This window comes from Salegentibacter sp. UBA1130 (assembly GCF_002311535.1).
Classification (GTDB): Bacteria; Bacteroidota; Bacteroidia; order Flavobacteriales; family Flavobacteriaceae; genus Salegentibacter; species Salegentibacter agarivorans.
This window is the reverse complement of record NZ_DCAP01000038.1, coordinates 230,686-288,356: the sequence shown is the minus strand read 5'-3', so window position 1 is coordinate 288,356 and position 57,671 is coordinate 230,686. Positions and strand designations below refer to the sequence as shown.

General features: G+C 37.2%; 46 protein-coding genes and 1 tRNA gene (2 of these 47 only partly in view). 12 read left to right on the top strand and 35 right to left on the bottom strand.

Features of this window, described 5'->3' with window-relative positions; genetic code table 11:
* The 5 genes from B4F31_RS16230 to B4F31_RS16210 all read right to left on the bottom strand — a co-directional run.
* On the bottom strand, positions 1-684 hold the 5' portion of the coding sequence (locus tag B4F31_RS16230) for a LytR/AlgR family response regulator transcription factor (RefSeq protein ID WP_075325431.1). It extends 60 nt beyond the left edge of the window; only the first 684 of its 744 coding nucleotides appear in the window; the start codon lies at positions 682-684; its stop codon lies beyond the left edge, outside the window.
* 320 nt (positions 685-1,004) lie between these two features.
* On the bottom strand, positions 1,005-1,136 hold the full coding sequence (locus B4F31_RS16225; protein WP_257787186.1) for a hypothetical protein: 132 nt from the start codon (positions 1,134-1,136) through the stop codon (positions 1,005-1,007).
* 376 nt (positions 1,137-1,512) lie between these two features.
* On the bottom strand, positions 1,513-2,598 hold the full coding sequence (locus B4F31_RS16220; protein ID WP_286761757.1) for an AGE family epimerase/isomerase: 1,086 nt from the start codon (positions 2,596-2,598) through the stop codon (positions 1,513-1,515).
* The gene (locus B4F31_RS16215) at positions 2,568-2,702 is read right to left on the bottom strand and encodes a hypothetical protein (RefSeq protein ID WP_257787185.1); all 135 of its coding nucleotides are present in this window, start codon (positions 2,700-2,702) and stop codon (positions 2,568-2,570) included. The genes B4F31_RS16220 and B4F31_RS16215 overlap by 31 nt, the downstream gene beginning before the upstream one ends.
* Complete coding sequence (locus B4F31_RS16210) at positions 2,703-3,077, bottom strand: hypothetical protein (protein WP_317040661.1); 375 nt, start codon at positions 3,075-3,077, stop codon at positions 2,703-2,705.
* 75 nt (positions 3,078-3,152) lie between these two features.
* Here B4F31_RS16210 and B4F31_RS16205 point away from each other — a divergent pair, with 75 nt between their 5' ends.
* On the top strand, positions 3,153-3,704 hold the full coding sequence (locus B4F31_RS16205; RefSeq protein WP_286761756.1) for a site-specific integrase: 552 nt from the start codon (positions 3,153-3,155) through the stop codon (positions 3,702-3,704).
* A 55-nt stretch (positions 3,705-3,759) separates the two neighbouring features.
* On the opposite strand, the gene B4F31_RS16200 is transcribed toward B4F31_RS16205, so the two are convergent.
* Together B4F31_RS16200 and B4F31_RS16195 are read right to left on the bottom strand one after the other, a co-directional pair.
* Positions 3,760-5,085, bottom strand: coding sequence for a serine hydrolase domain-containing protein (locus B4F31_RS16200; RefSeq protein ID WP_286761755.1), 1,326 nt, complete (start codon positions 5,083-5,085; stop codon positions 3,760-3,762).
* Positions 5,086-5,111: 26 nt separating this feature from the next.
* Positions 5,112-5,561, bottom strand: a complete 450-nt coding sequence (locus B4F31_RS16195) for a MotA/TolQ/ExbB proton channel family protein (RefSeq protein ID WP_075325427.1) — start codon at positions 5,559-5,561, stop codon at positions 5,112-5,114.
* A 415-nt stretch (positions 5,562-5,976) separates the two neighbouring features.
* Here B4F31_RS16195 and B4F31_RS16190 point away from each other — a divergent pair, with 415 nt between their 5' ends.
* Both B4F31_RS16190 and B4F31_RS16185 read left to right on the top strand, forming a co-directional pair.
* A complete protein-coding gene (locus B4F31_RS16190; RefSeq protein WP_232228890.1) occupies positions 5,977-6,849 on the top strand; it encodes a sensor histidine kinase in 873 nt (290 codons plus the stop codon).
* Positions 6,842-7,567, top strand: coding sequence for a LytR/AlgR family response regulator transcription factor (locus B4F31_RS16185; RefSeq protein WP_093304562.1), 726 nt, complete (start codon positions 6,842-6,844; stop codon positions 7,565-7,567). The genes B4F31_RS16190 and B4F31_RS16185 overlap by 8 nt, the downstream gene beginning before the upstream one ends.
* Positions 7,568-7,573: 6 nt before the next feature.
* Here B4F31_RS16185 and B4F31_RS16180 read toward each other — a convergent pair whose 3' ends face one another.
* The 10 genes from B4F31_RS16180 to B4F31_RS16135 form a co-directional block, all read right to left on the bottom strand.
* Entirely contained in the window at positions 7,574-8,689 is a 1,116-nt protein-coding gene (locus B4F31_RS16180) for an ATP-binding protein (protein ID WP_286761754.1), read from the bottom strand.
* Positions 8,690-8,751: 62 nt separating this feature from the next.
* On the bottom strand, positions 8,752-9,219 hold the full coding sequence (locus tag B4F31_RS16175; RefSeq protein ID WP_075325423.1) for a helix-turn-helix domain-containing protein: 468 nt from the start codon (positions 9,217-9,219) through the stop codon (positions 8,752-8,754).
* A gap of 100 nt (positions 9,220-9,319) precedes the next feature.
* Complete coding sequence (locus B4F31_RS16170) at positions 9,320-9,997, bottom strand: hypothetical protein (RefSeq protein ID WP_286761753.1); 678 nt, start codon at positions 9,995-9,997, stop codon at positions 9,320-9,322.
* A gap of 76 nt (positions 9,998-10,073) precedes the next feature.
* Complete coding sequence (locus B4F31_RS16165; RefSeq protein ID WP_286761752.1) at positions 10,074-10,874, bottom strand: Mbeg1-like protein; 801 nt, start codon at positions 10,872-10,874, stop codon at positions 10,074-10,076.
* Positions 10,875-11,037: 163 nt separating this feature from the next.
* Positions 11,038-11,190, bottom strand: coding sequence for a hypothetical protein (locus B4F31_RS16160; protein ID WP_286761751.1), 153 nt, complete (start codon positions 11,188-11,190; stop codon positions 11,038-11,040).
* An 829-nt stretch (positions 11,191-12,019) separates the two neighbouring features.
* Positions 12,020-13,207 (bottom strand): AGE family epimerase/isomerase, encoded by a 1,188-nt coding sequence (locus tag B4F31_RS16155; RefSeq protein WP_075325419.1) that lies wholly within the window; start codon positions 13,205-13,207, stop codon positions 12,020-12,022.
* Positions 13,208-13,215: 8 nt separating this feature from the next.
* Entirely contained in the window at positions 13,216-14,400 is a 1,185-nt protein-coding gene (locus B4F31_RS16150; RefSeq protein ID WP_075325418.1) for a glycosidase, read from the bottom strand.
* 9 nt (positions 14,401-14,409) lie between these two features.
* Complete coding sequence (locus tag B4F31_RS16145) at positions 14,410-16,248, bottom strand: sodium:solute symporter family protein (RefSeq protein WP_075325417.1); 1,839 nt, start codon at positions 16,246-16,248, stop codon at positions 14,410-14,412.
* A 13-nt stretch (positions 16,249-16,261) separates the two neighbouring features.
* Positions 16,262-16,561: a hypothetical protein gene (locus tag B4F31_RS16140; RefSeq protein WP_075325416.1), complete on the bottom strand. Its 300-nt coding sequence runs from the start codon at positions 16,559-16,561 to the stop codon at positions 16,262-16,264.
* 284 nt (positions 16,562-16,845) lie between these two features.
* Positions 16,846-16,992, bottom strand: coding sequence for a hypothetical protein (locus B4F31_RS16135; RefSeq protein ID WP_286761750.1), 147 nt, complete (start codon positions 16,990-16,992; stop codon positions 16,846-16,848).
* A gap of 209 nt (positions 16,993-17,201) precedes the next feature.
* Here B4F31_RS16135 and B4F31_RS16130 point away from each other — a divergent pair, with 209 nt between their 5' ends.
* Positions 17,202-18,074: an AraC family transcriptional regulator gene (locus tag B4F31_RS16130; RefSeq protein ID WP_075325415.1), complete on the top strand. Its 873-nt coding sequence runs from the start codon at positions 17,202-17,204 to the stop codon at positions 18,072-18,074.
* Between the two features lie 121 nt (positions 18,075-18,195).
* Here the strand turns inward: B4F31_RS16130 and B4F31_RS16125 are convergent, their stop codons facing one another.
* The 7 genes from B4F31_RS16125 to B4F31_RS16095 form a co-directional block, all read right to left on the bottom strand.
* Positions 18,196-18,792 carry a 3-keto-disaccharide hydrolase gene (locus B4F31_RS16125; RefSeq protein ID WP_075325414.1) on the bottom strand — a complete coding sequence of 199 codons (597 nt, stop codon included), beginning with the start codon at positions 18,790-18,792 and terminating at the stop codon, positions 18,196-18,198.
* A 3-nt stretch (positions 18,793-18,795) separates the two neighbouring features.
* Complete coding sequence (locus B4F31_RS16120) at positions 18,796-19,551, bottom strand: 3-keto-disaccharide hydrolase (RefSeq protein WP_075325413.1); 756 nt, start codon at positions 19,549-19,551, stop codon at positions 18,796-18,798.
* An 18-nt stretch (positions 19,552-19,569) separates the two neighbouring features.
* A complete protein-coding gene (locus B4F31_RS16115; RefSeq protein WP_286761749.1) occupies positions 19,570-21,108 on the bottom strand; it encodes a DUF5050 domain-containing protein in 1,539 nt (512 codons plus the stop codon).
* 16 nt (positions 21,109-21,124) lie between these two features.
* Positions 21,125-22,474 (bottom strand): Gfo/Idh/MocA family protein, encoded by a 1,350-nt coding sequence (locus tag B4F31_RS16110; RefSeq protein ID WP_286761748.1) that lies wholly within the window; start codon positions 22,472-22,474, stop codon positions 21,125-21,127.
* 115 nt (positions 22,475-22,589) lie between these two features.
* Complete coding sequence (locus tag B4F31_RS16105) at positions 22,590-24,374, bottom strand: RagB/SusD family nutrient uptake outer membrane protein (protein WP_286761747.1); 1,785 nt, start codon at positions 24,372-24,374, stop codon at positions 22,590-22,592.
* A 21-nt stretch (positions 24,375-24,395) separates the two neighbouring features.
* Positions 24,396-27,611 (bottom strand): SusC/RagA family TonB-linked outer membrane protein, encoded by a 3,216-nt coding sequence (locus B4F31_RS16100; RefSeq protein ID WP_093304572.1) that lies wholly within the window; start codon positions 27,609-27,611, stop codon positions 24,396-24,398.
* A 35-nt stretch (positions 27,612-27,646) separates the two neighbouring features.
* Positions 27,647-29,362, bottom strand: a complete 1,716-nt coding sequence (locus tag B4F31_RS16095) for a GMC oxidoreductase (protein ID WP_286761746.1) — start codon at positions 29,360-29,362, stop codon at positions 27,647-27,649.
* 325 nt (positions 29,363-29,687) lie between these two features.
* On the opposite strand from B4F31_RS16095, the gene B4F31_RS16090 reads away from it, so the two are divergent.
* Complete coding sequence (locus B4F31_RS16090; RefSeq protein ID WP_177195690.1) at positions 29,688-30,515, top strand: sugar phosphate isomerase/epimerase family protein; 828 nt, start codon at positions 29,688-29,690, stop codon at positions 30,513-30,515.
* A gap of 448 nt (positions 30,516-30,963) precedes the next feature.
* Here B4F31_RS16090 and B4F31_RS16085 read toward each other — a convergent pair.
* Positions 30,964-31,040, bottom strand: a tRNA-Ile gene (locus B4F31_RS16085).
* Positions 31,041-31,125: 85 nt separating this feature from the next.
* Positions 31,126-31,566, bottom strand: coding sequence for a methylmalonyl-CoA epimerase (gene mce / locus B4F31_RS16080; RefSeq protein WP_075325407.1), 441 nt, complete (start codon positions 31,564-31,566; stop codon positions 31,126-31,128).
* A 427-nt stretch (positions 31,567-31,993) separates the two neighbouring features.
* Here mce and rbfA point away from each other — a divergent pair, with 427 nt between their 5' ends.
* Together rbfA and B4F31_RS16070 are read left to right on the top strand one after the other, a co-directional pair.
* On the top strand, positions 31,994-32,389 hold the full coding sequence (gene rbfA, locus B4F31_RS16075; protein ID WP_037318333.1) for a 30S ribosome-binding factor RbfA: 396 nt from the start codon (positions 31,994-31,996) through the stop codon (positions 32,387-32,389).
* 1 nt (position 32,390) lies between these two features.
* The gene (locus B4F31_RS16070; protein ID WP_075325406.1) at positions 32,391-33,596 is read left to right on the top strand and encodes an ABC transporter permease; all 1,206 of its coding nucleotides are present in this window, start codon (positions 32,391-32,393) and stop codon (positions 33,594-33,596) included.
* 242 nt (positions 33,597-33,838) lie between these two features.
* Here the strand turns inward: B4F31_RS16070 and dusB are convergent, their stop codons facing one another.
* The 4 genes from dusB to B4F31_RS16050 all read right to left on the bottom strand — a co-directional run bounded on the left by dusB (position 33,839) and on the right by B4F31_RS16050 (position 41,681).
* Entirely contained in the window at positions 33,839-34,831 is a 993-nt protein-coding gene (dusB, locus tag B4F31_RS16065; protein WP_075325405.1) for a tRNA dihydrouridine synthase DusB, read from the bottom strand.
* A gap of 194 nt (positions 34,832-35,025) precedes the next feature.
* Complete coding sequence (locus B4F31_RS16060) at positions 35,026-37,431, bottom strand: outer membrane beta-barrel family protein (RefSeq protein ID WP_286761745.1); 2,406 nt, start codon at positions 37,429-37,431, stop codon at positions 35,026-35,028.
* Positions 37,432-37,558: 127 nt separating this feature from the next.
* Entirely contained in the window at positions 37,559-40,507 is a 2,949-nt protein-coding gene (locus B4F31_RS16055) for a glycoside hydrolase family 3 N-terminal domain-containing protein (RefSeq protein WP_286761744.1), read from the bottom strand.
* Between the two features lie 16 nt (positions 40,508-40,523).
* Entirely contained in the window at positions 40,524-41,681 is a 1,158-nt protein-coding gene (locus B4F31_RS16050) for an acyltransferase family protein (protein WP_075325402.1), read from the bottom strand.
* A gap of 230 nt (positions 41,682-41,911) precedes the next feature.
* Here B4F31_RS16050 and B4F31_RS16045 point away from each other — a divergent pair, with 230 nt between their 5' ends.
* From B4F31_RS16045 to B4F31_RS16025, 5 genes are read left to right on the top strand one after another with little or no spacing between them, the layout of a single operon-like run.
* Positions 41,912-43,183, top strand: coding sequence for an ROK family transcriptional regulator (locus B4F31_RS16045; protein WP_075325401.1), 1,272 nt, complete (start codon positions 41,912-41,914; stop codon positions 43,181-43,183).
* 6 nt (positions 43,184-43,189) lie between these two features.
* Complete coding sequence (gene nagB / locus B4F31_RS16040; protein ID WP_075325400.1) at positions 43,190-45,112, top strand: glucosamine-6-phosphate deaminase; 1,923 nt, start codon at positions 43,190-43,192, stop codon at positions 45,110-45,112.
* A gap of 4 nt (positions 45,113-45,116) precedes the next feature.
* Positions 45,117-46,052 (top strand): N-acetylmuramoyl-L-alanine amidase, encoded by a 936-nt coding sequence (locus B4F31_RS16035; protein WP_286761743.1) that lies wholly within the window; start codon positions 45,117-45,119, stop codon positions 46,050-46,052.
* Between the two features lie 51 nt (positions 46,053-46,103).
* Entirely contained in the window at positions 46,104-46,691 is a 588-nt protein-coding gene (locus B4F31_RS16030; RefSeq protein ID WP_083634130.1) for a peptidoglycan recognition protein family protein, read from the top strand.
* A 19-nt stretch (positions 46,692-46,710) separates the two neighbouring features.
* On the top strand, positions 46,711-50,505 hold the full coding sequence (locus B4F31_RS16025) for a phosphodiester glycosidase family protein (RefSeq protein ID WP_286761742.1): 3,795 nt from the start codon (positions 46,711-46,713) through the stop codon (positions 50,503-50,505).
* 110 nt (positions 50,506-50,615) lie between these two features.
* Here the strand turns inward: B4F31_RS16025 and B4F31_RS16020 are convergent, their stop codons facing one another.
* From B4F31_RS16020 to B4F31_RS16000, 5 genes are all read right to left on the bottom strand, one after another.
* Positions 50,616-51,842: an NlpC/P60 family protein gene (locus B4F31_RS16020; protein ID WP_286761741.1), complete on the bottom strand. Its 1,227-nt coding sequence runs from the start codon at positions 51,840-51,842 to the stop codon at positions 50,616-50,618.
* Positions 51,843-51,956: 114 nt separating this feature from the next.
* A complete protein-coding gene (locus B4F31_RS16015; RefSeq protein ID WP_093304715.1) occupies positions 51,957-52,973 on the bottom strand; it encodes a dipeptide epimerase in 1,017 nt (338 codons plus the stop codon).
* A gap of 12 nt (positions 52,974-52,985) precedes the next feature.
* Positions 52,986-54,443 (bottom strand): sodium:solute symporter, encoded by a 1,458-nt coding sequence (locus B4F31_RS16010; RefSeq protein ID WP_075325395.1) that lies wholly within the window; start codon positions 54,441-54,443, stop codon positions 52,986-52,988.
* A gap of 6 nt (positions 54,444-54,449) precedes the next feature.
* Positions 54,450-56,048, bottom strand: coding sequence for a glycoside hydrolase family 10 protein (locus B4F31_RS16005; RefSeq protein ID WP_075325394.1), 1,599 nt, complete (start codon positions 56,046-56,048; stop codon positions 54,450-54,452).
* Positions 56,049-56,129: 81 nt separating this feature from the next.
* Positions 56,130-57,671, bottom strand: the 3' portion of a protein-coding gene (locus B4F31_RS16000; protein ID WP_286761740.1) for a RagB/SusD family nutrient uptake outer membrane protein. 171 nt of this gene lie beyond the right edge of the window; only the last 1,542 of its 1,713 coding nucleotides appear in the window; its start codon lies beyond the right edge, outside the window; its stop codon occupies positions 56,130-56,132.

Below are 57,671 nucleotides of genomic sequence, written 5' to 3'. Positions count from 1 at the left end.
TTTTTTAGAAATAACGACGTGAGTGCCTGCTATTTCATCTATTCTGGAAAGGTTAATAATATAGGACCTATGGATTCTTAGGAAATGTTTTGGAGGAAGTTTTTTATCCATTTCTTTAAGGGTTGTGACCAGTAAATATTCTTTTTCAGCAGAAAAAATACGGCAGTAATTACGCTCTGCCACTATGTATTTAATAGCTTTAATATCTACCTTTACCATAGTATCCTGGTGCCTTACAAACAGGCAATCTTTGAGAATAAAAGTAGCATCTTCAACCTTATTTCCTGGCGAAGTGACGATATTGCATTTTAACTGACTTATGGTTAGTTCTATACTTCGCTGTAGATCTAATTTCTTAAAGGGTTTAGATATAAAAGCAAAGGGGTGGGTTTCTTTTGCCCGGTTGAAATTTGCTTCATCGGCATTTGCGGTAAGATAAATAATGGCAAGATTAGGATGCAAATCCTGCATCTTTTGTGCGGTTTCTATTCCATCTAATTCCCCTTTAAGCTGAATATCTATCAACGCAATATCCAGGGGATTGTTTTTAATAAATCGCAACGCGTCTTCTCCCTTCGGAATAATCCCAGAAACCTCATAGCCCATTTCGGTAAGCTGCAGTGAAATATTAGCTGCAATGATCATTTCATCCTCAACTATTAATATTTGTATGGGTTGAATCATTGACCACCAGTATTTACTCGATATTCGAGATTAAATGCTCCGAGGCTTATCTCGAAATCAAATTGTATTTTCCAATCCTATTGCTTCGTGAGCTTGCTCTGAAGTAGTTTACTTTCTCACAAAATTATGAGATAGGTATAATTACCAGAATTGAATTAAGATTGTACTACTTTTTAAATCTTTTCTAGCAAAAGGATATTTGTGTAGGTTTTGAGGGGGTGGGCCTTAAAAAAACTGGGAACAGGAAATTATTTCTATAAAGGCTTGATCTTAAAAGATCCTAAGTATCTAATTTAGTAAAAAACTACTAAATACCGATTTTATTTTATTAAGTTTTGACGCTGGTGAATGAGGTTGGTAGAACTCCCCTCTATTTTATCCTCAATAAAATCATTTATTCCAGATCTTAGTCTCGCTAATGCTTTTCCAGATTCAAGTATAAATTTCTTCATATTTCCCAACGCTTCAGGCTATAAAATATAGCTAAAAGAAAATTAAGTGGAAACGTTATTAATCTAATTAGTTTCTTAAGGAGATAAAACTTTTTAATAATTTATTTAATTTGGAAAAAATACATGGATGTAATTACACCTACCAGGTATATTTCTACAATATAGTGCTTAAAAACCCCCACCCAAGCCTGGATGAAAGTTGCGGTATCGAAGAAAAATTAGCTCCTTACATTCAAAACATAGTTTAGCTCTCCGGATTTATCTTTATCATTACCCTCTAATTTGGTCTTTAATAAGTTTCAACCACGGAAATGGCCTTTTTTCAAGTTAACTCCAGAAATGTATTTATTAATTCTATTTCGTTATTCAAGTTTTTTCATTGTGTTTCTTTTATAAGCCTCATTAGGGTCCTGCAATTATGGTAAGGTGTCTTCCACATGCTTAATTTATCTTGTGTATAAGGTCTATTAGACTGGTCTACTCTAAAAAACCACTCACCATTTTGTCTGTCTATTAAATTGTTCTGGGTAAAATTCCAGATATCCAGTATTGCCGTTTTGTATTTTTTATCTCCAGAAATATTAAAAGCATAGTGTAAACCCATCATAGCTTCCACCTGTGGCCACCAGTGCCTATCAAAGTCGATCTTCCCGGTAACCAGGTTCTTTTCATTACTCACACCTTTGTTCTCCACATAGGCCTCCTCCAGGAATTTATCTGCTACAAAAATTGCGGCTTCGGTAGTTTGAGCAATCAATGTTGAATCGCCGACCATTTTCGCGGCTTCTATTAGTAACCATGCTGCTTCAATATCGTGTCCGAAAGAAATGACTGGGCTTTGTAACGACCATTTTTCATCGAAGAATAATCCATAGTGCCCTGATTCATTATCAAGGAAATTTGAAAGAAATAGTTTAACCAGGTTTTCTAAAGCCTCTTTAACCTTAATATTCCCTGTTATTTGCAGTAAAGTGGTGTAAGCTTCCAGTATATGCAAATGGGTGTTCATTGTTTTAGAAGCATTTTGATCTTTTTCACTAAGACGTACATCGTCTATGGGACTCCAGTCTTTCTGAAAAGCTTCAAAATATCCATTTTCCTTTAAATCTCGGGCCTTTTTCTCAATGAAGGAAAAAGTTTCCATCGCTCTTTCTTTTGCCTGTTCATAACCTGATAATTTAAAATATTCAGCATAAGAATAAACGCTAAAAGCCTGTGCATAAATTTGCTTCCTGGTATTTACAGGACTTCCTAAATAATCTACTTGCCAGAAAAATCCTTTATTTACCTCATCATAAAAATGGGCTTCAAAATATTTATAAGCTCGTTCTGCCAGCGTTTTTAATCGGGAATCGTTATTAAAATTACAGGCTGCAGCAAAACTCCATAGCAATCGGGTATTAAGAATTATGCCTTTATTTGCTTTTTCAATCAGTTTGTTAAAGTGGTCTCTTTTGCCCAAAATCCTCCCTGAACCTCATCAATACTATACTCTTTCCAGTAGGATAAAATATTTTGAAGTTCAGCTTCTAAGTCACGTTGAATCATTACCGTTGCTATCTGCATTTATTTTCCTGTGATCATTTTATTCTTTTCAACCTGCTGAAGAATTGCTTTAACCGATTCTTCAGAAGTATATTTATCCTGCCTCGTATTTATAACGTAATCCAGTAACTTCTCTACCGAAGAAACGGCTACATGAGACCTGGTATCTGAGGAAGCGTAGTAAATAAACACTTTTCCGTCATCATCAATAATCCAACCGTTTCCAAAAAGCACATTAGGAACATCGCCTACCGTTTCTTCGTAATTTGGCGCCATAAAATAGCCTGTCGGTTGGTAAATCACTTTATAATTTGTTGAAGATCTGTCATAAAAAGATACAACGTATAGCGTAATCCTCCCGCGGTCTTTCTTACTCCGTGGGCCAAATGTAGCCAACCTTTTTCGGTTTTAATCGGTGCTGGACCCAAACCATTCTTCAATTCGTAAATCGTATGGTAAGCTTTCCGATTAATGATTTTTTCATCTTCCAGAACCGGATTTTTGAGTGATAAGCCTCATTTAGTCAACAGCAGAAATTATTTTATTTTTAGTTTCTATACCAGGGGAATGAATTTCGCTGATATGATGAGACTAAAGTGGAATAATGTTTCCGGGGATAGAATTCATTACACGCGATCCAAAACTAAAGGAAACTTCATTATAAAAATTATGCCCCCGGTAAAAGACATACTTAACTATTACCGCAAAAATAAAAGACCGTACATTTTTCCAATACTCCTTAGGGAAAACCTCACCCCCACTCAATTAAACGATAGAAAAAGAAAAACTCTCAGCAAGTTTAATAAGGATTTGAAGGAATTAGCCAGTCTTGCCGGAATTGATAAACCGGTTACGAGTTATGTCGCCAGGCATAGCTTCGCCAACTGCTTAAAACAAAAAGGTGCGGGAACAGATATAATAAGTGAATCTCTAGGTCATCAGGATATTAAAACTACCAAAGCTTATCTAAAAGAGCTCGATACTGCCATACTGGATGAAGCCAGTGAATTATTGTTGCAATAAATGCAAACATCAGAACTAAGACTCAACTTAAATTAGTAATCCATTCTAGATCAACCTACTCCCTTTTAAGCTCATATATCTTCCCACCCTGTTCCAACATCATCTTTCCTTCTGCATTAATGAAAGTAAGTTTAAGCATCAGCTGATCGGCCTTAAAACTATTTTCTCCTGCAAAATCCAATGGAACTGGTGGCTGATCAGTTCCCTGGGCGTATAATACACCTTCTTTATGAAAAATAGCAACATCAATAGGAAATTCTGCGCTACCATAGTTTCCCTTATATTGATCAAGCACATCAGGATTAAGTGCCGTGGGCGGAGCGAAATCGGGGATTTGATATGGTAAACCAAGGGTTATTTTTATCGCTTCAAGAAAAATACTATTAAGGGGATAATCTGAGGCGTTAGCGATATATGATGCCGTTATTTTTTCTTTTGGAAAGTGGACTGCAATAGATGAGAATCCATCTATCCCACCGCCGTGACCATAGACTTCAAAACCATTAAAGGTTAACTTCATTAAACCCAGTCCCGTTCCATCATTTGTAGTTTTCATAGCTTCCAGCGAAGCTTTTGACATAAGATCGCCCTCAAATAAATTGTAATAAAATATATTAAGATTTTCGGGTGTAGAAACAAGGCCTCCAGCTCCCATTGGGACACTCATATCTGTCTCGGGGGTAACCTTCCAATTACCTTCGGTTTTCACATAAGATCTGGCCTGATTGTCTTCAGCATTAATTTGTTCACCATAAAATGTATTTTTTAGCCCAAGCTTATCAATAATTCTATTCTCTACTATTGCGGCATAATCTTTCTTCTCAACAATTTCTGCTATATAAGAAAGTAATAAATAGTTTGAATTTGAATAGCGTGTTTCATCGCCGGGTTCAAATAGGGTTCCATTTTTAATTATTCGTTTTAGCATCGCTTCCCGGGTTTGTAGTTTTTTCATCCAGGTAGTGAAATCTTTATCATCTGTCACATTAAATATTCCGCTTTCGTGTCGCAATAAATGCTCTAATGTTATTTTTTCTGAGTTGGGCACATCCGGAAAAAAATCACTCAAATAACTATCCATCTTCAGCTTATCTTCTTCAACAAGCTGCATAATAACTACGGCGGTAAAGGTTTTAGTAATGGATCCAATCCGATACTTTGTAGTTGCATTTGATTGCAAATTCTTTTCTACATCGGAATACCCGATGGATCGCTGATAAAACTCTTTTCCGTTTGAGAAAATGGAAATACTTCCCATTCCTTTTTCCTCTGAATTAACGATATCAAATAAGCTGTCTAATGTTTCAGTTGGAGGGTTTTCCTGAGCTTTTAAGAGGTATCCCGATAAAACCAGAAGTAATGGTAAGATTAATTTTTTCATAATATATCTTATTTAAAATTGGAAGATTAATTAGACTCTTTGGAAAAGACAGGTTTATCCTCTTTTACCTGAAAGGGTTTTATCCAATGGAGTAAAATAGTAGACAATCGTGTAAACAGAAAAATAAAAGCTCCGAATAAAGTCGGTAGCATTGTTGTTTTTAGGCCATCGGCGAAATCCCGTGGGGTGGTTCCTTCAAAAGAGCTGAGATAATCCAGCGTATTGATTAGTTGAATTAATTGCCCAAAAACCCCCAGCACCAAAGCAAAAAGTCCCAGAGAGTTTATAATGATAATAGTTTTGTTTATTCTGGGGTTTCGATTGCGAACTAAATAAATTCCTCTCACCAGAAGAAATAAACCTATAATTCCAACTATTAGGATAAGCATCATTATAAAAAATCCCCCTTCCTGAAACCTTGCGGCAAGAACTTCTAATATACCTCTGTGCGCTCCTTCTTGTAGTGCTATTTGCATAATTCAATTTTTAATTTGTCCTTATTCAAATCTACAGTCTTTTCACGGCTATCGATTCAAAAGTCGATGGACAACTGTTTCCTTTCTGTTTTTGGCAGAATTTGTTCTCATTACGGTTAAAATAAACTGCAACAGTTAAAAGCAGCTAAAAAGATGTTATTCATCGCAATTAAGTAAATTTCACTAAAATAATTTGGATATTGTACTGGTTATGAAGCTTAACCGATTTGCATATTTCTGCTCGAGGAAAATTTTGTTGCACAGCATTTTTTGGATTCTTGTGCTCCTGTTTTTCTCCTATTTTTTGGGTGCTCCCAATGAGAATATCTTTTTTTCCGGTTCTTTTTCGGTATTTCTTCTACCTGTAACAATCATCACTACCTACACTATAATTTACTATCTCATTCCTAATTTTTTGCTTAAAAAAAGGTATCTACTTTTTACTCTTTATAGCTTTTATACGCTGGTTTTATCTGCTTTTGCCATTGTGCTTTCTATCTTCTACGGACTCGTTTTTGTCTTGAATATGAACTACAGTGAAATGCCACCTCTTAGCCGAAGTCTTTTATCTATGATGTTACTGGTGTATCTGGTTGTATTATTGGTGAGTTCATTTACCCTGCTAAAACAGAATTATGCAGCTATAGCAAAAAATAGGTTATTAGAGAATAAGATTCTTGAAGGGCAGTTGAAGCTTAAAGAACAAGAGTTGAACTATCTTAAATTGCAGGTTCATCCTCATTTCCTTTTTAATACACTTAATACCCTTTATGGCTACGCATTAAAAAAGTCTGAGGAAACACCAGATATGATCCTGAAGCTTTCAAACCTTCTTGATTATTTATTGTACCAGGCAGATAAGCCCTTGGTAAGCCTTAGCAGTGAAATAGAACACATAAAAGATTATTTGGCATTGGAAAAAATGAGATATGGCAGTAACTTATTAGTTGATCTTGATCTTCCGGAAAATATGGAAGATATTAGCATTGCGCCCATGTTATTTATTCCACTCGTGGAGAATAGTTTCAAACACGGACAGTTTGTTGATAAGAAACTGAGTATAAGTATTCAACTAAAGATAAATGAGAATAGGATAGAATTTACCATAGAAAATTCGGTTAAAAGTACAGAAAATCCAATCATAGAAAATGGGATAGGATTATCAAATCTGGAAAAACGATTGGAATTATTATACCCAGATCATCATACTCTTTCAGTAAATAGAAACAGTAGTTCTTTTGAAGCGCAACTCTCATTAATACATAGTAAAATTCACCAGCATGTCTGAAAAAATATCTTGTATAATAGTTGATGATGAGCCTGTAGCCCGCGAGGTCATAGAAGCACATTTATCTAAAATAAAGAGCGTAAAGATAATTGGCACCTGTGGAAGTGCGGGGGAAGCATTCAGTTTAATTAATGAACATAAAGTGGACCTGATATTTTTAGACATAAACATGCCTGAAATTTCGGGTTTGTCCTTCGCACGTTCAATCAATAATGATATAAAAATAATCTTTACTACTGCATATCGGGAATATGCTATAGATGGCTTCGATTTACAGGCAGTGGACTACCTCTTGAAACCCATTTCTTTTGAACGTCTTTTAAGAGCAGTCAGTTCTTTTCATAAAATTCATTTTAGTAAAGAAGAGCAAAAGATAGATGGAGATAAAAAGGAACATAACGATTTTATATTTGTACGCTCAGACCGCAAAATGATTAGGATTAACCTTAATGAAATCTCTTATATCGAAAGTTTGAGTGATTACTTAAAAATCTATACTTCCGAAAGTCCCATTGTTATAAGAGAAACAATCAGCAACATTGAAAAAGAGCTTCCGGAATCAAAGTTTATTAGAACACATCGTTCTTTTATCGTGTCACTGGCAGCATTAAAGTCTTACACCAATGAGTATTTAGAAGTTAACGGGAAAGCAATTCCTATAAGCAGGAGCTACAAATCTTCCGTTTTAGAAAAATTAGAAAAATGGTCGCTGCAATAAATCCTATTAGATTAGAATGTCCCTAAAGTTATCTTTATTGATGATTTTTACCTCTGCATCATAAGCTTTCAGAAAAGTCTTTGGAATTTTTATCTTATTTTTTGGATTCCATTTAATTTCAAAACCTTTCAATTTCCCCTCCCCTTCTTCAACATAATCAATTTCTTGCTGTTGAACGGTCCTCCAGAAATATCCTTTACTCAAAGAATTATTATAAGCCAGAAATTTTAGACGTTCGGCAATTAAAAAATTTTCCCAGAGATTACCTTTATCCTGTCTATCATCCATTGGACTTAAATCGCCAATTATCATATTTCTAACTCCGGTATCGTAAAAGAATATTTTTTGATTGGTTTTTATTTCATTTCGTAGATTCTTACTGAAGCTTGGGAGTTTAAATATTACAAATGCCTGGCAAAGAAGATCAATGTAAGTTGCAACGGTTTTTTTGTCGATACCCAGCAACTGAGATAATTCGTTATAACTTACCTCACTACCAATTTGAAAGGCAAGAGCCCTCAATAATTTTTCCAAAACCTCTGGTTTACGGATTCCTCCATAACTCCGAATATCTTTATATAAATAACTATCGGTAAGTTGTTTTAGAATATCCTTTTCTTCGCCAAAATTATTCATCACATCGGGATACATTCCGTAGATTATTCTTAACTCTAATTGTTGCTCAGCTTTAAGAAAGCCCACGTTTGATTCAAATTCTCCCCAGGAAATAGGATACAACTGATATTCCCATTTTCGGCCGGTAAGAGGCTCCTGAGTTTGATTGTTTAATTCGAAGGCAGATGAACCACTTACTAAAAGCTGAACTGATTTCAATTGATCTGTAATCAACTTGAGAGTAAGCCAGATATTATCTATACGCTGAGCTTCATCTATAAACACAGTTTTATAATTCCCAATTATGTTTTTAAGTTGTTCTAAATTGGGATTAGAAAGAAGTTTTCTGACTGTTGGATCATCTCCATTTAAGAAAAGATATTCTTTCCCTTCCAATAATCTATTGAAAAGTGTAGTTTTACCAACCTGTCTCGGGCCAATTAAAAGAATTGCCTTACCGGTTCCAAAACGGTTTTTTATTTTCTCTTTTAAAGCTCGTTCAATCATATTTAGGGATTATATTCCCCAAATATAATGTTTTTTGAGGATTGTATTCCCCAAAAATTATATTATTCACCTTTACTCTTAGTATCTAACATTTTTATTGGTGAAATCAATGGAATTATCACATCCTGAAAGTTTGTATTAGCCAAGCGATCATAAAACATTCCTCTAGCCGTGGAAAAACTAATACCTAATAAGGTAAAAAACGCGGCGTATAATCCCTTTACAGATCCTAAATACACATATTTGTATTCTGTTAAAGGTTCAATGCTTATTAGATCTACACCTAAAGCAACTTCCATTTTTGTGATACTTTTTAAGGTCAAGTTATGTAGGCCAGTTAACCACTTAGAAACCTCGTACGGTTTTTTATCCAACATTTCTGCAAATTCCTTTTGCTTTATTTTACGGTTATCTAAGATATTCTGAACCTTATTAGAAATTGCCAGATTACGTTCTACTAATTTATCTATTTCCGGATCACCGTTCTTTTCTAACCAGTTATCAATAATATTATTCTTAGGGAAACTCATAATTAAAGCTCTATTTTAAAATTTTGTTCAAATTCAATTTCTGTGAAGCCTTCAATTCTACGGATTTCCTGTTCTTCCAAGGCTCTGTAATGCGGCGTGATCAATTTGTAGGTTTTTTTGTGCTTATCGTAAGTATGTCATAGCCTATTCCTATCCCAAACCACAGATTTCCATTACCATTCCATTGATATTCCTCCTGATTATTAATATAGTCCACGCCTAAATAAATACCTACCTGGATACATTTATGCTGGAGCATTAAACCGTTCAATATTGATAAAATAGACACGTTTTGTTCCTGGCCAGGCGACACGCCATTGGAATTGGAGGTATTTAAAGAAACACTGCCCAGGCCTAAGCCTGCTTGATAATTAATAGAAGTATTCCAGAAAGTGTAAATGTTATAGTTTAAAGCACCATTGAGATTGAACTCAGTTGAATAAGAAAACTTCGTCTGAGGCCTTACCTTAAATGGCAGTGAAATAAGGCCCAAAGAAAATTTTTCTACCGGTTCTACGATTTTGTAGCTCTTATCAAATTCAGATCGATTGACGGAATATATTTTTTTATTATAGAAGTGACTTTTTTGTGTACCTTCTTTAAAATCCAATGCTCTTAATTTTACAATATTGTCTGTGACGCCAATTACTTCAAACTGGATAAAAGTCTCTAAATAATTAACCGATTTGGTTGTATCCAGATTTTGCGAATAAATAAGTTCAGGATTCCCGGTAGTTTTTATAGATTGTTTTAAAGAGACAATATCACCAGGAACCACCTCCTGAGCAAAACTTTGTGTAACAGGTAATAACGTTAAGATAAAAAGTAAAATTTTTTTCTCATACTTAAAAAAGCTATGAATTAATTGTTGGTTTACAAGCTGTCATAAATGAGCTGTTATTTTTCGGGTATTCAAATTCCAGTTTATTAAGATCTAATGATTTTCTGGCCTCTTCACTCTCGATGGCGGCAATTTGAGTTAAACAGGTGGCTAATTTTTGTATTCCGTGCTTACTTACAGGATTTCCGTGGGAGCAGCCATTTGAAGTATATAACTGGGTTGGCTCACGTCCCGGTGCGCGGAATAATTTAAGGATTTCCCCATTTTCTACGATACTATACCTTTCATTTTCAAAATCTCCATTTTTCTTAAAGACAGGGCTTCCATTAAAGGAATATGAAGTCACATTCCCGCGGTTAAGAGAAACATGGGTCGCTATTCCTCCTCCCAAGGAATGGCCGGCAACAGTGAGTTTTTCAGCCCCATACTTTTTCCTTACATCATCAAAAATTTCCAGGGCATAGCTATTTTGTTCCTGATTAAATGGATTATTGCCTCTTCTATAATCTAGAGTAGAATCGGTTCCCCGGAATACCAGAACATAACCTTCACTTTCCAGATCCTGATATAATGCTGCATTAAAATCAATAGCTTTATTTTCAAAACTCTCAATTCTTTTAAACAGGTCTGAAACTTTAAACTGGTACTCCTGTTCATACACATTTTTAGAGAGTTGCGCATATTTCCAGGATTGTACTGCCAGATCCCTTATTTCATTACACCATCCTGAATAATGGTCGCATCCTGTTAATATTTCTTTTGGAGTAACGCAGCCAAGCAGGAGCACTACTAAAATCATTAATGTGGGTTTCATAGAAAATTTTGTTATTTTGAAAATTTGCTAAATTGCTGCTGATAGTATCTGAAACTCGTGGGAGATTTCGTTAAACCGTATATCATATTTTTCAGATACATACTCCTCCACAGCATCGTAGATCGTTTTCTTCTTTTGTTCGGATACCTGATAAAGTTTGGATTCAAATTTCTCCATAACCCAAAGCTTTAAAACTTTCAATTCCTGAAAGTATATTATAGAGCATCGAAACTTCATTGAAGTTCCCGGCAATTGTGGGCATCGCTACTATCTTATAGTAACTGGTTCCCACCCGGATATAGGGTAACTGTTTCATCATAACATTTTTAAAGGATGAATAAAAGGCAAGCGCCTATTTCTGGTTTTTCAGTAAGTGCTTATTGAACTGATCCTCAAGGAAAACATCTGACAGGTCCGGCTCTCCCAGGAGCCAGGCATCGATCTTTTCCTTGTCGAAAAATTTCTGACGAATATTAGGATTGTTCCCCATCGGGATAAGCTTGAAATGCGTAAGCTTGTAGATCTTACTTTTGGAAAGCCCGGTGATTGTGCCAGATCTTCCACGTTCATTACTTTTTTGTTAGTTCCCAGGAGGCCTTTAATATCAATTAAGAGATCCTCAATTCTTTTGTTTTCTTCCATTTTAAATAAATATTGATTTTGAAAACAAACTAATTGAGAAAAAGGAATCAAATCTTATTAGAAGAAAGATTTAACTAAAAATCAATTAAAACCTTAAAATATATTCTGTAAAAAATAGAATTAATTAAAAATTCCCTAAAATTGCTTTTTAATAAAACGTCCTGATGGTGGTGGGATTTAACTGAATAGTATTTAAGATAAATCAAAAAACTTTTTTCAGAAAACGGAAGTCATGAATTATGCTGAAGCTTAAAACAAGTATAATAAAACAACTATTAGCAATTAAATAAATTCATATACCCGGTATTTCCAGGTTTTAATTTTTTTCAAAGGTTTCAAAAACACAAATAAGATTCAATGATTGGAAAAACCTAGTAGTATTAGAATTTATTCCTCCCTCCAAAAAATCTTTCTCAAATTCTTGAAAGTGTCGAAAAATAATTGGAGAAAACAAAGACAGTAATTTGCAGAAATACCACTAAAAACATCCTATTTTTTCATTTTTATAGATTTAGAAGCATTAGTAAGGCGCGGGAATTGTGATAAGGGGCTTTCCACATGCTAAGTTTATCTTCTTTAGCATATGGCGAGTTATTGCAGTCTATCCTAAAAAACCACTCGCCGTTTTTTCGATCTATTAGATGTTTCTTGGTGAAGCTCCAAATGTTATATTTTGCCTCTAAAAATTCTTTGTTTCCAGAGATTCTCCATGCATAGTCTAGTCCCACCATAGCTTCTACTTGTGGCCACCAGTGTCTATCGGTATCAACTTCTCCTGTTTTTAGATTTTTTTCATTTAAAATTCCTTTATCTATTTGATACCCTTCTTTCAAAAAGACCTCAGCTATTAAAACATTAGCTTTTTTGGCATTTTCAATTAGAAGATTATTCTTTGTTGTTTTTGCGGCTTCTACCAGTAACCAGGCAGCTTCAATATCATGACCGTAAGAAATTAACTCGCTTTGTGAATTCCAGTTTACATCAAAAAAAAGCCTGTAATGCCCGGTTTCATTATCCAAAAATTTATTCAGAAAAAGGACGACAAGGTTTTCAAGGGCTTCTTTAACTTCAGGCTTATTCGTAACTTGCATTAAAAGAGTATAGGCTTCAAGAATATGCAAATGCGTGTTCATGGTTTTAGCCGAATTCAGATCTTTCTCACTTAACCGCATATCTTCAATTGTAGTCCAATCTCTTTGAAAAGCTTCCAAATATCCATTTAATTCTATATCCCGGGCATTGGTTTCAATAAGATCAAATAACTCAAGAGCACGATCTTTTGCTTTTTCAGTTTTTGCTAGATTGTAATATTCAGCTAAGGCATAAATGGCAAAAGCCTGGGCGTAAATCTGTTTTCTGGTGTTTTGAGGCTGGCCTTGCGCATCGAGTTCCCAAAAAACACCGTTGTATTCTTTATCCCAAAAATTATCTTCAATGTAATTCCAAGCGCGCTCAGCTAATTTTAAGGACTCTTTATCTTCTTCAAAATTGGCAACAGCAGAAAAGCTCCATAAAAGACGGGTATTTAAAATTGCTCCCTTTGGCGTATTTTCGATCAGATGATTATAATGATCCCGCCTTCCAACAAAGCCGCCATGAATATTATCGATACTAAATTGTTTCCAGTAAGTCAAAATATTCTTCAATTCTGAAGAAATTTCGTCGCTAAAATTCTTGGCCCTGGCTTCCATTGTCTGAATTATTTTTTTGACTTATTCTTTTCTATTTGCTTAATTATATTATCAACAGAGGCACCTGAAGTAAATTTATCCTGAGGGGAGTTCTTAACATAGTCCAGAAGTTTTTCTATGGAAGAAACCGCCACATGACAGCGTGTATCTGAAGAGGCATAATAAATATAAATCGTCCCGTCTTCATTCTTAATCCATCCATTTCCAAAAAGTACATTAGGGACATCCCCAACTGTTTCTTCATAATTTGGCGCCATAAAATAACCGGCAGGTTGGAAGGTTATTTTAGAAATATCGTTTAAGGCGGTCATAAATAGGTAAAGTGTGTAGCGCAATCCGCCTGCGGTATTTCTAACGCCGTGAGCTAAATGTAACCAGCCTTCTCTGGTTTTTATAGGTGCCGGACCAAGTCCGTTTTTCATTTCATAAATGGTATGATAAACCTTATGGTTTATGATCTTTTCATCTTCCAAAACCGGATTGGACATATCCTTTATATAACCTAATCCAATTCCACCACCTTTTCCAACTTCAATAAAACCATCTTGCGGGCGGGTGTATAGCGCATATTTTTCATTTACAAACTCAGGATGTAGCACCACATTTCTTTGCTGCCCTGAATTCGAAATAAGATCTGGCAGGCGTTCCCAGCTTAAAAGGTCTTTAGTTCTTATTATTCCTGCATTGGCTATTGCAGCAGTAGTATCAGCAGGTGAGTTATGGTCTTTTCTTTCGGTACAGAAAACGCCATAGATCCATCCATCTTCATGGTGCGTAAGGCGCATATCATAAACATTCGTATCTGGTATTTCAGTTTGAGGAAGCACAATGGGTTTCTCCCAAAATTTAAAATTATCCACACCATTTGGACTTTCGGCAATAGCGAAGAAAGATTTTCTGTCATTTCCTTCTACTCTCACGGCCAGTACATAATTGCCTTTCCATTTCATCGCTCCGGGATTGAAAGTAGAATTTATGCCTATTCGCTCTAAACCTAAAGGATTTGCTTTTATATCAAAATCATAACGCCATTCCAGCGGGGTGTGATCTCCAGTAAGTATTGGATTTTTATAGCGAGTAAAGATCCCGTTAGAAGAAACTACTGGTTTATTAGGGTTTTCCAGGAGTTCACGATGTCTTTGCTGAAGTTTATCGTAACAGGGGATTTTTCGGGTATCGTTTTTAGTATCCATAAGATGAACTTATTTATTCTTAATGTTTGGTTCTTTTTTAATATGATCCCACCAATTCATTTTAAGAAAAATGATGCAAACAATTAATATTGCAATGCACACCAGCATGGGTAGGGTTTCATGCAGGATTAGATATAGCGGTATAACCACCAGCAAGGTTTGGCCCAGTGTTCCCACTACCACATTAATCATGTCGCGGCTAAACCCATTATTCCTGGTAAAATTTGGGTCCTCTGCGGTAATTTCCCGATGTATGGGTCCCCAAAACCCCCAGGGTCTGGTATTCTTATAAAAATCTTTAAGTACCTTTTTATTAGTAGGAGGTGCAGAATAAGTTCCTATAATACTTCCGGCAATAGAAATTAAAAGGATAATGGGGAAATAATATAGATCCAGTGTATCTGTGAAAATCGGAAAAACAAGTGCTGGGATTATTCCTGCAAGCATACCCCAGAAATAACCTTCTCCATTGAAGCGCCACCAGTGCCATTTTAAAACATTTGATACTACGTAACTCCCGTAGAGCGCAGAAACAATCCATTGTAAAATTGAATTTACATCCTGCACAAAAAAGCCAAGCACTATACTTATTAAAACCACCACAATACCACTGCTGTAGTTCATCAGTTTAATTTTGGAAGATGAAGCAAGTGGGTTTTTATACTTCAAATAAATATCGTTAACAATGTAAGCCTGGGCTGCATTTAAGGTACCTGCAAAAGTTGACATAAACGCGGCCAGCAAACCGGCAAGTAGTAAACCGAGTAAGCCTACAGGTACAAACTGTTCTATAGCAGCCGGTAAAACTTTTTCAAAGTCTATTACTCCAGCCGTGCTCAGTTTTAGATCTTCATAAAAAAGGATTCCCAAAATTGAAAAACCACCAACCATAAGGTAACGGGTTGGAATAAGCGCGGCTATAGAAAAGGCACTCATCTTTGCGGCTTCCAGAGGGGATTTTGTAGATAAAATTTTCTGCATATCATAATTGGGAGCCGGACCTGCGATACTGGAGAGAATACCTTTAAAAACCATTAGCATAAAGAAAATTCCAAAGAGGGAATATCCATCTGAAACGATTTTTGAGTTTACCTCTATTATAATACCTGACCAGTCCATATTTAGTTCCCAGTCAAAAAATGGATTCAACCAACCCTCTGGCACATTAAGCGTATTTTCTCCCATAGCTTGCCAGGCAATTACCGCAATGACAATGGAGGAGACTGTCATAATCCCGTATTGTAAAACGTCGGTCCATACAATACCAGACATACCGCCCAATACTGAATAAAACACGGCAAAAAGGGTGAAAATTATTCCATAGAAATGAGGCAGGTAAGCAGCAGGAATATCAAATGGACTATATGTTGAAACAATTTCCCAAGGAATAAATATCTCTACGAATTTACCCAACCCAATGAAGCCATAGGCCAGGAATCCAAGGCAACTTAAAATAGCGAAAACCACAATTATGGCGTGAGACCAACGACCACCACGGCCGCTATCAAATCTAAATAAGATCCATTCTGCGCCGGTGGTTACATTAGATCTTCTAAGCCAGGCCGAAAGGTAAACCATAAGAAACACCTGGTTAAAAACAGGCCATAGCCAAGGAATCCATATACTTTTAAAGCCATACACAAAGGTGAGCGTAACCAGCCACATGGTTCCGGAAATATCAAACATTCCCGAGGCATTAGAAAGTCCCATCGTATACCAAGGGAGACTTTTTCCTCCCATTAGGTAATCATCTTTACTTTTATGGGCCCTCTTTCTAAGCGCAAGACCTATTAATATAGTTCCGGTAAGATAAAGTAAGATAATAAGGATATCCAGGCCTTGTAGCATAAGATAAAATTCATTAGTAGTTAATTTTGCTGATTTCTTTTAAAAAAAGTATTTCCTTCAGGTCTTCGAAGGTTTTAAAATCTTCTTCAGCGACATCGCCTTTATAGGAAGCGAAATAATGATCTGGTCCGTCCTTTCGCCACATCAATACCCATGCAATACCAGAATTTTTTATTCCCGGGTAAAGAGCTTCGGTCCACCATTGAGCATTCATCCCAAATTTATTGTTTCTACTTTCAGTAAGCACATAAGGTTTGTTGCTGGTCTGTGCTTTTTTTAAAATTTGAGGTACTGCGCAGCCCTGGCATCCCACGAATTTACATTGGTTACGGGATTATCAAGGTACCAGCTGAAAGTAATAATGCCTCCTTTTCTATACTTTTTTTGATATGCCTCGCATAAGCTTAAAAGAAACCATGTCGAGATTTGTCGCCCGAGCCAGTTCTATATGTCCAACCTCAAAACCGTGAATAGCCGGGAATTTTCCAGTAATTTCTTTGTCATCACTTTTCATCTGTTTAACATTATCCCCCCAGTTGATTCCGTTAGCTGTTGCATCTTCGTGGCCAAAAGCAATTCTTTCTTTAGCAATAACCCTTATTCTTTGATATAAATTTTTGTTTCCTTTGAAGCTTGTTTATCTGCAAGCTTAATACTATCAAAATCAATATCCCGAGTTGTTTTACAGGAAGACAGAAATAGGACTGGTAAAATAAGTGCCAGGATTTTGATAGATTTATTCATAAAAACCGAATATTTAATTTTATAGATTTGAAAAAATACTTTAGTATTTCTTAAATCTTCTTTTATATTTAGCCCTTAAAAAGCAGGGATTATATTTTTTAGCGATTAATTGTTAAGGAATTCCAAAAATAGCACGCTTCAATATATTAACTTAATATGATTTTGTCATTTATTGATAAAATTTTCTCTATTCTAAAACTTCTAATGTGATGAATAAAGATATACATCGGGAAATTACCCCTTTATCCCCTGAAGATAGTTTTCTGGTTTTTGACCGAATTAAAAATGATTTTGATTTCCCTATTCATTTTCATCCTGAATTTGAACTCAACCTTCTAATTAACGGCAAAGGTGTAAGGCGCATCGTGGGAGATAGCATGGAAGAAATTAGTAACATTGAGCTGGTACTGGTTGGGCCAAACATTCAGCACGGATGGCAGCTACACAATTGTAGCAGCAATAATATCCACGAGATCACAATACAGTTTCACGACAATCTTTTTGGGGAAAAATTACTAAGTAAGCGTATTATGAAGCCAATAAAAGATATGTTTGAAAGATCTACTCACGGCATTTTATTTTCAGAAAAAATTACTGAAGAGATTAAACCTAAACTACTTAAGCTATCTAAAATTGATAGTATAGATTATCTTCTGGAACTTATCTCCATACTCCACGATTTGGCAAACTCAAGAAACCAAAGGCTGTTATCATCTTACACTTCCACATATAAAGATTTTGAAAACAGTGACAAGATTAAAATAATCTATGATTACGTTCAGGAGAATTACCATAATAAAATCTTACTTTCAGAAATTGCAGAACTGGTAAATATGAGCAAGGTATCTTTTAACCGCTTTATAAAAAAGAGAACCGGTAAAACTTTTATAGAATATATCAATGATACCAGAATTGGTTATGCCTCACGATGGTTAATAGAAAAAGACCTGAGCATCGCCGAGATTGCTTTTAAATGTGGATTTAATAATATTGCTAACTTTAACCGAGTTTTTAAAAAGTGTAAAGATTGCACCCCCAGTCAATTTCGTGAAGAGTTTAGCGGTATAAAAAGAGTGCTTTAACAAAGATATCGCTAAGGGATTATTGGTAATACTTTGATTCCGAATAAAAAAAGCGCCTGCTTCTATAAGAAACAGACGCTAGCTAACAAATCAACTGTAACACTGCTAACTAATAAAAACTTTACTTTAAATTTTTGATTTTTATATTTCGCCAAAAAACTTTTATACCACCTCCATCGTGAATTTGCAGGGCAATTTTTCCATTGGCATCACCAATTCTTTCGTCTGAAAAATTGATCATTTCCTCCCCGTTGAGCCAGGTTTGAACCTTATCCCCCTCAACCCTTATCTTCATCTTATTCCAATCTCCATAATTGAGAACATCTTCCTTACTATCTTCGGGTTTAACAAGCCAACCTCTGCCATAAGATTCATAGACTCCACCTGTATGCAAGTCTGGTGGAGCTACTTCAACCTGCCAGCCCGAAATCTTTGTACCTTCTATATCTGAACGAAAGAAAACTCCGCTGTTACCATCTGCCTCCTGAAGAAATTCCAGTTCCAGTTCGAAATTTTTATAATTTTCTTCGGTTGCCAGGTATCCGTATTCGGCATCCGGGCCGCTTTGGGCAACCAGTAAACCTTCTTCTACATACCATTGTTCGGTACCGTAAACTTGCCATCCCTCAAGATCTTTTCCATTAAAAAGCTGAGATTCCGATTTACAGCCTACTAAAGCTACAAACAGAAGAGCCAATAAAATTCCTGTATTTTTCATCTTTTATAGTTCTTTGATTTTTATATTTCTAAACCAGGTAAAACTGCCGTGATCCTGCAGGCCTATTAGTCCGGATTTAGCTTTTCCGTAATCAGGGAAATCTTTCCACTTTCCTTCATCTTTTCTTTTTTGCCAATCCTCAGACCAGGGTTCAAATTCCAGTGTTTTCTCGCCATTCAACCAGTAGGTGACTTTCTCATTAGTGAATCTAATTCTGCTGGAATTCCACTCGCCTATCTCTTTTAGGTCTTCTTCATTATATTCAGGATCATACATTCCATAATCTCCTCCAATAGATTGCCATGGCTCCAGTTCCTGCGGAAAACCAAGTTGGTCTATGATCTGGTATTCGGGAGCGGCAAAGTATGGTGCGTCATATTTTTCATCTTCTATCACATGGTAAAAGACTCCGCTATTTCCTTCTGGAGAAATCTTCCATTCAAGATAAAGTTCAAACTCCTCAAATTCTTTCTTTTCGTACACAATATCACCACCAATATCACCACCTTTTCCGAGAGATTTTAAAGTTTTGTTTTCTATTATCCATCCATCAGGCAAACCTTCTCCTTCTTTCCCATTGTATGCCCGCCAGCCATCGGCATTTTTGCCGTCAAAGAGATATTGCCAATCTTCATCCTGACTTGAGATTTCATTTTTTTCTTCTGCTTTCACTTCCGATTCGCTTTCGGAATTTTCAGAAGAATTTTTACAGGCCATCATTGCCATGACAGTAAAAATGCTTAAAATAATTTTTTTCATAATTTATTATTTATGTTTTTAATTACACGCGGTATTAGTGACAAAGGCTATATGTTTACTGTCACTCGACCAGCTAGGGACATTAATGCTGCCCTGCCCACCGTATATGTAGGCTATAACTTTAGGTTCACCCCCATCTACCGGCATAAGCCTTATCAGGCAGCGCTGATAAAAAGGGTGTTCTCCTGAATCAATTTCGGGAGGAAAAGAAATGAAAGCGATCCACTTGCCATCGGGTGATACATGTGGGAACCAATCATTATGATTCGGATCAAAGGTTAATTGCTCTTGCTCGCTCCCATCGGGTTTCATCCTCCAGAGATGCATCTTGTCCTTACGGTTAGAGTTAAAATAAATATATTTCCCGTCTAGTGAATACTCTGAGCCATCGTCCAAATAATCGGTATCTGTTAACTGAGTTTCTTTCTTATTATCAATATCAATGCTGTAAATATCCATTTTACCCTTACGTTCCCCGGTAAAAAGCAGGGTTTTATTATCAGGAGATATCCCATGCAGATACGAAGCTCCTACGCCATCTTTTGTTATTTTCTGCGGAAACGTATCTCCTGCAGGGTCCATAATATAAAGGGAGGAGACCCCATCATCTTCCTGGTTATGATGACTTATTCCTAAAATACTTTCATCAAAAGAAAAAACATGATCATTGTTATTATTGGTTGCAAATCCCGTTTCAATTTGCTCCACTTTTTCCGATTTCAAATCATAACGGTATAGGTAACCATTAGAATTATAGACAAGGTCCTTATCATTATTTACCCAGTTAGGAGCCTGAATGGAATGAGCAGAAGTATACAGAATCTTCCGCTTGCCGGTTTCCACATTCAGAATCTCCAGATTACTGCCAAGATATTCGTGATACTGCTCAAAATCTGGCCCGGCAGGCTTTATGATCCTTACGTTGTTTACAATTACTTTTCCATTCGCTCCCTCACGTCCCGGATCAAAGAAAAGTCCTGCGAACACCTCGTTTCCCAGGTTCTCATTTTCAATTTTTACTGTTGTAAAAGGCTCCCCGAATTTTGCTGAAGAAAAGTAATACACATCTCCTCTTCTCTCTAATTGGAGCACATTGGCCTTAGCTAAAGGAACTTTGATTTTCTCTGATTTTAAACCTTCAATTGTATTAGATTCCAAAGAAGCTGCACCTAAATTATTTACCTGAGCGATTACCTCAGCAGATTCTGAACTCAGATTATTTCGAATTATCCATCCGGAATTTGATCCGGAACCAGTATCTTTTTCAAAGCTCAAATGAGCTCTAAGAATAAAGTCTCCTTGTATGGATTTATATAGATAGTGGAAGGCTTGAATTTCGCCAGGTTTTTTATCTTCAGAAATTGAAAACGAATATTCCTGCAGTCCTGGGTTGTAATCCACCTCTCCAATAAAAGCAGAATCCCGGATGGTCACCTCATTTTCAAACATTCCTAGATCCCTTTCAGTAGTTTCCGGATATTGAGAAAAATGATTTTCAAAAGGAAAGGCAGAAATTAATAAGGCTAATAAAAAGCTTCCAAGGATTAGTTTTTTCATCTACAGTATTATAGAATCATATCACTTTCATCTCCACAGGGTCCCAACCCATAAATTTGTTTTGCCTGTAGCTTTCATTACAAAGCAAGGCAGGAGCAGCAGCCCTGAATCCAAAAACCGGATCCTCTACTACCGGACCATTGGTTCTTATAGCATAGAAAAAATTAGCGAAGTGATCGTAATGAGCTCCTTTATACCCTTTTTCAACCTGGTAAAAGGTTTCTGAAGGTGGAAGAATTTTTTTACGGTCACTACGTTTTGGACTCTGCTCCTTACCCTTTTCCTCCATGAAGGGATCATCTGAAGCGGCAACGTCATTTTGTTTTAGCATAACATCGTCCCAGGTGACATCCATGGAACCTTTACTACCCACAATTTTCAGGTAGGTACTTCCGCTGGTGCCATCAACGAAATTGCATCGCAGAGAAAGATTAAATGCAGGATGTTGCGCGGAGTCGGGATAGTCAAACATGCCTAATAATACGTCTGGAACTTCTCTACCATCATTCCAATATCTAAGGCCACCGGTTGCTGCAACTTTGTTAGGGCCCACCGAATTAGTTATAAAATGAAGACTAGAAAAAAGGTGAACAAATAAATCTCCAGCCATTCCAGTACCGTAATCAAGATAATTCCTCCATCGAAAGAATCTTTTTGGATCAAACGGACGTTTTTCAGTATTAGCAATAAATTTTTGCCAGTCTACAGTTTCAGGAGAAGCATCTGGCGGAATTGGATATTGCCAGGCCCCGAATGGTGAATTCCTAGCCCAAAATCCTTCGGCATAATTGATATCGCCAATTGCACCCTGGGCAAGTAATTCTTTAGCTTTTTCATTCCCCAAAGAAGACAAGCCCTGGCTCCCTACCATAAAAACCTTTCCAGACTTTTTCCAGGCATTAATCAATTCTTGTCCCTCCGCCACTGAATGCACCATGGGTTTTTCACAGTACACATGTTTGCCTGCTTTTAGTGCATCAATGCTTATTTGTTTATGCCAGTGATCTGGAGTAGCGATTATTACTGCATCAATATCCTCTTCTTTTAGAATATCCTCATAATCTTTAGTGAGAAAAATATCTTCACCCCATCGGGTTTTTGATTCTTCCAGTCTACCGTCATACAAATCACAAACGGCGAGCATCTTAATATTATCGTGTTTCAATGCTGTTTTTGCATCGGCAACGCCCATTCCACCGGCACCGATTAAAGCTAATCCCAGAGGTTTAGAACCGAATATATCTCCCGCAGTTCTTTCCAGGAACTTAATTTGTTTTGTTTCAGAGGCAAAAGCAGAGGGCATAATGGCTGCGGTAGCTCCTGCGAGGCCAAGGTTCTTTAAAAAAGAACGTCTTTGTTTTTTCATGCTTATTGAGTTATACGGGTATTGAATAAAACCATGGTTTATTTAGACAAAATTGGAAAATTAAAGAGAGTGCTTATAAAAACACTCTCCTTAAATTAATCAATGGCTACAAATTTTAATATCCCGGATTTTGTTGCAGAACCGGTCCGTCTGCAGTAGTACTTAAATCTATTTGACGTTGTGGTATTGGAAAATACACATCATTGGAATTAAAATCACCACCCCTAACATCAGTTGTGATTTGGCCTTCATAATCAATAAAGTTATTTAGTACTTCCTGGGCTACTCCCCATCGCACAAGGTCAAAGAACCTATGTCCTTCCATTGCCAGTTCAATTCGTCTTTCATACATAATCACCTCCATTGCCTGTTCTTCAGAAGTAAAATAACCTTCCGGATATCTTTCTATATTATAATTTGCAGCGTAATCCTGGGTAAAACCATCTAAAGGATTTTCCGGATCAACATAATCTTTGAGCCAATGCTGTGAATTATCGGCCATTCTTCCTCTTATCAAGTTCACATAATCTAAGGCAGTATTTAAATTTCCTGTCTTTGCTTCTGCTTCAGCTGCCATTAAAAGTACATCTGCAAATCTTATTACATTCACATTTATTGCGTTCCCGGGAGCCCAGGCACTTTGATCTGAATAGGTATCTGCATGGTATTGCCAGTAAATATGTTTTTTAGGAGCATAAGGTCCGCCAGAAGACTGCTCTCTTACCCAGTCATATCCTGGGTGGTAACCCCAATCGTGATAAGGTATATCCCTTCTACCTACTGTCCAGTCCAACCTTGGATCTAATGATTGAGTATCTGGAGTAAATGGTTCATCAGATAAAATTCCCATGTCATTCTTAACCGGATTGTTATTATAATTATCTAAATATGGTAAACCATTAGCTTCATCTGTACGATAAGAATTAACAAGGTCCTGTGTAGGTTGATAAAAACCACAACATCTAAAAGGACTATTATATGGATAAGCGAGCATCAAGGCCTGATTCGAATTACCTATAGTATTTGTTCCATCATTTGCTACCATTTGAATCGCAAACACGGATTCTTCATTATTTTCGAATTCAGCATTGAAGTTATGGTTAAAATTATCTACTAAACCATAGCTCAAACCATTTGAAGTAACACCAGAATTAATTACCTCTGTAAATATTTCTTTTGCCAGAGGAAATTTATCCTGGTACAAGTAAGTTTTACCTAAATAAGCTCCGGCAGCCCAGCGATTGGCCCTTCCTACGTCATCTTGAGTAGAGGGAAGGTTCTCGTAAGCAAATTTAAAATCTTCCTCAATATTTGGCCATATATCAGTATCGTTGGGAAGATTCGTATTTTCACTGTTTTCATCGATCCAAGGTACCATATTGAACATTTTTTTTAACTCAAAATAATAATGGCCTCGAAGAAACCTCGCTTGACCAGCAATATTTGCTTTGGATTGTTCTGAAATATTCTCTGCTTCATTAAGTAGTCTTAAAACCGCATTAGCCCGGGTTACTCCTTCATACAGGGCCTTCCATTTGGTATTAAAAAATCCATTACTCGGGTCCGCACTAAAGGTTGCAATTGAATTAATGGGAGGTTGATCCCCTCCATCACTTCCTTTGTGCGCATCACCTCCAGTAATATCCCCGTAAATCCAGTTTGATGGAGTTGCTTCCCAACCGTTACCACCACCCAGTGCCACGGTACCACCATTAACAACATCCTGGCCATCTAAAGCGGCATAAGCTCCTATTAAAAGTGCCTCAATCCCTTTTTCATCAGCGAGCACCTCATCGCTTAAAGCTCCATATGCAGGTTTATCTAAAAAATCCTCTGAGCAGCTATGGAAGATTCCTACTCCGAGAGAAAGAAAAACTATTGTATATACTATTTTTTTCATATCTATATATTTATTTATCATCTAAAAAGTAAGATTAACACCGAAAATAATCTGCTTGGGTGTTGGATATGCTCCTTCATCAATACCAAAAGCTGTTGCTGTCCCAGTTAGTTCGGGATCTACGCCAGAATAGTTGGTGATGGTGAATAGATTAGCTCCTTGTACATATAATCTGAGCCTATCCAACCCAACATTATCTAAAATATTTGTTGGCAAGCTATATCCTAATTGAATATTTCTAACCCTAAGATAGGAGCCATCCTCTACGAAATAGGAATTTGGAACATTAGCTGTACTAAAGCTTCCACCGGTCTCCTGAATGGGAGCGGAAGCATTTTGATTATTAGGAGTCCAGGAATCATATAAGGCTGTATTACTTTTCGCTCCATTAAAGGAACTATAGAAATCATGCCACCATTTTACCTGATTCCAAATATCATTGCCATACACTCCATACAGGAAGGTACTGAAGTCCCAGTTTTTATATGTGAATTCCAAGTTTAACCCACCACTAAACTCAGGGTTCGGGTTACCTAAGAAGGTACGATCATCACTAGTAATTACGCCATCCCCGTTTATATCTTCATAACGAAAACGACCTACCCCAATATCAGATTGGTATTCAGCATCTGGATTATTTAATACATTTTGGGCTTCCTGATTTGCTGCGTCTACTTCTTCCTGGCTATTCCAGAAGCCAATTATATTATAACCGTGAAACTGGCCTACAGAATTACCTACCGCATTTCTTACTATACTACTACCATTGAAACGACGAGCCTCCTGATCAAAGTAAGAAACTCCATCTGCGATATTTACAATTTCATTTTCATAAGTTGTTAGTGTTAGCGTAGTGTTCATTTTCAAATCTGAGGTAAAATCAAAAAATGCAGTTGCAGAAAGATCTAAACCACTGTTTTTCATTTCAGCAATATTTACATAAGGCACTGTGGATACACCTGCGGTACCAGTAAGTTCCGGATTATACAATAGGTCAACCACGTCCTTGCGGTAATAATCAGCAGAAATTTGAAGTTTACTTTTAAATAAATTCATATCTACCCCTACATTTGCATTGACGTTCTTTTCCCAGCTTGCATTTGGATTCCCAATACGCGAACGCTGGAAACCTTCTATTATATTATTATTAGAACCATTAATATCATAGTAAGATGAAACCCTATTACTTCCATAAGTAGTAAAAGCATTAGCAGGGTCAACATTATTCTGGTTCCCCATTACACCATATCCACCTCTTACTTTCAATTCATCTATCCAGTGAACCTCGTCCATAAAAGCTTCTTCACTTATTCTCCAACCGGCACTGGCGGCAGGAAACCAACCATGTCTAGGATTAGTAAACCTGGAAGTAGCATCACGGCGTAAGGTTGCTCCTAATAAATATCTTTCATTAAAAGTGTAATCAACTCTACCAAAAACAGAAAACAAAGCGTCTTCAGTATAAAAACCAGAGTTAGTTTGCGTTCCAGAACCTGTACTGAGATTAACGTAATCAGGATCAAAAGAATAAAACCCTTGGGTTAAGGCACTCACCTCTTCATATTGATTATGATAAGCTTCTGTTCCTACTAAAACAGTGATATCATGTAAATCATTAAAATTGTTTTGGTACTGAAGTGTATTAGACCAGGTCCAGTTGTATCCTGTAAAGGCATTTTCAGTCAACTGATTATATGTAGTATTTTCAGCATTTTCATAAGTAGGATAGGCAAAAACCTGACCATTTGTATTGGAATAACTTCCTCCAAAACTTGTTCTGGCTGTAAAATTCTCGAGAAAATCAAGTTCAGCAAAAATATTACCAAAAATACGACTCGTCCTACTAAAATTATTTTGGTTCCTATCGAGAATAGCTACTGCATTCTGAGAATTACCTAGTGATGGAGCCTGAGTTCCAGCAAAGTTGCCTGCTATATCATAGACAGGGATAATAGGTTGTGACCTATAGGCGTGATTAATAGGATTTTCTCCTGTAACCGCAACCCTATTACCCTCCGAAAGTGAGTAGGCCAGGTTTTCCCCAATTCTAAAATTATCTGAAATATCAAACTGACTGTTTACCCTCGCTGTATATCTATCAAAATAAGTGTTTTTTAAAGTTCCATCCTGATCCATATAATTTAAAGAGAAAAGGAAATTACCTTTTTCTCCGCCCTGGCTTAGAGAGATATCATGGTTCATAATCGGTGCATTACTAAAGATTTCCTGAAACCAGTTTGTCCCTTGTTGGTTAGCTCTTATAATTTGATTAAATCCATTTACTGCACCGGATTCGGTGTAAAATGGATCTACAAAATAACTAGATTCATCTACCTCTCCCTGGCTTGCACCACCGGGAAGTATATAGTAAGGAAGCGTTGGTTGAGCTCCACTCCCGTATTGTCTATCTGTAATTGGTTCACCGGGATTAGTATTTTCCATTGCAGCCCATCTTAAATCAGCATGTTCCTGAGGGGATAAAATATCATACACATTACCCTTTGGAACCATTTGAGATCCATAATACCCATTATAGTTCACTTTTAAATCCCCCGATCCTTTTTTAGTGGTAATTATTATCACCCCGTTTGCTGCACGAGCACCATAAATAGAAGCAGACCCTGCATCTTTTAAGACTTGCATATTTGCGATATCATTGGGATTAAGGTAGTTAATATCCTGGGTAGGAACTCCGTCTACTACATAAAGAGGACTACTGTCACCAAAAGTATTAATCCCTCGTATACGTACCTGCGGTGGTTCTCCAGGCTGCCCAGAACTTGTAACTGTAACACCTGAGGCCTGTCCCTGAAGTTGTTCGGTTACCTGAGGAGAGGGCTGTCTTCCCATAGATTCCATGTCTACTACGGAAACTGCACCAGTTAAATCTGATTTCCTCTGGGAACCATAACCCACAACAACAATTTCTTGCAGAGCCGCAGCCTCAGGTTCTAAAGAAACTTCAATTTCCGTTCTCCCTTCTACCTGAATCTCAGTAGTTGCATAACCAATATAACTAAATACTAATGTAGCATCTGCTGGCACTTCTATAGTAAATTCCCCGTCAAAATTAGTTAATACACCATTTGATGTTCCCTTTTCAATGACGTTAGCACTAGGAACTGGCATACCGCTATCAGCATCCAGTACCACACCAGTTAGGAGGATCTCATCCTCTTGAGCGAAAATGGTTACTGGAAACAGTAACATAACAACAATAAATAATGGTATCTTCATATTAATCTATTTTGGTTAGTAAAATTATTTTCAAATTAAGACCTCTCATTTTTAAATTGTTTTATAGCATAATTGGCAGCTCGGGCTGTGATTGCCATATAGGTTAGAGAAGGGTTTTGGGAAGCTGACGAAGTCATACAAGCTCCATCTGTAACAAAAACATTCGGCACATTGTGGAGCTGATTATTTCCATTTAGTACTGAAGTTCTAGGGTCTCTCCCCATTCTTGCCGTGCCCATTTCGTGAATTCCATTTCCAGGGAAACATTCTTCCTCATATCCTTTTACATCTTTAAATCCAGAAGCTTTTAACATAGCTACTGCCTGCTCCTTCGCATCTTTCCTCATTTTCTTCTCGTTCTCTTTGTATTCGCAGTCGAAAGTTATTGTGGGCAATCCCCACTCATCTAATTTTTCATAATTCAAGGTCATTTTATTTTCATGATAAGGAAGACATTCACCGAAACAATTAATTCCTATTTGCCATCTACCGGGTTTTACTATTGCTTCTTTTAACTCTTTACCATATGACATTTCACCTATTGCCTGGGTCCAGTCAGTTCTACTGGCTCCCCCCTGCATCCCATAACCACGCACAAAGTCTTTCATAGTTGTTTCCTCATTGATATTCCGAAATCTAGGCACAAAAAAACCAGCAGGTTTTCGTCCCTTATAATAATCTTGCTGATGATTTTCGGAAACACCTGAAGCCCCCACTTTAAAATGATGATCCATTAGATTATGGCCCAATTCCCCACTATCATTCCCCAATCCTGTGGGAAACCTTTCAGATTTTGACTGCATAAGAATTGAGGTTGTAGGTATCGCTCCTGCACAACAAAAGATAATATTTGCCTGAAATTCTATTCTTTTTCCGGTTTCAGCATCGATTACTCTCACCCCAGTTGCTTTGGATTGTTCTTGATCGTAAGCAATTTCATGAACTATCGAATTTGGTCGTAGAGTCATATTTCCAGTTTTCACTGCAGCAGGTAATGTCGAAGAATTACTACTAAAATAAGCACCATAAGGGCAGCCTCTTATACAACGGTTTCTGAACTGACAATTTGATCTACCCTCCCGTCCTTCAGGGTCGGTTAAATTTGCGACTCTTGAATTAATAATTTGTCGATCTGAAAAATTTGCAGCTACCCCATCCCTTAATTCTTCCTCTACACAATTAAGAGGCATTTCAGGCGTAAAAATACTATCGGGTAATTGGGGTAAGCCTTCAGCTTTACCGCTAATTCCTATAAATTTTTCTACTTTTTCATACCAGGGCATAAGATCGTTATATCTTATAGGCCAATCTACACCATGTCCGTCATTCTTATTTGCCTCAAAATCTAAATCGCTCCAACGGAATGACATCCTGGCCCACATCAGAGATTTACCTCCTACATGATACCCCCTGATCCAGTCGAATCTTTTTTCTTCATTATAGGGATGTTTCAAATCGTTTACAAACCAGTGTTTACTGGCATCATTAATTGTATAACCCGTTCTGGCCTGTTTTTCCTGCTTTTTAAGCTCCTCTCTTGTAACCTGGCCTTTAAATTTATAATCCCAGGGATCATCATTCATCGTTGGATAATCTTTAATATGCTCCACCATTCGTCCTCGATCAAGTACTAAAGTTTTTAGACCTCCCTCACAAAGCTCTTTAGCCGCCCACCCGCCGGTAATTCCTGTACCAATAACGATAGCATCAAATTTTTCAGAATATTTTTTATAGCTATTTTTATTATCCATTAATTTTTGATTCTTAAAAACAAGACATTATTTCTTAAACCTTGAACAGACGCTAAATTTTTTAACATTATAGTTATCTCTATAAACTTTTTTTAGCAAATTATTAAGATCTAAATTATACTTTGAGTTCTATTCTGAATAATACTATTTAGTCACTTTATCATACTATTCTGTCATTCTCCAATTTTTTGGTTTAAAATATGATTATTTAATAATTATTTATATTTAGTTTAGAGAATTATATAAATAAAAAACCCATTAATTAAACTTATAGTATAAAATAGAAGCAATGGTACATCGAAGGAATTTTATAAAACAAACCGGTTTGGCACTGGTAGCCTGTTCAATCGCTCCGGGATTTAGTTTTACATCTAAAGAAAAAGAATCATTAGGAATTCAACTTTACTCTTTAAGAGATACAATTTCCCAGAACCCAAAAAAGATTCTAAGAAAATTAGCCAATATTGGGTTTAATGAAATAGAAACTTATGGATACAACGATGGAAAATTTTGGGGATTGAGCGTTGCCGAGCTTAAAGAAGAACTCACAAAAAATAACTTGACATCACCTAGTGGCCATTACGACGGTAATTCCCTTATTAAAGGGGACTTTGAAAATTTCAAAGAAATAATTTCAGTAGCCAGGGAACTCGATCAGAAATACATTATTATTCCAAGTATTGCAGAAAATCTTAGGAAATCCAAATCGGATTATCTCAACATTGCTGAAAAATTTAACGAAGCGGGAGAAATCTGTAAATCAGCAGGAATTACTCTGGCTTACCATAATCATGCCTTTGAATTTAAAAGGATGGATGATTCTACGGGATATGAAATTCTAATAAATAATACTGATAAAAATATGGTTACCTTTGAAATGGATATTTATTGGGTCGTTAGAGGAGGGCACGATCCAATATCATTATTTCAAAAATATCCAGGAAGATTTAAATTATGGCATGTAAAAGATATGCATAAAGAAAATCCAGAATTGAATACGGAGATTGGCAATGGGAATATTAATTATAAAGAAATATTTAATAATGCAAAAGTATCTGGTGTTGAGCATTATATTCTTGAACAGGAAAACTTCGAAATGCCTGAATTTAAAAGCCTAAATAAAAGCTATAATCACCTCAGTAATTTACTTTAAATTTTATAAAATTAAATTCGACAAGGGATTTTTCCTTTTAAAGTTTAGTTTGGCAATTAATCCTTTTGAAAAAAGTTTAAACTTTAGCAAACTACAATTTTTATTAGGAATAGGTGAAATGAAGATTCAGTAAAAATCCCTTCCACTGACCCAGGATTTAAAAACGATCAGTTTTAATTTTGCAAATTCATCATATGTATGGTATCTCCACATATGAAGAATCTACCTATTCTCATGATTAAAAGGATGAGAGTTTAAAATCTCTAACAAAGGGTTAAGTTTTCAGCAATTTTTCAGTGAATTAATAAGATGGTATCTCGAAGAAAAGGCTCCATAACCTTTAAATTACCAACAGGATTGGGAACTTTAATATGGGACTAATTAATCATAAATGTTGTACCCAAGTAGAAACAAAAAAGCCTTACATCTCTGTAAGGCTTGATTTTGTTGGTGGTCCCACCTGGGCTCGAACCAGGGACCCCTTGATTATGAGTCAAGTGCTCTAACCAGCTGAGCTATAGGACCAATTCAGGTATTTCAACAATACCCGAATTTTAGGAGTGCAATATTATGATATATTTTTAACTCCTGCAAGGTGAAATGCAATTTCTTAATTTCTTGCTCCTTCTCCTTTGGGGAGGGCTGGGGAGGGGCTTTTTTCCTGGCATAATTCTACCAAAACCCCGTGAGAACTTTTAGGATGCATAAAAGCCACCAGCTTATTATCGGCGCCCTCTTTAGGTTCAGTATTTATCAGCTTAAAACCTTCATTCTCGAGTCTGGCAATTTCAGCTTTAATATCATCTACCGCAAAAGCTATATGATGAATTCCTTCGCCGCGCTTGTCAATAAACTTAGCAATAGGACTTTCAGAGTTTGTAGCCGCTAATAATTCAATTTTACTTTCTCCAATTTTAAAGAAAGAAGTGCTAACGCCTTCACTTTTTACTGTTTCGGTTTTATAATGCTTACTGCCAAAAACCGCATTATAAGTGGCATTGGCCGCTTCAATATCCTTCACTGCAATCCCAATATGTTCAATTTTCTTCATTTTTCATTTTTTAAATAGATAAAGCAAGTTAAACTTCTAATTTTATATATTCAAAATGGGTAAACTTCTATAAATTTAAAAAGATAACACAACATCTTTACTACAATAGGTTAGGTAATACTTAGGTTGCTTTTGAATAAGTTCACTTTGGCCTATCGAAAATTTATCGTGAAATTTGAAGTGAAGTTTCCGTAAAATTTTAGGCTGTTTAAGCCAACATAAATTTTCATGTAAACAGCAGCTTAATTGGCGAGTTCTTAAAATTTAGATAAAGATTCGCAAGCCTAGATTTTTTTGGTTCGTTTTTTCATCAATGGAAAAAATGAACAAGTCAAATATTTAAGAATAGTATAATTCAAAATTAAGACTTGTACGCATAGTTTTTTACATTTAGGAGTATACCAATTTATTATAGTATTTTTGCCTTATGGAAGAGACAAACAGACAAAAGAAAATAGGAGGAGTTTTGCAACGCGATCTAGCCGATATCCTGCAAAAGAACCTTAAAGATGCCGGGAGAACAGGAGTGATTATTTCGGTCTCTAAAGTGAAAGTAACTACAGATCTTTCTATCGCGAAGGCTTATATCAGTATTTTTCCGCAAAAACACGCGCAGGAAGTTATAGAGGAAATAAACCTTGGCAAGTCTAAGATAAAACACGAAATGGCACAGCGCACCAAAAACCAGTTGCGAAAAATGCCGGAAATTAATTACTACCTGGACGATTCTCTGGATTATATAGAAGGTATAGAAAAATCTATTAAAGGCGAAGAAAACCCAATCACTGATCCCGATCTTCTGGAACGCCGGAAAAAATCTTAATTTGAAGTTCCCCTTCTACATCGCCAGGCGCTATCTTTTTAGCAAAAGCAGCAATAATGCCATTAATATTATTACCATTATTGCCGCCATAGGCGTTTTTGCAGGGGCTTTTTCATTATTTATCGTTCTTTCAGGGTTCGCCGGACTAAAGGATTTTAGCCTTTCGTTTTCCAATAAATTTGACCCCGATTTAAAAATTCTCCCGTCAAGCGGAAAAACCTTTCAGTTCCCTGACAACAAAGCCAATCAACTCGCTGAAATTGAAGGAATAGCCAATTTCAGTAAAACCATTGAAGAACGAATTTTTCTAGATTACCGAAATAAAAATCACACGGCTTTTATAAAAGGAGTTGATGACAATTTCCGGCAGGTAACCCAAATAGACAGTGCGGTTTCGGGCTCTTGGTTAACCAATAGTGAGGCCCAGGTGGTTGTGGGAAACAGAATTTCCCGAAAACTGGGACTTAGTATTTTTAATTACCAAAATCTTTTAAATGTAATGGTGCCACGCCCAGGAAAAGGGCAAATTACCGGTTTAAATCCAGGGCAGGCGTTTAACCAGGAAAAAGTGATTGTTAGCGGAATTTATAGTGTAAACGAAGAACTGGACGATAAATATGTATTCTCCAATCTTAATTTTGCCCGAAATCTTTTAGAATTAGATGAAAATACATTTTCTGCCATAGAAATTAAAACAACTCCAAATGCAGATACCGAAGCGGTAACCGCTGAAATAATAAACCTTTTTGGCGACGATATTATCGTAAAAAACAGGGCACAACTCAACGAGACTCTTTATAAAATGCTGAACACCGAAAATCTAGCGGTATATCTTATTTTTACGCTGGTTTTGATAATCGCACTTTTCAATGTTGCCGGTTCTATTATTATGGTGATACTCGATAAACGGGATAACATTAAAACACTATATAACCTTGGCGCTTCAGAAAGTCAGATCAAGCAAATTTTCTTTACCCAGGGAATCCTTATGACGATTATAGGTGGGGCCATTGGTTTATCAGCTGCAGTTTTATTGGTTTACCTACAACTACAATTTGACCTTGTTATGATCACTCCCAGCCTGCCCTATCCCGTAGCCATTACTTTTGAAAACATTCTAATCGTGATATTTACCATAGGAATTCTAGGGCTTATCGCTTCATTTATAGCGGCGGGTAGTAGTAGAAAAGCTTTAAAAGCGGTTTAGATTAAGCTTAGTGTTTCTGCCACGAATTCACGAATATTTTTCCAAAAAGCTCCCCTACTTTTTGAGGAGGGGAATGAATTCAGCGTAGCTGAAGAAAGGGGTGGTTGTACACCAACAAATAAGAACACAAAAATTCTGCAACATGGAACCCCTCCGGCCCACGGCCACCTCCCCTTGAAAATAAGGGGAGGAGCTTTTCATATTTTTCAAATGAATATTCGTGAATTCGTGGCTTAAATTGATTAAGCAAACTGGAAATCTGAAAAATCCCTTTCTACCTCATCAAAGGCGGCAAAGACATCTGCAGCATCGTCGCTGGTTACCATTTTCATGCGGTGTTCTTTGAAGTGGGGGATTCCTTTGAAATAATTGGTATAATGGCGGCGGGTTTCAAAAACACCCAGCTTCTCCCCTTTCCAGTCGATAGCCATTTGTAGGTGACGCCTTGCAGCATCCAGGCGTTCCAGCATATTTGGAGGCGGTAAATGTTCTCCGGTTTCAAAGAAGTGCTTTACTTCTCTAAAAAACCAGGGATATCCAATACTGGCGCGACCAATCATTGCACCATCGAGTCCGAATTTATCTCGCATCTCTACCGCTCTCTCGGGCGTATCAACATCGCCGTTTCCAAAAACCGGAATATGCATTCGTGAATTATTCTTTACCTCGGCAATTGGTGCCCAATTCGCTTCGCCCTTATACATTTGAACACGAGTTCTCCCGTGAATAGAAATGGCCTTGCAGCCCACATCCTGAAGTCTTTCTGCAACTTCAACGATTTTAATAGAATCGTTATCCCAACCCAAACGGGTTTTTACTGTAACGGGTAAATTGGTATGTTTTACCATGGCTTCGGTAAGGGAAACCATAAGATCTATATCTTTTAAAATACCGGCACCGGCACCTTTGGAAACCACTTTTTTCACCGGGCAACCAAAATTAATATCAATAATATCGGGGCCAGATTTCTCTACAATTTCTACCGATTGTAGCATAGATTCCAGGTTGGCTCCAAAGATTTGGATGCCTACCGGGCGTTCTTTTTCGTAAATATCAAGTTTCATGGTACTTTTCGCTGCATCGCGAATAAGCCCTTCTGAAGATATAAATTCGGTATATACCACATCGGCGCCCTGCTCCTTGCAAAGCGCACGGAATGGCGGGTCACTCACATCTTCCATCGGTGCCAACAGCAACGGGAAGTCTCCTACATCTATATTTCCTATTTTAGCCACTTCGGTTTATTTTGGAGTGCAAAAGTACAAAAAGCCCCCTAACCCCCAAAGGGGGAATTTAAGTCGGCTCTTCTATAAATCCTCATCCTGTTCCGAAGCTTCGGGATATTTCAGGATCTAACAAGATATAATTGTAGTATAGGCTTAAGAGCTGAAACAAGTTCAGTTTGACGGAATAAAGGATATCCGGCCTTTTATAACCTATCCCTTTCAACGGCGTCTATGCTGCGTTGGTTGTCTTCCAGTCTAAAGTTTCCGAAGTTATATTTAAATCCAACCCGCACATAGCGCATTTCTTCTTGCGCGAAATAGGAATTATCCTGGTTTAGATATTGCGAAGTTAACCTGGTATTGGTATTATTAAAAATATCGTTGATATTCAGGCTTAATTCTGCGCGATTATTCCATAAAGTTTTTCTTACTCCAAGGCTTAAAGTTGAAAACGGGTCAAAATTATAAGAACCGGTAATATAATCTGAAACGTAGGTAAAGCTTAAATTTCCTGAAAAAGTTCCGTCTTTTGACAGCGTAAATGAATTATACAACTGTCCAAAAACAGCATCAATTTCGTTGGTAACTTCTGCATTATTGCTTTCTACCGCTAAAAATGTATTCTCTTCGTGAAAAAGGGAAGCATATAATTGTGCATACCACCAGCCGGTAATTGATCTGCCGTGCAAAATGTCGAGTCCGTAGCTTTTACTTTCCAATAAATTGGCCTGCAACCTTCTAATGGTTAAGTTCTGATTGTCCTGAAAAGCTAAACTTGCAGGTGATCTTCCATTATCACGATAATACACATCGAAAAAATACTGCCCTAAAAGCGTATAATTCAGATTAATATTATTGCTAATTGCCGCACGTAAATTCGGGTTTCCGGCGTTAAAATCGTTTTCATTTAAAAAATATCTAAACGGGTTTAAACTTTCATAACGTGGGCGTTCAATTCTTCGGCTATAATCCAGCGTAAAACTATGATTATCTGAAGCTCGATATTGCAAATATGCCGTTGGGAACAATTCAAAATATTCCTGACGGTTTCGCTGATTTGTTGATAAAGACACTCCCAAAAGATCGGTATACTCTCCTCTTAAACCAACTTGCGCACTCCATTTTTCCCAATCCCTGGAGGTATTAATATAAACCGCAGAAACTGTTTCGTCATAATAAAAATCGTCTGAAAGATTATCATACAAATCGTCCAGGCTTTCTGCATTAGAAAAGTTGATCCCACTGTTAGAATTTATATTTGAAACCTTTGCCCCGGCATCGAAACTCATTTCGCCTAACGAACTATTAAAATCCAGTTGACCGGTAAAAATCTCTATATTTTGTCCCGAGGAAGTATTGAAATTGATATTTTGAACATTCTCACCGGCTGAATCAAAATAATTAGTGGCGACCTTTTGGTCACGCTCCTGGTTAAACCTGGTATAATGTGCCGCTGCCGAAAAACTACCTCCATTTTCAAGTTTATGGGTATAAGTTAGATCTAAGCCAATGTTATGTTCATCGGTACCAACCTCACTATCGGTCATAAAGTTTGAAAAAGCCGTATTTCCCTGTGTAGTAATATCGGTTCGCACCGAATTATCAAAAGTCTTGTCGGGTGAGAAAAAGAGGTTCGAAGAAAAACTTAGTTTATTTTTTTCATCGAAATCATAATCCAAAATCACATTCGCATTATGTGCCTGCGAGCGCGTAACTCTTTCAAAATCGCTTTCCCATCTTTGACCAAATTCTTCATTTGGACTAAAATTTATATAACTATCGTCTCGTTTTATCTCTTTCCGCGGACTAAAAGTATAATTCGCAAAAACGTTAAGCTTATCGCCTTTCCAATAGTGACTGGTTCCAAATTGGTATTTTGGAACAATTCCCTGCGTGTAAGCACCTTCTAAACTTCCCTTATAACCGGGTGAAATGGCAGATGTGGTATTGATATTTAGAATAGCACCACCTTCAGCTTCGTAACGTGCCGGCGGATTGGTAATCACTTCAATAGACTTTATATTTTCTGCCGAGTAACTTTGTAAAAGGGTTTGTAATTCATCTGCAGTAAGTTGCACTTTTCTGTCATTAATATAAACCGTAACTGAAGAATTTCTAACCTGTAATTGGCCTTGCGCCATAATCACCCCCGGGGTTTGTCTTAAAATATCCCAGCTGCTTCCACTGGAAAGCGTAGAATTTTCAACATCAAAAGTAATGCGGTCTATGCTTCGGGTAATTTTTGGTTTACGGGCGTTAATGGTTACTTCCTCTAAATTTGAAGCGCCCTCTTTTAAGGTAATCTTTCTTATTTTTTTATCTGAATTGACCGAAATTTGCTGAAGATATTCTTCATAGCCTACAAAACTTACTTTTAACAAATAATCGTTTGATGCAATTTCCTCAAACAAAAACTCACCATTATCTTCTGAAATAGTTCCCTTATATACCGATGTAGAATCTTCGGCATTTAATAATATAACATTCGCAAAAGCAATAGGCTCATTGGTTTCGGTAACCAATTTACCCTGTATAGTGTGCTGGGCAATTAGAGAATTTGTAAATAAAAAAAGTAGGGTAACTGGAAGTGGGAAAAAAGTTTTGGTCATATATATTGAATGGTCTTTAAGGAAAAATCAAACAAATATATACTTTCTTAAATAAAATGTAAAAGTTTTAAAGAATCTATTCGCTAATTCAGAATTATTCTCAATGGCAGCAATAAGACTGGGAGATTTATTCTATCGCATCATACAAAACCTGCTGAATATTGGTTCTGGTATTTAATTGGTAAAGCCTTGTGTTTTCCCGTGAAGGCAAAACCCTGTTTGAAAGAAAAAGATAGAGTAAATCTTCTTCGGGATCTACCCAGGCGTAAATTCCGGTAAATCCGGTGTGTCCAAAACTGGCTTTGCTGGCATCTTTTGCAGTGTTGCTACTTTCTCCCTTGTATTCTAAATATGGCTTGTCAAAACCTACCCCACGGTGATTATCATTTTCTGGAAATTGTGCCGTACTCCATTCTTTTAAAGTTTCTTCTTCAATATAGCGCTCTCCGGCATATTCGCCCATGTTCAGGTACATTTGCATCAGTTTTGCCAGGTCGTTGGCATTAGAAAATAGCCCGGCATTAGCCGAAACTCCACCCATCATAATCGCACCTTCATCGTGTACCATCCCATGAATGGTTTTTTTTCTGAATAAATAATCGTGTTCTGTAGGTACAATTCTACTTTTTTCAAAGCGTTCCAGCGGATTATAACCTAGAGTTGTAGCGCCAAGTTTATCGTAAAAATTTTCATTGATATATTTTCTGAAATCTTCTCCACTAATTTCTTCAACTATAGAAGGAAGCAGGTAAAAAGTTAAACCCGAATATTTATATTTTGCCTCGTCTTCCAGCTCAGATTTCTTGATGGCTTTAAACATCTTCTTTTGGTAATTACGATGTAGCCAAAGATCTTCACTCACTTTAATAGGAAACCTGGCAGAAGAATCTTTCTTAAAAGTATACCATTTAAAGCTTCCATTTTTGCGCAAGGTGTTTTTCCAATAAGGAATCCAGGGTTTAAACCTGGCCTGGTGCGTTAGAATTTGCCGAAAAGGAACGCCCGCTTTATTCGAGTTTTTGAAGTACGGCAAGTAGTCATCTATCCCGGCCTCTAAATCAAATTTTCCCTCGTCCTGTAATTTCATTAAAGCCGGTAAAGCCGAAGAAATTTTTGTTACCGAAGCCAGATCGTACAAATCGGTTTTCTTAACTTTTATGGTATCGCTGTATTCGTGGTAACCGTAAGCTTTGTGTAAAACGATTTTCCCATCTTTAGCGACTAGAATTTGCCCTCCCGGCGTCGCTTTTTTTTTAATAGCTTCCTGCATTAAGGAATCTACACCGCAAAAAAGTTTTTCAGAATTCATCCCTGCATCTTCGGGCAGGGTATATTTAAATCTTATTTTTCCTTTAACATCCATCCCGTCTCCCGACTTGAATTTCTCACCAATACTCACCGGAAGTCTTCCGTTTGCTCCTACTCCACCAAAAATAAGTTGGGCTGCGAGGTCTTGTGTGGTTTTGGTATCCTGATAAGTTAAAATTAAACCGGCTGCATTTTCAATTTTATCCAGTTTATTTATGGAATATGGATTTTTAAAATAGCTGAAAATTGTAAGTTCTTTTGCGGCAAGTTCTGCAATGAAATCCTGTACAGGTTTCGAAAATTTCATGGTGTTTCTAGAAAAACGGCTATCGTCGTGAATTCCACCAATTACAAGGTTATATTCTGAAAGTTTTTCTTTGATTTTTTCGATTTCCGAAGCTTTTGCATCAGCTTTTAACTGAAAGTTTTTTACTTCGGTATATAAATTCAGCGTTTTCTGAAATTCGGTTTGTTTGGAAGCTCCAAAAGAGACTGAAGCTATCTTTAAAGTATCAAGCTTTCTTAAAGGCAGTATACTTTTTTCGTTTTTTAATACGGTGAGTGAAGCTTCAACCAGTTTTCTGTTAAGAAAGTTAGCTTCCGCTGTATTGATCTCTTTCAGGATATTTTTAGGACTTTGCGCTTTAAATTCATTCAAACCAACCCATTGTTTTACCGCCAGGATTTTTCTTACCCGTTCATCTAACTGTTTTTGAGAAATTAATCCTTGCTTAATGGCTTTATTTACTTCCTCAATAGCTTTTGGAACATCTTCTGTAAACTCTAAGAGATCGTTACCCGCTAAAATAGCGTCTTTATCTACAATCCCGGGTTCGTTTCCCTTGGTTACGCCTTTCATATTCATCGCATCGGTCACGATTAAACCTTCAAAACCTAAACTATCTTTTAAAATTCCGGTGATGATAGATTTTGATAAGGTAGAAGGAACCCCGGTAGAATCCAGTGCCGGAATATTTAAATGCGCCACCATTACGCCGCCAATCCCGGCGTCTATCAATTCTTTAAAAGGGTACATTTCTAAGGAATCCAATCTTTCAAAAGGATGATTTATCTGCGGAAGCGCATAATGGGAATCGGTATCGGTATCTCCGTGGCCGGGAAAATGTTTAGCTGTGGTTAGCAGATTCGCATCCTGCATCCCACGCATATAAGCGATTCCTTTTGCGGAAACATTTTCTTTATTTTCCCCAAAAGAGCGGTAATTAATCACCGGGTTATTCGGATTGTTATTTACATCTACTACTGGGGCAAAATTAAGATGAAGCCCCGTACGCTTTATTTGGCGGGCCACTTCCTGCCCTAAATCGTACACTAAACTATCGTCACGAATTGCACCGAGGGCCATTTGATAAGGATAACTAATGGTATTGTCCAGTCGCATTCCAAGTCCCCATTCGGCGTCAATCGCTCCCAATAATGGAACTTCGGAAGCTAACTGGTAATCGTTCATCAACTTTAATTGAGTTTCAGGATCACCCTGGAAAAATATTAATCCGCCAATTTTTTGTTCGTTAATCAGTTTTAGAATTTCTTCTTTATGAGCATTATCCCGGTTAGAATAAGCCGCCACCATAATAAGTTGCGCAATTCGCTCTTTTGGAGTAAGCTCTTGCATTATAGAGTCAACCCATTTGCTGTTGGTATATTGAAGAAATTCCGGAGATTTCTTAACCTTTTCCTGGGCCTGAAGTGTAAGCCCGAAAAAGGCCATTAAAAAAATGAATAAGCGTGATATTTTATTTCTCATTATTCAGCAATTGAATTTATACTTTAATATAGATACGTTTTTTATGTAACCAGTAACCCAACAACCACATAAGCAGCATATAAGAAATGGCAAACAGCAGCGAGGCGTTATAATTGTTTAGCCAGCTAAGATATAAGTTTTCATAAAGCCAGGGTTTGAGTGCCTGCCCATTAACATAAATAATATTCATAAGCATTACTACCAGGCCAGACATTACAAAAACAAACAAAGGATTTTTTCCAAAAGCCTCGAAGAAAGTCGTCCATTTCTTAAAATTGAAAATTTCAATGATCAAAATTAAGGCCGAAAGTATTAAAAGCGTCCACCCCGTACTGTAAATTACGTAAGAGCTGCTCCAAATAGGTTTATTTATAGGAAACCAAATATCCCAAATTTGCGCTATAATCAATAGCACGACTCCGTAAACACTTAACTTGATTACCGTAGAAATATTATTTCCTGATCTTTGAATAAAAACGCCAGCCACATAGCCAGCAATTACATTCACAATTGCGGGAAGCGTACTTAATAAACCTTCAGGATCAAACGAGAGGCCATAACCTTTATAAAGATTGGCATCGTTAAATATTAATCGGTCAAACTTCAGCGCAGCATTATGCTCTAAAGAAAGCGGATTAGGCTGATCGCCAAAAAACCACATAACAGCCCAATAGCCAAGTAAAATTAGGCTTCCAAAAATGATAGATTTTTTCAGTTTTAAATAATGAAGAATTAGCGAGCCAAAAAGATAGCAAAGAGCAATGCGCTGCAAAACTCCCATAATTCGCATATTCGCCAAATTCTTAAAAACCAGTTCGCCTTCCTGTCTAAATACAAACGGAAATGCGTTTAAAAATAACCCGATAAGAAAAATAAGTGCCGCCCTTTTAAAGACCTTTCTTAAAAATACGCTTTCAGAAATGCTTTCATATTTACGTAGGCTAAAGCTCATCGCGTTGCCAATTACAAATAAGAAAGAAGGAAAAACCCAATCGGTTGGGGTAAATCCATCCCAGGGAGCGTGTTTAAACGGCGCATAAATATGTGACCAGCTCCCTGGCGTATTTACCAGTATCATTAGCGCTACGGTAAGTCCGCGCAATACATCTAAAGCTAAATAACGCTGGTTTTTTCCGGTTTTTGCTTCCTTAAATAGTTTATTGACTTCAGTCATTCTTCTTTATTGTACTCCTAAAAGCTGAGGTTTAGATTTAAAAATTCAAGTTTATAATACCCTATAAAAGTATAAATTTCGATTAAATAATCAATCTTTTATAAAAAAATCGAAAAAGTATTTTTAAAAATAATTTTTTTATATACTTTTAAATTCAAAATAAATTCATTTTTTTAAAAGCTTAAAACAAACTATTAATGCTTTTATTTTAAAATATGACAACTCAAACTATGCCAACAGATCTACATGACTTTTTTATAGATGAAAAGAAACTATCTAATATTAATAATGTAGAGCGAAAGAAATTCCTTCAGAAATTAAAGATTATAAAACATCTATTTCTGAATGGTGAAACCTCAAACGCCGAAGTTTGCCAGCGCTTTAATGTAAGCCTACCTACTTCCATGTCTCTGCTCAATCAACTTATTGAGGAAGGCATAGTGATAAAAAAAGGTAGGGGGAAATCTGAAGGTGGCCGTAAACCAGACCTTTACGGACTTGTAGAGAATTCGTTTTTTGTGGTGAGTATTCATATAGAACGGTTTAGAATTAAGTTGGCAGTAATTGATAATAACCATACCATTCTACACGAACAATCCTGGCCCGCAGAGATTTCTACAGATTCTAATATTGTAGATCTCTTATTTGAGTGGACCCAGAAATTATTAAAAGAAGCTAAAGTGAAACTGGACCAGGTAATGGGTGTTGGTATAAGCATGCCTGGACTGGTTTCGGCTGAAGCGGGCAAAAACTTCACCTATTATCTAAGCGAACAGGAGCCCGAATCACTTAAAAATAAATTTGAGAAAAAGTTTAAAAAGCCGGTGGCTATTTTAAACGATGCAAAAAGTGCTTGTTTAGCTGAATTTCGATTTGGTACAGCCAAAAACAAGAGTAATGTTCTGGTAATTTCTATGGACTGGGGTATTGGCCTGGGAATTATTATGGGCGGCAGGATGCACAGCGGCGAATCGGGTTTTGCAGGCGAATTTGGACATATCCCAATGACAGAAGATGGGCTGCTTTGCCACTGCGGGAAACGCGGTTGTTTGGAAACAGAAGCATCGGGACTTGCCCTTGTTAGAAAAACCAAAGAAGGTTTAAAAGCGGGACAAACTTCGGTATTAAATAAACTTAAGAAGGAAGAGTTAGAAAAACTGGAGCCAGAAACTATTATTAATGCCGCAAACCGTGGCGACCAGTTTGCGATAAATGTACTTTCTGAAATAGGAATAAACCTTGGAAAAGGTATCGCAATCCTCATTCAAATCTTTAATCCCGAATTAGTGATTTTAGAAGGAAAAATAGCCGAAGCTAAACAGTTTATCACCACTCCAATTCAACAATCAATGAACACTTACTGTATGATGCAGCTTAAGGAACGCACCAAAATAGAACTTTCTACCCTGGGTGCAAATTCCAGTTTATATGGCGGTACCATAGCAGTAATGGACGATATTTTTAAAGACCAGGTTAGCCTGGTGAAATCCCAAATTAGTTAAAAAATTATGGCCAGATTAAATCTTTTAGAAGAAACACGTTTTGAAAAACTACCGGTAAAAGTTTATGAAGATGAACATATTGCCTCAAAAAAGGTAGCTAAACGAATTGCAGATCTTATTAGACGTAAACAAGACAAGCATGAAAATGCCGTGTTGGGCCTGGCTACAGGCGCCACCCCGGTAGAAGTTTACGAAGAGCTAATTAGAATGCATAAAGAAGAAAAACTTAGCTTTAAAAACGTGATTACTTTTAACTTGGACGAATATTACCCCATGCAGCCTGATGCTAAACAGAGCTACGTGAAGTTTATGGACGAAAACCTTTTTAACCATATAGATATAAAAAGGGAGAATATTCATATTCCAGATGGAACCCTGGCCAAAGAAGATATTACCGATTATTGTCTCGCCTATGAAAATCAAATAGGTGCTGTTGGCGGTTTAGACCTTCAATTATTGGGAATTGGTAGAACCGGTCACATTGGTTTTAACGAACCGGGTTCAGCACCAAATTCAGGAACGCGTTTAGTAACATTAGACGATCTTACCCGAAGGGATGCTTCGCGAGATTTTGGCGGAAAAGAAAATGTACCTACCAAAGCCATTACTATGGGAATTGGTACTATTTTTAAAGCAAAAGAGATTATTTTAATGGCCTGGAGCAAGAAAAAAGCTCCAATTATTAAAAAAGCGGTTGAAGGAGAAATGTCTGGAAATGTCCCAGCAACTTACCTTCAGCTTTCAGATAATGTAGAATTTATTTTAGATGAAGATGCGGCTTCAGAGTTAACAAGATTTAATACGCCGTGGTTAGTAAAAGACTGTTCCTGGAATAAAGCGCTTATTAAAAAAGCGGTAATCTGGCTTTCTTCCGAAGTAAAAAAACCAATCCTAAAACTTACTGACGAAGATTACAATAATAACGGAATGGCGCAACTTGCCACCGAGCAAGGCCCCGCCTACGATATTAATATAGATGTATTTAACCAGTTACAGCACAGTATAACCGGTTGGCCAGGAGGAAAACCAAATGCTGATGATACCCAGCGCCCGGAACGTAAAAGCCCTGCAAAGAAACGTTCTATTATTTTCTCCCCACACCCAGATGATGATGTGATTTCTATGGGCGGAACTTTTATTAGGCTGGTAGACCAGGGCCACGATGTTCACGTAGCTTACCAAACTTCAGGGAACACCGCTGTTTGGGATACCGATGTGTTACGTTACGTAGAGTTTGCCATAGATTTTAAGAAAAGTACCGGGGAAGATACCGAAAAGCTGGAGGCTACTTACGAGAAAATGCGTGACTTTATCGATAAGAAAGAGCCTAACGAGATAGATTTAGATGAAATAAGAGATGTAAAAGCTTTTATTAGAAAATCTGAAGCGATTGCAGGTGCCCGTTATGCCGGCTTAAAAGATAAAAATATTCATTTTATGGCCCTGCCTTTCTATGAAACCGGGAAAAAAGTAAAAAATCCAGTAACCAATAAGGATGTTGAACTTACCATGGAATTATTGAAAGAGGTAAAACCTCATCAAATATTTGCCGCCGGCGATTTTGCCGATCCTCACGGGACTCATATTGTATGTTTTAGGATTATCCTGGAAGCTATGAAAAGGCTTAGAAAAACTGAATCCTGGACCAAAGACTGCTGGTTATGGATGTATCGTGGCGCCTGGCAGGAATTTGAAGTGCACGAAATTGAAATGGCCGTACCGCTTTCTCCCAAAGAAGTACAACGCAAAAGAGACGCTATTTTCCAACACCAGTCGCAAAAAGACAGGCCGGTATTCCCTGGCGATGATGAACGGGAATTCTGGGTACGAGCAGAAGAGAGAAATCGCGAAACAGCCGAAAGTTATGATAAACTGGGATTAGCGAATTACGAAGCAATGGAAGCCTTTGTAAAATGGAAATTCGAATAGATCAATGAAAAAATTAATTCCTGTTTTTTATTTAATAATGGCCTTGGCTATTATTTCCTGCGGAAGTAACCCTTACGCAAAAACCAATCGTTTACATAAAAAACAGGCAAAAGCTTACGGTAAACAATTACAGCAGTTCCCCACCCCCGAAAACCAGAAAGAATCCGCACTCAATTATGGTGACTACTGGGTGGGAACTACTAATTTTAACCTGAGAAAACCTAATTACGTGGTAATTCACCACACCGCTCAGGATTCTGTTGGACAAACATTAACCACTTTTACCCTTCCCAGAACACAGGTAAGTTCGCATTATGTAATTGCCAAAAACGGTGAAATTTTTCATATGCTAAATGATTACTACCGCGCCTGGCACGGTGGAATTGGGAAATGGGGAAATAATACCGATTTAAATTCTTCTTCCCTGGGGATCGAAATTGATAATAATGGGAAAGAAGAATTTACCGATCTTCAAATAAATAGTTTAATTGAATTGCTTAAGGAAATTAAGGAAAAATACAGTATTCCTGATGAAAATTTTATTGGCCATTCCGATATTGCACCCTCAAGAAAAGTAGACCCCAATGCTAATTTCCCCTGGAAACGTTTAGCCGAAGAAGGTTTTGGGTTATGGTATGATGAAGCTGAAGTAGAAAATCTAAAACTGGAAGCCGAATTTTTTAAACCGAATCCATTGGCGATTAACCTCAACAGCCGACTTAATACCCGAATTCCTTTTATAGATAAATTAGTTTTCCCTGAAGTAATTCCCGCCGATTTCAATGTTGAAAATGCTCTTAAAATTATAGGCTTTAATACGTCAGATCTGGAGGCTGCTAAAAGCGCTTTTAAATTGCATTTTATTCAGGAAGATTTAAACCAACCTTTTGGTAAGCACGATCTTAAAGTACTTTACCAGCTGCATAAGAAGTATTTGTAGGCACCTATTTTTCAGAAATAAAACAATTTAAAAATTAAATAAGGCAATTTTATGAGTCATATTGGTAAGTTTATTTTGCTTCTTTTGTTTTTCAGTAGCTTTTCACTTTTTGCACAGCAAATTTCTGAAAATGAATTAGCTATTATTCAAAGAAAAGATTGGAATGCCCAAAAACCGGTTATGAAAATGAAGTCGCATAAACCGGAATTTATTACCATTCACCATACAGGGATGCCTCAAAAACCGGAACTTTCTATAGAAAAGAAACTGCAGGCATTGCAAAATTTCTCCCAAAAAGATTCCCCAATGGCCGATGGTAGTATAAAAAAAGCCTGGGCAGATGTTCCTTATCATTTTTATATTGCAACCAATGGTAAAATTGCTGAAGGAAGGGAGATAAAATTCCAGGGCGATTCTAATACTGACTACAACCTTGAAGGGCACGTACTAATTGTAGTAGAAGGGGATTTTAATAAAGAAAAAGTGCTACCTCAACAATGGGAAAGTTTAAAAGAACTTATCTTTTATATTTCCAGCGAATACGAAATTTCCCATAACACAATTAGCGGCCATAAAGACCAGGCCGAGACCAGTTGTCCCGGAAACAACCTATATCAAAAATTGTCTCAATTAAGATAACCTCCTAAAATTTATTGTTATGAAAGCACCTAAATTAATCATCAGCATTTTAGGTCTTTTACTTTTTTTACCCCTGCAAGCCCAGGAAATAAACCTCAACTGGCAGCCAAGAAAAGATCTAAACATTAACCTACCGGCATCCATAAAGATTTATGATGCTTATGGAACTTTACCCGATAATAATCCCGTAAGAGCAATGTATGCTCTCGTAGACTTGAGTGACGAAAATCTAAAATTACGTTCTCTTGGCAGCAATACCATTAGGGAAACCACTAAAGAAACTTATAACAGAGGAAATGGAGTTTTGGCAATAAATGGCGGTTATTTTGCTTCAAATTCTTCGGTAAGTACTATTATTCAGGATGGGGAGGTTATTTCACCTGGACCCAGCGGTGAAATTTCCAGGGGTGCATTTGGAATGAAAAACGGAGAGCCGGAAATCGCCTGGGTGAATTCCGGGGAAAATGATATTCCAATGAAATTTGCTTCTCCAGATATTAATTCAGCTTCAGAAAATTGGGATGTAAGCCAGGCAGTTGGTGGCGGGCCAGTTTTATTGAAAAACGGAAAAATAAATGTAACCGATAAAGAAGAAGGGTTTAAAGGAAGCCATTTAGACCGGCATCCGCGAAGTGCCATTGGCTACAAAGACAAAAACACCCTAATTATTATGGTGGTAGACGGGCGGCAGGAAGCCAGTGCGGGAGTAAGTTTAGGCGAATTAGCACAATTAATGTTAGAGGTTGGTGCTAAAGATGCAGTAAATCTAGATGGTGGCGGATCTTCGGCAATGATCGCTGCCAACGAAATAGTAAATATTCCTGCAGATATTACCGGCGGAAATCGGAATAGTTTAAGGAAAAATGCGGGAGCTTTAGTAATCGCTGAAACCCAGGTGCCGCAACGCCCAAAACCAATAATTTTTGATACCGAAGACAGGAATTATTCTGAAACAGGAATTTGGAACAGCTCAAACCATTCAAATTATTATGGAGAGAGCGCCTCCCGGGTAGCCACTTCAAACAATCTAAATAAAGCTTTTTATACTTTTGAAGATATTAAGCGAAATAATTACCAGTTAGCCGCCTGGTTTAGCGTAAACACTCAAAGAAATTCTGAATTTGTAAATTATATTTTACATAGCGAAGGCAAAAGCGATACCCTTAGCATTAATCAAAAATCTCTCAATAATTTAGGGAAATGGAATGTATTGGGAAATTTTGAAATTGGCCCCAGGGATACCCTGGAGATTATAGGAGCTGCCGAAGGAAAATTTATTACAGATGCTATAAGGTTAGTCGCCAAAAAAGATTCTCCAGTACTACCCAAACGCGGAGATTTACGTATCGCTGTAATTTCAGATTTAAATTCTGGATTGGGTGCTGCTAATTACGAATGGCAGGTTGATAGCATAATAAATAGAATTCCGAAGGTTTGGCAACCAGATTTAGTTATTTGTGGTGGCGATATGGTAGCGGGAATGGGAGTTTCTGAAACAGCCCAACTACAAAAAATGTGGAATGGCTTTAAAAAACATATTATAGAACCCCTTCATAAAGAAAAAATTCCTTTTGCTTTTACACTGGGCAATCACGATGGCCCAAGAAGCTACCCCGTAGAACATAAATTTGCCAAAAACTTCTGGAAAGAAAATATTGACAAAACAGGCCTGCATTTTATAGATGAATCTAATTTCCCAAACTACTATTCGTTTATAGCCAAAAACAACTTTTTTGTTTCCTGGGAGGCTTCTTCTTCAAAAATCACGGAAGAAAACCTTGAATGGCTGAAAGAACAATTTCAAACCCCTGAAGCTAAGAATGCACCAAATAGATTTGTAATAGGCCATATGCCACTTTACAGCGTAGCCCAGGAAAGAGATTCAAAAGGTAATGTACTGGAAAATGCTAAAGAACTCCAGCATCTTCTTGAAAAATACAAGGTGAAGACCTATATAAGCGGGCACCAGCATGCTTATTACCCGGGGAAAAGAGGAAAAGTGGAATTCTTAAATACGGGCGCTGCCGGTTCCGGCCCTCGTTCCTGGTTAACCCAGAGCCGAGAACCCGTAAATACTATAACGATTATGGATATTTTTAATTCAAAAGATTCTATTGTTTATAGTACTTATGATATAAAAAAAGACAAAGCTGCAGAGATGAGCTTATTTGAAGAAAAGACTTTACCTTCTGCAATGATAGGTGTAAACGGCTATATGTTGCGTAGGGATATCCCAGACAGTCAAAAATTTAAAGCTTTCCTATCTTCTTTAAATTCCAATGCAGAAAATATTGCCGGCATAGCTCAGGTTGAAGCTAAAATTAAAAACGATAAGCTTAAAATTTCAGGAAGCTACTTCAATATAACTTCAAAATTTTCTGATAAAAAACCCATAGGTATCTATAAAGGAAGACATACCGAAAAGGGCGAATTGCTGAAAGAAGTGAAGCTCAAAGCATCTTCTCCCGGAAGTGGTACCTTTTCTACTGAACTAAAACTTACTGAAGAAATTAAGAGCTATCTTAATTTTGGTGGCATTTATATTCAAATAAATACCGAAAAAGGAAATTTAAGAGCTCAATTATTACCGACTCAAAATAAAGCACCAGAACCTGCTAAAATCACTTCTCATTACCCGAAGAACATTTATGCAATACGCGATATTGAGGCTCTCTACGAAATAAAATGGAGCCAGGCCTTAGATGAAAACGGGGATTTTGTAAGTTATATCTATCAACTATCACCTAATAAGGATTTTTCAGAAATAATTCTTCAGAAAAAAACAGGTAGGGAAACCAGTTTGAAAATGACAGAAAAACAATGGTATGACCTCCTTGAAGATTCTGAAATTGGTGAACAGGTAAGCTTTTACCATCGTGTGTTGGCAAGTGACGGTAGCAATTTTTCCTACTCTGCTCCTACCACTCTAAATTTGATAAAAACTAATGAAGCCTTAGATGATCTTGCGCAAATACCCGCTCCGAAATATGTCTACAAAGGAAAAACAGCTGAATCTGGTGCTGGCTATGGCGCCGAATGGGATCACGAAGGCAAACTATGGCTGGCTGATTACAACCGTGGGTTGATTATTCAAAATTCAAATGATAAAGAGACAGATTTTTCACCCTTAACTTCAGTAGAGATAAAGGGCGAGGTCTATAATTTAAATCCTGTCAACGGAATTGGAGTAGATGTGGACGGAAATATTTTAGTAGGAATTAACCGCAGATTAATTAAGATTGATTCGAAAACCGGGAAAGGGCTTGCTGTTTGGGAAGCACCTAAAGGCGCACGAGCAATTACAGCACCACGCGCAGCTAAAAATGGAGAAATATACGCGATGTCGCTCTTTGGAGAAGATCCAAACTATGTACTAAAACAGCAAGGAGAAACTTTTAAACTGCTAAGAACTCTTGAACTAAAAAATAGAAATTTATCGCGAACTTTTGCTATGACTCAGGATGGCAAAACACTTTTTTTTCCCGATCCTGGCAGCCCTAAGATCCAGGTTTATAGTAGCGAAAATGCTAAAGACTATACTAAGAAGGAGGATATTACCAGCATTTCTGCAGGCTCTAGTGCAATACAGGTTGTAGATAATGCCATTTATGCCGCTGTACGTTCCAGCGGAATTTCGCCTTCGAGTATTCACTATAGAAATGAAGAAAAACAGCAAATGTGGACTTTAGAATTACCTGAGGTTAATGGTGCAGAGCCTCGGGGCATAGGAGTTTCAAAAAATGGGAATACTATAATTTTCTGCAGCTGGGATAAAGGTGGCGGTTATTACGTATTTGAAAAGCTTGGAGAATAAATAGCAAAAAAAACCTCACAGGTTTCGGAAACCTGTGAGGTTTGAGTAAATAACATCGTAGATCTTGAAACGATTTCAGGATCAAAGCTATAAGAGCTTCTTTAAAAACTTCACATCTTCACTTCTTCAGCTTCTGAAGTAGTAAAAAGATCGGTATTTTTAAGGTAGATTAAGCCTTTATCTTCTTTGTTTAAAATCCGTTTGGTTCTTAAGTAGCGATTGTAATTATATTCATCAAAATCTTCGGCTTCGGTATCAAAATTACTAATATGAACCTCGCCCATTGAATGAATAAACTTGTTATCACCAATCCACATTCCTACGTGAATTACGCGTTCTGAAGTAGAATCGGTGGCCGGTTTTCCAAAGAAAAGCAAGTCGCCTTTTTCAAGATTTTCAAAGTTTTTATCGGTATCTACTACATCTCCGGTATGAATTTGCTGCGATGCATCACGCGGAATCACCATTCCGTTTAGAAAATATATGGTTTTAGTGTAACCGCTGCAATCTACTCCTTTAGGAGAAGTACCGCCCCATAAATAAGGTAATCCCATCAATTTATGTGCAGTAGCCACCAAATCTTCTTCAGTTTGATCTAAAGATGCCAGCCATTCTTTATAAGGCTGAGCGTAGGCTTTCTCTACAAAGGCTTTTTTCCCATTTGGATATTCTACCTTATAAAAATTACTTTGTTCGCTTATAAGCTCTAAAATGTTCCCAGCTACAAGATCTGAAACTGTTTGAGAGTCTGAATTTGCTTCGGAATAAGAATTACCCGTAGGCTCGGTAAAAATTAATTTTTCCTGAGATTTCCAATTAGCAAATTCTTCTTCAGTCATATTTTCAATTCCGCCGTAATCTACCCAGGCTAAATAACCTTCCGGAGTTTGAACAAAATACCAACTTCCTTCTTTTTTATAAACCTTAAGCGGCATTCCCAGGGTTGCCTGAGTTACCAATTGCGCCGAATGTTTTGGTTCATCTCTTAGATTTGCCACTGAAATTTTTACAACTCCACGAATCTTATCTTCCAAAGCTTCAGTATCTGGAAGTACCTGAATGCTATCGGTAAACTTGATATTTTCTGACTCTAGCTTTTCTTTTAAAGAATTTACCGCTTCAGGGTCATTAGATTCTCCTCTCAGAATATAGGTTTCTCCATTTTTTTCGGCTGTAACTTCAAAGAGTGCAACCCGTCCATCTGGTGCGTAGTTTTCTTCTACTTCTACTATTTGGTTTTGAAGCGGATTTTCTTCTTTTTTCTCTTCTTTCTCATCGCAGGAAGCGAATAAGAAAAGCGTTAGTAAAAAGGGTAAATAAGGTTTTATTAAATTCATTATTTCAATTTTAGTTTCTTGTTTTCGCCACAAATTCACGAATGATTTTTACTTTTTGGGAAGCTTAGATTCTGAAACGATCCCGAAGCTTCGGGACAGAATGACGTAATATTTCTATTTCTCATACAATTCAACCCCGGTGCCGTTTCTTTTAGGGAAATGTACTTTTTCGTCATAGACTTTTACGCCATCGGCGATATCATTTTTAATTAAAAGTCCGCCGTCCATATCTACATAATCCAAGAGCGGCAATAATTGTGCGATGGCTGAAATTCCCACGGTAGATTCGGTCATACAACCCACCATTACTTTTAAACCGAGTGATTTTCCCTTTAGAATCATTCTTTTTCCGGGCGTTAGTCCGCCGCATTTGGTAAGCTTAATGTTTATTCCGTGAAAATAGCCTGCGCACTTTTCAACATCGCTTTCTTCAATACAACTTTCATCGGCAATAAGTGGCAAAACCGATTCTTTATAAAGTTTTTCCATTCCCTCCCAATCATTGGCTTTTAAGGGCTGTTCCAAGAATTCAACATTTAATTCTTTTAAGGCTTTGGCATTTTCAATAGCCTGATCTACCGTCCAGGCGGCGTTAGCATCTACCCGGAAAATTGAATTTGTATGTTTCCGCAGTTCTCTAACAATAGCTACATCATCTTCGGTTCCGAGTTTAATCTTGTAAAGTGGCCACGGAAATTCTTTAATTTTCTGAACCATCTTTTCTACAGAATCTATCCCGATAGTATAGTTGGTAAGCGGAATATTCTTTAAATCCAGCCCCCATAATTGATAAAGCGGTTGGCGATTTCTTTTTCCGTGGAGGTCATGCATAGCCATATCCAATGCACATAGCGCAAATGGATTTTCTTTTAAATGCGGATAGGTTAACTCCCATAATTCCTCAGGTTCCAGGAGAATATTTTCAGCAATTAAGTCTTCAATATTAAGAATATCGGCCTGCATTTTTTTAATCGTAACCCCGTAATAGGAAGTTGCTGTAGCTTCTCCATAACCGGTAAACCCACGGTCGCTTAAGGAAACGATTAAAGTTGGCTGAACATCCCTGGAACCGTGACTTATGGTAAAGGTGTTTTTTAGTTCCAGGTTGTATGGATGAAATTTTAGTTCCATTTTCTTAAAAATTTAGTCAATAGAAACCTCATCGGTTTTAGCTTTGTATAGGGCGAAAAGGCCTAACATGGTAATTGCGGCGTTGACCAACAAAATTTCAAAACCAAACTGATAGCCGTTTAACCAGGCTTCAGAATTGAAATCTAAAATTACTGAAATTACCGGTGATAAAATGCATACTACGGGTACCCATTTATCCCTAACCGGATTTTTACTCAATAAACCATAAGCGAATAGCCCCAGAAGTGGTCCGTAAGTAAAGCCGGCAACTTTAAATACGGCGCTTACCACGCTGCTATCATTTAGCGAATTAAAAACTATAATTACAATAAACATTAATATGGTAAAGCCAATATGAACCAGTAACCTGGTCTTTTTCTGATTTTTTTCCTTTTTCTGAATATCTAAAATATCAACACAAAACGAAGTGGTAAGTGCTGTTAATGCTGAATCTGCACTGGAAAATGCCGCGGCGGTAATTCCTAAGAGGAAAACAACACCGGCGAGAATTCCAAAGTGATTTAAAGCTAGTAACGGATAAAGATCATCTGTTCTTTCGGGAATGGCTATTCCCTGGTCCATCGCGTATTTGTAAAGTAAAACTCCCAGGGCTAAAAACAATACAGTAGAGAAGAAAAATACGATAGAAAACCAAAAAATATTCTTTTGTGCTTCCCCTATACTTTTACAGGTTAAATTTTTCTGCATCACATTTTGATCAAGTCCGTTCATGGCGATGGTAATAAATATTCCCGCCAGAAAACTCTTGAAAAATGCATTATTAGAGCGCCAATTCCAGTCGAAAATCGTAGATTTTTCGCTGTTAGCCACCGTTGCGAATACATCGGTAAATTTAAGTCCCATATGGTCTACGATCATAAAAATACTGATCACCACAGCTAACAATAAGAAAGTGGTTTGTAGGGTATCTGTCCAAACAATGGTTTTAATTCCTCCTCGAAATGTATACAACCAGATTAAAGCAATGGTGATCATTACCGTTACCCAAAACGGAATTCCAAAAGCATCAAAAAAAGCGATTTGCAACACCAATGCCGCTAAAAATAATCGAAAAGAAGCACCTATTGTTTGGGAAATAAGGAAAAACGAAGCCCCTGCATAATAGGAGTTTTGCCCGAAGCGATCTTTTAAATATTCATAAATTGAAATTAATTTCAATTTATAGAACAACGGAATTAAAACAAGAGCAATCACCGCATATCCTACCATATTCCCCATCACAAATTGCAAATAGGTCCAGTTGGAATTACCGACTTCCCCGGGAACAGAGATAAACGTAACGCCAGAAAGGGTTGCGCCAACCATCCCATAGGCTACCAGGAACCAGGGCGATTGCCTGTTTGCGGTAAAAAAGGTATTGTTATCGGCTTGCCTTGAAGTAAAATGACTAATAGCCAGTAATAAAACAAAATAACCGGCGATTACTCCAAAAACGAGGATAGGGCTCATAAATGATTAATTTATTTCAATTTCTATAAATTCGCTCTGATTACCGGTGCGATCTACAGATGTAATTCCAATTTTTTGAAGTTTAGTTTTCTTCCCTCCTACTTCTTTCTGCAAATCCTGACTTCTTTTTTCGGAATTTAAAATTTTATAATCCCAGTTTCCGGTTTCGTATTTAAAGTATAGCACCCATTTGTGAATATCTTCATCATTTTCAACTCCCCAGGTCATTTCAATCTTATCAAGATTTTCATTCACCGTGACATTTGGAATTTCCGGTGGGGTGTTATCTAACCAGGGACTTGGCGGAACCAGGGTTTTCTTTCTGTAAGGTCCTTCTTTTATAGCTTTTGCCAATTCCTTATTTTTCAACAAGGGACCTATACTCCAATGCACGGCCCCTTTGCTCTGCGGAAGCATTCCGCGGGTAATCATAATTTGATTGATCACTTCGGTAATATGCATTTCGTCACCTTCCCCACCAACATTCATTCCCGGCCATAAATGGCGTTGTTTGGTGTTTTCACTTTGCCACCAGCCCAATAATTCCGGAAAACTCTGCCCAAGCTGACTTATTTTCCAGTATAACTGTGGGGTGTAGTAATCTATCCAACCTTCGTTTAACCAAAGTTTAGCATCGGCATATAACTTATCATACTGGTCGTAACCCTGAACAGATTCAGGATATCCCGGGCGCCAAATCCCAAAAGGACTTAAGCCGAATTTTACATGGGGTTTTTCTGCTTTAATTTCCTCGTAAATTCTTTTGATAAAAACGTTAACGCTTTCTCTACGCCAATCGCCACGAGAAAGTTCCCCGCCAGCAGCCTGGTAGGCCCTCCAGCTCTTATCATCTGGGAAATCTTTGCCGTTATTATAAGAATCGTAGGGATAAAAATAATCGTCAAAATGAATCCCGTCAACATCATAGCGCTTTACAATATCCATCACTACTGCCGAAGAACGATCTTGTGTTCCTTTTTGAGCAGGATCCATCCACCACATTCCATTTTCCAGTTCCACAACAAGACCAGGATTGGTTTTAATGACCGATTTTTCACTGATTTCTTTCCCGGTTGTATGATGAGCACGATAAGGATTTAACCAAACATGTAGCTCTAAACCGCGTTCATGAGCAGCATTAACCCAAAATTTAAGCGGGTCGTAATAAGGATCGGGAGCTTTTCCCTGTTCTCCGGTGAGATAATAAGACCAGGGCTCTATTTCACTGTCGTAAAGAGCATCGGCCTGCGGACGTACCTGGAATACTACTGCATTAAAATTGTGTTCTTCTAAAAAATCTAAAAGTTCAAGGGCTTCTTGTTGCTGTGCTGAAGTTGAAAGACCGGGTTTACTGGGCCAGTTGATATTGGCAACGGTGGCCACCCAGGCTGCCCGGAATTCTTCAATATTTTTTGGAGTATTTGGATCCCATTTAACCTCATCTTCTTCTGGAGTTGCTGGAGCTTCAATTTCCTCTGGGATTTCTTCAACAACCTCTTCAGGTTCAGGTTTTTCCTGTGGTTGAGGTTGAGGTGCATCTTTCGCAGTTTTACAGGAAAAGAAAAACATACATAGTACAAGGAGGCATAGAATGGATTTTTTCATAATTAGGGATTTGGAATAATTAAAGAAAAGTCCTTCAGAATTAATTCCGAAGGACTTTCTAGCTAACTCATATTAAATATATTACCAACCTGGGTTTTGTTCCAGTTCTACTCCCTGATCTCTATACAATGTAATTTGATCTAATGGAATAGGTTCAAGATAAACTCTGGGGTCGTCAAAAGTTCTTAAGGATTCTTCGGCTGAAGCTGGGATTAAATAACCTTCATCTCCTTCTGTTACTTCAAGGTTTTCAAGATCTGCATCAGGATAATTTGATTTGTCTATCCAGGCTCCACGATTGATATCCGGGTACTGAACCATATCTGTATATTCCAGTTTTTCCCAGCGCTTAAGATCGTCTAACCTAAATCCTTCAAATATCAACTCTACCCTTCTTTCTCTACGAATTTCCCAAAGAATAGGAGCAACATCTGGATCTCTTTGGGGATCATCGTAAGTTTGGCCGTTAACGGCCGGCTGATCTCCAGAAACTTCAAGATGCGGAATATTAATTCCAGGTCTGTCTCTTAATACATTAATAGATTTGTCTAAATCTTCCTGGGTAAATGCTGCCCCGCCTACTGTAGAAAGCTCGTAAGCAGCTTCTGCATAATTAACAAGGATTTCTCCATAACGAATAATTGGTGCATCAGTAGGGTTTAAGTTAGAGTTTCCTCTAGGCTCATCTTTAATATCTTCATTTAAGAATTTGTGAGCAGCATATCCTGTGGTAGAATAATTTGCATCTATACCATTAATTCTTAATTCATCTGAAACAAAAGTTTCATAAATTCTAGGGTCACGATTAGCCATTACGTTTTCTATACCTTTGTCTCCCTGATATTGATCAGAAATACCTATAGGTAATCCATCATCTGCTAAGTAAGCTTCAATTCCATCTTTAGAAACACCTGTTTGAGGCTCCATGTTATTGTAACTATTTAGAGCGTGGGTTATCATACCCTCTTCATATTCTCTGTAAAGTAGAACTTCAGGGTTTCCTGAAAGATCTAAAGAATTGAAAACTTCTCTATAATTTCCTAATGAATAGTTGCCGGATTCAATAACCTGTTCAGCTGCCCATTTTGCTGCTTCCAGATATTCAGCGGCTTTTTCATTATTATTCTCATGGTATTTTTGCCAGGTTCCTTCATATAAGAAAACTCTTGACATAAAACCTAATACCACATCCCTGTCCACTTCAAGACCATCATTCTCCACATTTTCTCTTACATTTTCTGCCGCAAACCGGAAATCTTCCAAAACCCGATCCATAACAAAGGTTCTATCATCACGTTTTTTATATAAAACCTCATCTTCATTTTCAGAAAGTTCTTCTTCATAATAAGGAACATCTCCAAAATCTTTTACAAGGTCATGATATTCTAAACCTCTAAAAAATCTACCAATACCTGTCCAGTGGTTAATGGCTTCTTCTTCCATATCTACCCCCTGTACACGATCTATAAAAATGTTTGCTTTACGCACCCAGGCAAAGGTCCACCCTCCACCGGAAGTTGGAACCTGAAGCGTAAACCTTGGTGGATTTGTAGGTGCAAAATCATCATTTAACGATTGTCCTGTAAAATATTTTCCCCAGGTATAACCTGAGCCATACCCTGA

Excerpts from the sequence above, each read along its gene's own strand:
- B4F31_RS16225 (WP_257787186.1), bottom strand. The coding sequence starts at position 1,136 with ATGAAGAAATTTATACTTGAATCTGGAAAAGCATTAGCGAGACTAAGA.
- B4F31_RS16215 (WP_257787185.1), bottom strand. The coding sequence starts at position 2,702 with ATGCAGATAGCAACGGTAATGATTCAACGTGACTTAGAAGCTGAACTT.
- B4F31_RS16205 (WP_286761756.1), top strand. The coding sequence starts at position 3,153 with ATGATTTTTTCATCTTCCAGAACCGGATTTTTGAGTGATAAGCCTCAT.
- B4F31_RS16200 (WP_286761755.1), bottom strand. The coding sequence starts at position 5,085 with ATGAAAAAATTAATCTTACCATTACTTCTGGTTTTATCGGGATACCTC.
- B4F31_RS16195 (WP_075325427.1), bottom strand. The coding sequence starts at position 5,561 with ATGCAAATAGCACTACAAGAAGGAGCGCACAGAGGTATATTAGAAGTT.
- B4F31_RS16185 (WP_093304562.1), top strand. The coding sequence starts at position 6,842 with ATGTCTGAAAAAATATCTTGTATAATAGTTGATGATGAGCCTGTAGCC.
- B4F31_RS16180 (WP_286761754.1), bottom strand. The coding sequence starts at position 8,689 with ATGATTGAACGAGCTTTAAAAGAGAAAATAAAAAACCGTTTTGGAACC.
- B4F31_RS16175 (WP_075325423.1), bottom strand. The coding sequence starts at position 9,219 with ATGAGTTTCCCTAAGAATAATATTATTGATAACTGGTTAGAAAAGAAC.
- B4F31_RS16165 (WP_286761752.1), bottom strand. The coding sequence starts at position 10,874 with ATGAAACCCACATTAATGATTTTAGTAGTGCTCCTGCTTGGCTGCGTT.
- B4F31_RS16160 (WP_286761751.1), bottom strand. The coding sequence starts at position 11,190 with ATGAAACAGTTACCCTATATCCGGGTGGGAACCAGTTACTATAAGATA.
- B4F31_RS16155 (WP_075325419.1), bottom strand. The coding sequence starts at position 13,207 with ATGGAAGCCAGGGCCAAGAATTTTAGCGACGAAATTTCTTCAGAATTG.
- B4F31_RS16150 (WP_075325418.1), bottom strand. The coding sequence starts at position 14,400 with ATGGATACTAAAAACGATACCCGAAAAATCCCCTGTTACGATAAACTT.
- B4F31_RS16145 (WP_075325417.1), bottom strand. The coding sequence starts at position 16,248 with ATGCTACAAGGCCTGGATATCCTTATTATCTTACTTTATCTTACCGGA.
- B4F31_RS16135 (WP_286761750.1), bottom strand. The coding sequence starts at position 16,992 with ATGAATAAATCTATCAAAATCCTGGCACTTATTTTACCAGTCCTATTT.
- B4F31_RS16130 (WP_075325415.1), top strand. The coding sequence starts at position 17,202 with ATGAATAAAGATATACATCGGGAAATTACCCCTTTATCCCCTGAAGAT.
- B4F31_RS16125 (WP_075325414.1), bottom strand. The coding sequence starts at position 18,792 with ATGAAAAATACAGGAATTTTATTGGCTCTTCTGTTTGTAGCTTTAGTA.
- B4F31_RS16120 (WP_075325413.1), bottom strand. The coding sequence starts at position 19,551 with ATGAAAAAAATTATTTTAAGCATTTTTACTGTCATGGCAATGATGGCC.
- B4F31_RS16115 (WP_286761749.1), bottom strand. The coding sequence starts at position 21,108 with ATGAAAAAACTAATCCTTGGAAGCTTTTTATTAGCCTTATTAATTTCT.
- B4F31_RS16110 (WP_286761748.1), bottom strand. The coding sequence starts at position 22,474 with ATGAAAAAACAAAGACGTTCTTTTTTAAAGAACCTTGGCCTCGCAGGA.
- B4F31_RS16105 (WP_286761747.1), bottom strand. The coding sequence starts at position 24,374 with ATGAAAAAAATAGTATATACAATAGTTTTTCTTTCTCTCGGAGTAGGA.
- B4F31_RS16100 (WP_093304572.1), bottom strand. The coding sequence starts at position 27,611 with ATGAAGATACCATTATTTATTGTTGTTATGTTACTGTTTCCAGTAACC.
- B4F31_RS16095 (WP_286761746.1), bottom strand. The coding sequence starts at position 29,362 with ATGGATAATAAAAATAGCTATAAAAAATATTCTGAAAAATTTGATGCT.
- mce (WP_075325407.1), bottom strand. The coding sequence starts at position 31,566 with ATGAAGAAAATTGAACATATTGGGATTGCAGTGAAGGATATTGAAGCG.
- rbfA (WP_037318333.1), top strand. The coding sequence starts at position 31,994 with ATGGAAGAGACAAACAGACAAAAGAAAATAGGAGGAGTTTTGCAACGC.
- B4F31_RS16060 (WP_286761745.1), bottom strand. The coding sequence starts at position 37,431 with ATGACCAAAACTTTTTTCCCACTTCCAGTTACCCTACTTTTTTTATTT.
- B4F31_RS16055 (WP_286761744.1), bottom strand. The coding sequence starts at position 40,507 with ATGAGAAATAAAATATCACGCTTATTCATTTTTTTAATGGCCTTTTTC.
- B4F31_RS16050 (WP_075325402.1), bottom strand. The coding sequence starts at position 41,681 with ATGACTGAAGTCAATAAACTATTTAAGGAAGCAAAAACCGGAAAAAAC.
- B4F31_RS16045 (WP_075325401.1), top strand. The coding sequence starts at position 41,912 with ATGCCAACAGATCTACATGACTTTTTTATAGATGAAAAGAAACTATCT.
- nagB (WP_075325400.1), top strand. The coding sequence starts at position 43,190 with ATGGCCAGATTAAATCTTTTAGAAGAAACACGTTTTGAAAAACTACCG.
- B4F31_RS16035 (WP_286761743.1), top strand. The coding sequence starts at position 45,117 with ATGAAAAAATTAATTCCTGTTTTTTATTTAATAATGGCCTTGGCTATT.
- B4F31_RS16030 (WP_083634130.1), top strand. The coding sequence starts at position 46,104 with ATGAGTCATATTGGTAAGTTTATTTTGCTTCTTTTGTTTTTCAGTAGC.
- B4F31_RS16025 (WP_286761742.1), top strand. The coding sequence starts at position 46,711 with ATGAAAGCACCTAAATTAATCATCAGCATTTTAGGTCTTTTACTTTTT.
- B4F31_RS16020 (WP_286761741.1), bottom strand. The coding sequence starts at position 51,842 with ATGAATTTAATAAAACCTTATTTACCCTTTTTACTAACGCTTTTCTTA.
- B4F31_RS16015 (WP_093304715.1), bottom strand. The coding sequence starts at position 52,973 with ATGGAACTAAAATTTCATCCATACAACCTGGAACTAAAAAACACCTTT.
- B4F31_RS16010 (WP_075325395.1), bottom strand. The coding sequence starts at position 54,443 with ATGAGCCCTATCCTCGTTTTTGGAGTAATCGCCGGTTATTTTGTTTTA.
- B4F31_RS16005 (WP_075325394.1), bottom strand. The coding sequence starts at position 56,048 with ATGAAAAAATCCATTCTATGCCTCCTTGTACTATGTATGTTTTTCTTT.